The organism is Kocuria sp. SL71 (genome assembly GCF_026672465.1).
GTDB classification, from domain to species: domain Bacteria; phylum Actinomycetota; class Actinomycetes; order Actinomycetales; family Micrococcaceae; genus Kocuria; species Kocuria palustris.
In genome coordinates this window covers 1,940,418-1,997,903 of record NZ_JAPPRE010000001.1, presented here as the reverse complement: position 1 = coordinate 1,997,903, position 57,486 = coordinate 1,940,418, and the positions used below count along the sequence as shown (strand labels likewise).

48 protein-coding genes and 1 pseudogene (2 of these 49 running past the window's edge) are annotated in these 57,486 nt (G+C 71.2%); 32 read left to right on the top strand and 17 right to left on the bottom strand.

Annotated elements, in window-relative coordinates; genetic code table 11:
* The 3 genes from OVA15_RS09010 to OVA15_RS09000 all read left to right on the top strand — a co-directional run.
* Positions 1-1,331: the 3' portion of a phosphoenolpyruvate carboxykinase (GTP) gene (locus OVA15_RS09010; RefSeq protein WP_024289741.1), read on the top strand. It extends 529 nt beyond the left edge of the window; 1,331 of the gene's 1,860 nt are visible here — the last part of the coding sequence; the start codon falls outside the window, past its left edge; it ends in the stop codon at positions 1,329-1,331.
* A gap of 261 nt (positions 1,332-1,592) precedes the next feature.
* Positions 1,593-1,904, top strand: a complete 312-nt coding sequence (locus OVA15_RS09005) for an ATP-binding cassette domain-containing protein (RefSeq protein ID WP_081749219.1) — start codon at positions 1,593-1,595, stop codon at positions 1,902-1,904.
* Entirely contained in the window at positions 1,873-2,469 is a 597-nt protein-coding gene (locus OVA15_RS09000; RefSeq protein ID WP_268144443.1) for a hypothetical protein, read from the top strand. Before OVA15_RS09005 ends, OVA15_RS09000 begins: the two co-directional genes overlap by 32 nt.
* Before the next feature lie 95 nt (positions 2,470-2,564).
* On the opposite strand, the gene OVA15_RS08995 is transcribed toward OVA15_RS09000, so the two are convergent.
* Together OVA15_RS08995 and OVA15_RS08990 are read right to left on the bottom strand one after the other, a co-directional pair.
* On the bottom strand, positions 2,565-2,849 hold the full coding sequence (locus OVA15_RS08995) for a hypothetical protein (RefSeq protein ID WP_249933744.1): 285 nt from the start codon (positions 2,847-2,849) through the stop codon (positions 2,565-2,567).
* Positions 2,850-3,319: 470 nt separating this feature from the next.
* Positions 3,320-4,717, bottom strand: a complete 1,398-nt coding sequence (locus OVA15_RS08990) for a phosphomannomutase/phosphoglucomutase (RefSeq protein WP_024289745.1) — start codon at positions 4,715-4,717, stop codon at positions 3,320-3,322.
* 131 nt (positions 4,718-4,848) lie between these two features.
* Between OVA15_RS08990 and manA the strand changes: the two genes are divergently transcribed.
* The 3 genes from manA (at position 4,849) to OVA15_RS08975 (ending at position 9,984) form a co-directional block, all read left to right on the top strand.
* Positions 4,849-6,027, top strand: coding sequence for a mannose-6-phosphate isomerase, class I (gene manA, locus OVA15_RS08985; RefSeq protein ID WP_268144440.1), 1,179 nt, complete (start codon positions 4,849-4,851; stop codon positions 6,025-6,027).
* Positions 6,024-8,645, top strand: a complete 2,622-nt coding sequence (locus OVA15_RS08980) for an excinuclease ABC subunit UvrA (RefSeq protein WP_268144438.1) — start codon at positions 6,024-6,026, stop codon at positions 8,643-8,645. Before manA ends, OVA15_RS08980 begins: the two co-directional genes overlap by 4 nt.
* 127 nt (positions 8,646-8,772) lie before the next feature.
* Positions 8,773-9,984: a hypothetical protein gene (locus OVA15_RS08975; protein WP_268144436.1), complete on the top strand. Its 1,212-nt coding sequence runs from the start codon at positions 8,773-8,775 to the stop codon at positions 9,982-9,984.
* Between the two features lie 7 nt (positions 9,985-9,991).
* On the opposite strand, the gene OVA15_RS08970 is transcribed toward OVA15_RS08975, so the two are convergent.
* Positions 9,992-10,192, bottom strand: a complete 201-nt coding sequence (locus tag OVA15_RS08970; RefSeq protein WP_006213916.1) for a hypothetical protein — start codon at positions 10,190-10,192, stop codon at positions 9,992-9,994.
* A 143-nt stretch (positions 10,193-10,335) separates the two neighbouring features.
* Between OVA15_RS08970 and OVA15_RS08965 the strand changes: the two genes are divergently transcribed.
* Together OVA15_RS08965 and OVA15_RS08960 are read left to right on the top strand one after the other, a co-directional pair.
* Entirely contained in the window at positions 10,336-11,184 is an 849-nt protein-coding gene (locus OVA15_RS08965) for a DsbA family protein (protein ID WP_006213915.1), read from the top strand.
* On the top strand, positions 11,181-11,504 hold the full coding sequence (locus tag OVA15_RS08960) for an acylphosphatase (protein ID WP_006213914.1): 324 nt from the start codon (positions 11,181-11,183) through the stop codon (positions 11,502-11,504). The genes OVA15_RS08965 and OVA15_RS08960 overlap by 4 nt, the downstream gene beginning before the upstream one ends.
* 9 nt (positions 11,505-11,513) lie before the next feature.
* Here the strand turns inward: OVA15_RS08960 and OVA15_RS08955 are convergent, their stop codons facing one another.
* A complete protein-coding gene (locus OVA15_RS08955; RefSeq protein WP_268145682.1) occupies positions 11,514-12,071 on the bottom strand; it encodes a spermidine synthase in 558 nt (185 codons plus the stop codon).
* A gap of 388 nt (positions 12,072-12,459) precedes the next feature.
* Between OVA15_RS08955 and OVA15_RS08950 the strand changes: the two genes are divergently transcribed.
* The 4 genes from OVA15_RS08950 (at position 12,460) to OVA15_RS08935 (ending at position 16,912) form a co-directional block, all read left to right on the top strand.
* Complete coding sequence (locus OVA15_RS08950; protein WP_268144432.1) at positions 12,460-13,674, top strand: endonuclease/exonuclease/phosphatase family protein; 1,215 nt, start codon at positions 12,460-12,462, stop codon at positions 13,672-13,674.
* A gap of 112 nt (positions 13,675-13,786) precedes the next feature.
* The gene (locus OVA15_RS08945) at positions 13,787-14,608 is read left to right on the top strand and encodes a hypothetical protein (protein ID WP_006213911.1); all 822 of its coding nucleotides are present in this window, start codon (positions 13,787-13,789) and stop codon (positions 14,606-14,608) included.
* Between the two features lie 202 nt (positions 14,609-14,810).
* Complete coding sequence (locus OVA15_RS08940; RefSeq protein WP_268144428.1) at positions 14,811-15,710, top strand: glycerophosphodiester phosphodiesterase; 900 nt, start codon at positions 14,811-14,813, stop codon at positions 15,708-15,710.
* 389 nt (positions 15,711-16,099) lie between these two features.
* A complete protein-coding gene (locus OVA15_RS08935) occupies positions 16,100-16,912 on the top strand; it encodes a hypothetical protein (protein WP_268144426.1) in 813 nt (270 codons plus the stop codon).
* A 130-nt stretch (positions 16,913-17,042) separates the two neighbouring features.
* Here OVA15_RS08935 and purB read toward each other — a convergent pair whose 3' ends face one another.
* Positions 17,043-18,485 carry an adenylosuccinate lyase gene (purB, locus tag OVA15_RS08930; RefSeq protein WP_006213908.1) on the bottom strand — a complete coding sequence of 481 codons (1,443 nt, stop codon included), beginning with the start codon at positions 18,483-18,485 and terminating at the stop codon, positions 17,043-17,045.
* Positions 18,486-18,617: 132 nt separating this feature from the next.
* Here purB and hisC point away from each other — a divergent pair, with 132 nt between their 5' ends.
* The 4 genes from hisC (at position 18,618) to OVA15_RS08910 (ending at position 23,833) form a co-directional block, all read left to right on the top strand.
* Positions 18,618-19,724 carry a histidinol-phosphate transaminase gene (hisC, locus tag OVA15_RS08925; RefSeq protein ID WP_061712142.1) on the top strand — a complete coding sequence of 369 codons (1,107 nt, stop codon included), beginning with the start codon at positions 18,618-18,620 and terminating at the stop codon, positions 19,722-19,724.
* 324 nt (positions 19,725-20,048) lie between these two features.
* The gene (locus OVA15_RS08920) at positions 20,049-21,200 is read left to right on the top strand and encodes a thiamine pyrophosphate-dependent enzyme (protein ID WP_081609449.1); all 1,152 of its coding nucleotides are present in this window, start codon (positions 20,049-20,051) and stop codon (positions 21,198-21,200) included.
* Positions 21,197-22,210 carry an alpha-ketoacid dehydrogenase subunit beta gene (locus OVA15_RS08915; RefSeq protein ID WP_006213903.1) on the top strand — a complete coding sequence of 338 codons (1,014 nt, stop codon included), beginning with the start codon at positions 21,197-21,199 and terminating at the stop codon, positions 22,208-22,210. Before OVA15_RS08920 ends, OVA15_RS08915 begins: the two co-directional genes overlap by 4 nt.
* 54 nt (positions 22,211-22,264) lie before the next feature.
* On the top strand, positions 22,265-23,833 hold the full coding sequence (locus OVA15_RS08910) for a dihydrolipoamide acetyltransferase family protein (RefSeq protein ID WP_268144422.1): 1,569 nt from the start codon (positions 22,265-22,267) through the stop codon (positions 23,831-23,833).
* 95 nt (positions 23,834-23,928) lie between these two features.
* On the opposite strand, the gene OVA15_RS08905 is transcribed toward OVA15_RS08910, so the two are convergent.
* From OVA15_RS08905 to OVA15_RS08890, 4 genes are all read right to left on the bottom strand, one after another.
* Positions 23,929-24,528 carry a DNA-3-methyladenine glycosylase I gene (locus OVA15_RS08905; protein WP_268144420.1) on the bottom strand — a complete coding sequence of 200 codons (600 nt, stop codon included), beginning with the start codon at positions 24,526-24,528 and terminating at the stop codon, positions 23,929-23,931.
* 113 nt (positions 24,529-24,641) lie between these two features.
* Complete coding sequence (locus OVA15_RS08900) at positions 24,642-25,763, bottom strand: hypothetical protein (protein ID WP_268144418.1); 1,122 nt, start codon at positions 25,761-25,763, stop codon at positions 24,642-24,644.
* Complete coding sequence (locus tag OVA15_RS08895; RefSeq protein ID WP_024289762.1) at positions 25,744-27,045, bottom strand: sensor histidine kinase; 1,302 nt, start codon at positions 27,043-27,045, stop codon at positions 25,744-25,746. The genes OVA15_RS08900 and OVA15_RS08895 overlap by 20 nt, the downstream gene beginning before the upstream one ends.
* 40 nt (positions 27,046-27,085) lie before the next feature.
* The gene (locus tag OVA15_RS08890; RefSeq protein WP_006213896.1) at positions 27,086-27,802 is read right to left on the bottom strand and encodes a LuxR C-terminal-related transcriptional regulator; all 717 of its coding nucleotides are present in this window, start codon (positions 27,800-27,802) and stop codon (positions 27,086-27,088) included.
* 313 nt (positions 27,803-28,115) lie between these two features.
* On the opposite strand from OVA15_RS08890, the gene OVA15_RS08885 reads away from it, so the two are divergent.
* The 3 genes from OVA15_RS08885 to OVA15_RS08875 are packed head-to-tail and all read left to right on the top strand — an operon-like array spanning position 28,116 to position 31,898.
* On the top strand, positions 28,116-29,858 hold the full coding sequence (locus tag OVA15_RS08885; protein ID WP_053447926.1) for a long-chain-fatty-acid--CoA ligase: 1,743 nt from the start codon (positions 28,116-28,118) through the stop codon (positions 29,856-29,858).
* Between the two features lie 10 nt (positions 29,859-29,868).
* Positions 29,869-30,798 carry a LysR family transcriptional regulator gene (locus OVA15_RS08880; RefSeq protein WP_024289764.1) on the top strand — a complete coding sequence of 310 codons (930 nt, stop codon included), beginning with the start codon at positions 29,869-29,871 and terminating at the stop codon, positions 30,796-30,798.
* Positions 30,798-31,898 carry a mandelate racemase/muconate lactonizing enzyme family protein gene (locus OVA15_RS08875; protein WP_024289765.1) on the top strand — a complete coding sequence of 367 codons (1,101 nt, stop codon included), beginning with the start codon at positions 30,798-30,800 and terminating at the stop codon, positions 31,896-31,898. Before OVA15_RS08880 ends, OVA15_RS08875 begins: the two co-directional genes overlap by 1 nt.
* A 51-nt stretch (positions 31,899-31,949) precedes the next feature.
* Here the strand turns inward: OVA15_RS08875 and OVA15_RS08870 are convergent, their stop codons facing one another.
* The 6 genes from OVA15_RS08870 to benA form a co-directional block, all read right to left on the bottom strand.
* Positions 31,950-32,153 carry a response regulator transcription factor gene (locus tag OVA15_RS08870; protein WP_268144414.1) on the bottom strand — a complete coding sequence of 68 codons (204 nt, stop codon included), beginning with the start codon at positions 32,151-32,153 and terminating at the stop codon, positions 31,950-31,952.
* The gene (locus OVA15_RS08865; protein WP_268144412.1) at positions 32,144-34,825 is read right to left on the bottom strand and encodes an AAA family ATPase; all 2,682 of its coding nucleotides are present in this window, start codon (positions 34,823-34,825) and stop codon (positions 32,144-32,146) included. The genes OVA15_RS08870 and OVA15_RS08865 overlap by 10 nt, the downstream gene beginning before the upstream one ends.
* 137 nt (positions 34,826-34,962) lie before the next feature.
* Positions 34,963-35,868 (bottom strand): 1,6-dihydroxycyclohexa-2,4-diene-1-carboxylate dehydrogenase, encoded by a 906-nt coding sequence (locus tag OVA15_RS08860; protein ID WP_277424624.1) that lies wholly within the window; start codon positions 35,866-35,868, stop codon positions 34,963-34,965.
* Positions 35,868-37,469: a benzoate 1,2-dioxygenase electron transfer component BenC gene (gene benC, locus OVA15_RS08855; protein WP_206390694.1), complete on the bottom strand. Its 1,602-nt coding sequence runs from the start codon at positions 37,467-37,469 to the stop codon at positions 35,868-35,870. Before benC ends, OVA15_RS08860 begins: the two co-directional genes overlap by 1 nt.
* 254 nt (positions 37,470-37,723) lie before the next feature.
* A complete protein-coding gene (gene benB, locus OVA15_RS08850; RefSeq protein WP_268144410.1) occupies positions 37,724-38,239 on the bottom strand; it encodes a benzoate 1,2-dioxygenase small subunit in 516 nt (171 codons plus the stop codon).
* A gap of 47 nt (positions 38,240-38,286) precedes the next feature.
* Entirely contained in the window at positions 38,287-39,678 is a 1,392-nt protein-coding gene (gene benA, locus OVA15_RS08845) for a benzoate 1,2-dioxygenase large subunit (RefSeq protein ID WP_053447920.1), read from the bottom strand.
* A gap of 429 nt (positions 39,679-40,107) precedes the next feature.
* Between benA and catA the strand changes: the two genes are divergently transcribed.
* On the top strand, positions 40,108-40,977 hold the full coding sequence (catA, locus tag OVA15_RS08840; protein ID WP_053447919.1) for a catechol 1,2-dioxygenase: 870 nt from the start codon (positions 40,108-40,110) through the stop codon (positions 40,975-40,977).
* 346 nt (positions 40,978-41,323) lie between these two features.
* Here the strand turns inward: catA and OVA15_RS08835 are convergent, their stop codons facing one another.
* Together OVA15_RS08835 and OVA15_RS08830 are read right to left on the bottom strand one after the other, a co-directional pair.
* Complete coding sequence (locus OVA15_RS08835; protein WP_024289772.1) at positions 41,324-41,920, bottom strand: hypothetical protein; 597 nt, start codon at positions 41,918-41,920, stop codon at positions 41,324-41,326.
* Between the two features lie 59 nt (positions 41,921-41,979).
* Complete coding sequence (locus tag OVA15_RS08830; RefSeq protein WP_268144407.1) at positions 41,980-43,119, bottom strand: hypothetical protein; 1,140 nt, start codon at positions 43,117-43,119, stop codon at positions 41,980-41,982.
* 255 nt (positions 43,120-43,374) lie between these two features.
* Between OVA15_RS08830 and OVA15_RS08825 the strand changes: the two are divergent.
* The 12 genes and pseudogenes from OVA15_RS08825 to OVA15_RS08770 form a co-directional block, all read left to right on the top strand.
* Positions 43,375-44,450, top strand: a pseudogene (locus OVA15_RS08825) (glutathione S-transferase family protein).
* Between the two features lie 150 nt (positions 44,451-44,600).
* Entirely contained in the window at positions 44,601-45,449 is an 849-nt protein-coding gene (locus tag OVA15_RS08820; RefSeq protein ID WP_006213879.1) for an HpcH/HpaI aldolase/citrate lyase family protein, read from the top strand.
* A gap of 119 nt (positions 45,450-45,568) precedes the next feature.
* Positions 45,569-47,842, top strand: a complete 2,274-nt coding sequence (gene malQ, locus OVA15_RS08815) for a 4-alpha-glucanotransferase (protein ID WP_326493280.1) — start codon at positions 45,569-45,571, stop codon at positions 47,840-47,842.
* A gap of 419 nt (positions 47,843-48,261) precedes the next feature.
* Entirely contained in the window at positions 48,262-48,498 is a 237-nt protein-coding gene (gene rpmB / locus OVA15_RS08810; protein WP_006213877.1) for a 50S ribosomal protein L28, read from the top strand.
* Position 48,499: 1 nt separating this feature from the next.
* Positions 48,500-48,667 carry a 50S ribosomal protein L33 gene (rpmG, locus tag OVA15_RS08805; protein WP_006213876.1) on the top strand — a complete coding sequence of 56 codons (168 nt, stop codon included), beginning with the start codon at positions 48,500-48,502 and terminating at the stop codon, positions 48,665-48,667.
* A 1-nt stretch (position 48,668) separates the two neighbouring features.
* Positions 48,669-48,974: a 30S ribosomal protein S14 gene (gene rpsN / locus OVA15_RS08800; protein ID WP_053447915.1), complete on the top strand. Its 306-nt coding sequence runs from the start codon at positions 48,669-48,671 to the stop codon at positions 48,972-48,974.
* 70 nt (positions 48,975-49,044) lie between these two features.
* Positions 49,045-49,329 carry an HU family DNA-binding protein gene (locus tag OVA15_RS08795; protein ID WP_006213874.1) on the top strand — a complete coding sequence of 95 codons (285 nt, stop codon included), beginning with the start codon at positions 49,045-49,047 and terminating at the stop codon, positions 49,327-49,329.
* 248 nt (positions 49,330-49,577) lie between these two features.
* On the top strand, positions 49,578-50,237 hold the full coding sequence (locus OVA15_RS08790; RefSeq protein WP_268144400.1) for a hypothetical protein: 660 nt from the start codon (positions 49,578-49,580) through the stop codon (positions 50,235-50,237).
* Positions 50,238-50,478: 241 nt separating this feature from the next.
* Positions 50,479-51,807, top strand: a complete 1,329-nt coding sequence (locus OVA15_RS08785) for a copper chaperone PCu(A)C (RefSeq protein ID WP_268144398.1) — start codon at positions 50,479-50,481, stop codon at positions 51,805-51,807.
* Positions 51,808-51,975: 168 nt separating this feature from the next.
* On the top strand, positions 51,976-53,205 hold the full coding sequence (locus tag OVA15_RS08780) for a Dyp-type peroxidase (RefSeq protein WP_268144396.1): 1,230 nt from the start codon (positions 51,976-51,978) through the stop codon (positions 53,203-53,205).
* A 139-nt stretch (positions 53,206-53,344) separates the two neighbouring features.
* Positions 53,345-55,555, top strand: coding sequence for a cytochrome c oxidase assembly protein (locus OVA15_RS08775; protein WP_268144394.1), 2,211 nt, complete (start codon positions 53,345-53,347; stop codon positions 55,553-55,555).
* Positions 55,556-55,655: 100 nt separating this feature from the next.
* Positions 55,656-57,486, top strand: partial view of an NHL domain-containing thioredoxin family protein gene (locus OVA15_RS08770; RefSeq protein ID WP_268144393.1) — the 5' portion only. Its footprint extends 68 nt past the window's final position; the window shows 1,831 of its 1,899 coding nt (coding positions 1-1,831); its start codon is at positions 55,656-55,658; its stop codon lies off the right edge, out of view.

Here is a 57,486-nt window from a genome sequence, read left to right as displayed (position 1 = left end):
TCCTGCGCCGCATGGAGGAGACGGGCTCCGGGTTCGTCGAGTGCCTGCACTCGCTGGGTGCGCCGCTGGCCGAGGGCCAGGAGGATGTGGCCTGGCCCTGCAATCCGGACAAGTACATCGTCCACTTCCCCGAGGACCGCGCCATCTGGTCCTTCGGCTCCGGCTACGGCGGCAACGCTCTGCTGGGCAAGAAGTGCTACGCCCTGCGCATCGCCTCGGCCATTGCCCACGACCACGGCTGGCTCGCCGAGCACATGCTGATCCTCAAGATCACCGACCCGCAGCAGAACACCAAGTTCATCTCGGCCGCGTTCCCGTCGGCCTGCGGCAAGACGAACTTCGCCATGCTCGAGCCCACGATCCCGGGCTGGAAGGCGGAGATGGTCGGCGACGACATCGCCTGGATCAGCTTCAAGGACGACCAGGCGCGCGTGATCAACCCCGAGGCAGGCCTCTTCGGCGTGGCTCCCGGGACCGGCTGGTCCACCAACCCGAACGCCATGCGCGCGGTCGCCAAGGGCAACACGATCTTCACGAACGTGGCCCTGACCGACGACGGCGGCGTCTGGTGGGAGGGCATGACCGACGAGGTCCCCGAGCACCTGACCGACTGGAAGGGCCACGACTGGACCCCGGAGTCTGGCCGCCCCGCAGCGCACCCGAACTCGCGGTTCTGCACGCCGATCAAGCAGGTCGACATGCTGGCCCCCGAGTACGACGATCCCGAGGGCGTGCCGCTGGACGCGATCGTCTTCGGCGGGCGCCGCAAGACCACCGTGCCGCTGGTCTCCGAGTCCTTCGGCTGGGAGCACGCCGTCTTCCAGGGCGCCACGCTGTCCTCCGAGACCACCGCCGCCGCCAAGGGCGCGGTGGGCGTGGTGCGCCGCGACCCCATGGCCATGCTCCCGTTCATCGGCTACAACGCGAACGAGTACCTGCAGCACTGGCTCAACGTGGGCGAGCGCCACGGCGAGGAGAACATGCCCAAGGTGTTCTACGTGAACTGGTTCCGCCGCACGCCCGACGGCGGCTTCGCGTGGCCGGGCTTCGGCGAGAACTCGCGCGTGGTCAAGTGGATCGCCGAGCGCATCGACGGACGCGCCGAGGGCCAGGAGACCCCGGTGGGAATCGTCCCCACTCGTGATGACCTGGATCTCGAGGGCCTCGACTACGATCCGGCCGCCATCGACCGCGCTCTGGAGGTCGACGTCCACGAGTGGGAGGCCGAGCTGCCCAGCATCGACGCATGGTTCGAGCGCCTGGGCCGTGTGCCCGAGGTGCTGATCGAGCAGTCGGAGGGGCTGCGCGCCCGGCTCTCGGACGCCCGCTGATCGGCCCACCCTCATCGAGATGCCACCCGTCCGGGGGACAGTGCTCGTGGGGGCATCGGTGGCCGAATCCTTGGAAGCGACGCCGCTCAGGTGAGATATGGCGCCGCGACGAACCTCGCAGAGTCGACTCGTCGCGGCGCCATGCGCCTGTCAGGAGTCGACCGTCGCCCGTGATCCAGGGGCCGGCGGCAGAGCATCCGGTCCGCTGATCCTCGGCGGGCCGTCCAAGGGCCCCTGAGGCGCGAGGAGACCGAGAGATCCATGACAGAGCGCTTCCGCATAGAGGGAATGACCAAGACCCATGGGCACCGCCGGGTGCTGCGCGGCATCGACCTCGCGGTGGGAGAGGGCGAGATCGTCGGCCTCGTCGGGAGCAACGGCGCGGGCAAGTCCACGCTGATCTCGATCGCCTCCGGCGCCGCCAGGGCCAACGGCGGGACCATGCACCTCAGCGTCCGCCCCTACCGCCCCTCCAGCGAGCGGGAGGCGCTCGGGCTGGGGGTCAGGCGCCGTGCAGCAGCGCTTCAAGGCGCCTGCGGGCATGAGCGTCCGCGAGTTCATCGGTGCCGGTGAGGGCATCGCCGAAGGCGGCCTGCTGGCGCATGGGCTGGCTGTGCTCGAGCAGACAGGCATCCGCCTCGACCTGGATGTGCCGATGAGCGGCCTCCTGCGCGCGGAGCAGGCCCTGGCCGACGTCCTGCGCGAGATGATGGCCCAACGCGGCTGCGGCATCCTCTACGTGTCCCACCGGGTGGACGAGGTCCTCTCTCTCGTGGACCGGATCCTGGTGATGCGCGACGGCCGGATCGTGCGCGGGCACTCGCCGCGCGAAGCCAGCACCGGCGACGTCGTCTACTCGAAGTTCGAGCGCCGCCTCTCCGAGCCGCAGCGTCCCGGCGAGGCCGTCGAGGCCGAGCGAGATGCTCACCGCGCTGACCAGCCGCGGCACCGCGGTGCTGCTCGTGTCCTCCGAGATGTCGGAGCTCGTCCAGTGGTGCCACCCCATCCTCGTGATGCGCGACGGCCGCCTGGTCTTCCAGCAGGAGAACTCCGAGGCCACCGAGGACACCCTCATGTCCGCCGCCATCGGCGCATCGGAGCCTCCGGCTCGGGCCGCCGCGCCGCCACCTCGGCCTGAGTCCGACCGGTCAGCCGCCCGCCAGCGGCGTCCCGGGGATGACGAGAGCCCCCTCCCGAGCGGGGGGGGGCTCTCAGCGCTCGGAAGCCGGGGTCTCAGATCGCGATGCGGCCGGAGACGGCGTTGAGCTTGTGGCAGGCCAGGGCCAGGTTCGCGCTGGTGCGATCGAGCACCAGGCAAACGAACAGGCCGGAGGTGTCCCGGGAGTTCAGGGCCCGGATCAGGTGGTACTGGTTCGACAGCGTGATCATGATGTCCTCGATCTCGGCGTCGATGTCGATCTCCTGCATGGTGCGCAGCTTGGCGCGGACCACGTTGGAGTTGCCGGCCGCGGCGACATCGAGGTCGAAGCCCGGGTTGCCGCCGGAGGCGAGGGCCATGCCGCTGGAGACATCGACGATGGCGGCGCCGTTGGCGCCCTCGATGCTCAGCAGCTCCTTGATGGAATCATCCAGTGGGACATGTCAGTGCTCTCCTGCGTGGTTGCTGTCGCGGAGGACGGGTTCTCGATCGGCTGGTGCGCCGAAGGGCGTTGTGATGGTGCCGCGGACTCGGGGACAGGCGCCTCGGGGGCTCGAGCCGGTGCGTGCACAGCGGTCTCGCGGGGTCCGGGGCGCTCGGCCTCCGCAGCATGAGGCAGGGTCGTGTGAGGCTGCGCGTCCTCCGCCTGCTGCTCGGAGTCCTGGGGGAGGGGCTGCTGGGATGCCGATCGGCTGCGTCGTCTGATCCAGATGGCCAAGGCTGCCCTTCACCTCTCCTGACGTCGCGTGGAGGGGATCGCCGCCGAAGCGGCCCCGCCGCTGCCCGGGAAGGGGCGAGGACGGGGCCGCGGATCCTGTCGCGCGAGGCCTCAGCCGCGCACGATGCCCAGCACGCGATCGCGCAGCTGCTCCATCACGGCGGGGTCGTGCGCCTCGACGTTCAGGCGCAGGAAAGGCTCCGTGTTCGACGGGCGCAGGTTGAACCACCAGGTCCCGTCGGCGGCGGCGAAGGTGGTGCCGTCGGAGTCCTCGACCTCCACGTCCTCGCCCGCGAACGACCCGCGGACGCGCTCGACCGCTGCCGCCTTGTCCTCGATCTCAGAGTTGATCTCACCGGAGGCGGTGTAGGGGTCGTAGCTGGCCATGAGCTCGGAGAGCGGACGCTGCTGCTCGCCCAGGGCGGCCAGCACGTGCATGGCCGCGAGCATGCCGGTGTCCGCGTTGAAGAAGTCGCGGAAGTAGTAGTGGGCCGAGTGCTCGCCGCCGAAGACCGCCGACTCGCGGGCCATCACGGCCTTGATGAAGGAGTGGCCCACGCGCGTGCGCACCGGGCGCCCGCCCCGCGCCTCCACCAGCTCGGGGACGGCGCGGGAGGTGATCAGGTTGTAGATCACGACGGGGGTCTGCTCGCCGGAGGCCTGCGCCCGGGCGATCTCGCGCTCGGCGACGATCGCGGCGATCGCCGACGGGGTCACCGCCCCGCCGTTCTCGTCGATCACGAAGCAGCGGTCGGCGTCGCCATCGAAGGCCAGGCCGATATCCGCCCCGTGCTCCCTCACGGCCTTCTGGAGGTCCACGAGGTTCGCGGGCTCGAGGGGATTCGCGGGGTGGTTGGGGAAGGTGCCGTCGAGCTCGAAGTACAGCGGCACGATCTCCAGCGGCAGCCCTTCCAGCACGGTGTCGCCCAGCACGGCCGGGGTCGTGAGCCCGCCCATGCCGTTGCCGGCGTCCACGACGACCTTCAGCGGGCGGATCCCGCGCAGGTCCACGAGTCCGCGCAGGAACTCGGAGTAGTCCTTGAGGACGTCGCGCTCGGAGATCGTCCCCCGGGTCTCGCCTGGCGGAATGCCGTCGGCCAGGTAGGACTGGGCGCGGTCGCGGATCTCGTAGAGCCCGGTCTCGGAGGACACGGGCACAGCCCCCGGCAGAGCCATCTTCATGCCGTTGTACTGCGCCGGGTTGTGGCTGGCGGTGAAGGTCACGCCGGCGGCATCGAGCACGCCGCAGGCGAAGTAGAGCTCGTCGGTCGAGATCAGCCCGATCTTCACGACGTCCGCGCCGCGAGCGGTGGCGCCCTCGGCGAAGGCGTCGATGAACTCGGGCGAGGACGGGCGCATGTCGCCGCCGACCAGCACCGTCCTTCCGGCCAGCTCGAGGACGTCGACGAAGGCGGCGCCGGTCGCGCGCACGGTCTCGGCGGTGATGGTCTCGCCCACGATGCCGCGGACGTCGTAGGCCTTGAAGGACTGGGACAGGTCGATGGTCATGCCCCGCACTCTAATGGAGGCGATGGGGCGGCTCCCGAGCGCAGGCGGGCGCGCCGCCGCCCCATACATGGGGGCGCGGGGCCCTGCTGCGGCAGGAAGGCGGGGACAGTCCCCGTGCTTACCATGGAGCCATGCCCCAGTTTTTCGAGATGATCGACCCCGTCCAGCACTACTCCTGGGGCTCGCGCTCGGTCCTGGCGCAGATGCAGGGGCGGCCCTCGCCCTCGGAGCAGCCCGAGGCCGAGCTGTGGATCGGCGCCCACCGCTCGGCACCCTCGCAGCTCGTGCTCCAGGCCGGCCCGCAGCCCCTCAACGAGCTGCTCCTGGAGAAGCCCGAGCGCTTCGTGCGCGACGGCGACCAGGTCGTGGCCGACGACGGATCCTTGCCCTTCCTGCTCAAGATCCTGGCGATCGAGGCCCCGCTGTCGATCCAGGTCCACCCCTCGATCGCGCAGGCCCGGGAGGGGTTCGAGCGCGAGGAGGCCGCCGGGATCGCGATCGATGCGGCGCATCGCAGCTACAAGGACCGCAGCGACAAGCCGGAGACCGTGGTGGCGCTGTCGCGGCTGCAGATCCTCACGGGCATGCGAGATCGCGCCGAGCTCGGTCTGCTGGCCGAGGCGCTGGACCAGCAGTGGCTGCGCGAGGTGCTCGAGCACCCCGAGCCCGTCCTGCGCACCGTGCTGAGCCTTCCGGAGGACCGGGCGCAGGCGGCTCTGGCCGATCTGGAGGAGGCCGTCCGTCGTCTGCCCGCCGACGACGAGCTGGGCTCCGTGCTGAACTACGTCGCCCGCTCGCACCCCGGTGACCGCGGCCTGCTGGTGGCCCTGTGCATGAATCACTTCGTGCTCGAGCCGGGGGAGTCCATGTTCACCCCCGCCGGCCAGGTCCACGCCTATCTGCAGGGCACGGCCGTGGAGATCATGGCCTGCTCGGACAACGTGCTGCGCGCGGGGCTGACTCCCAAGCACGTCGACGTCGACGAGCTGCTGCGGGTCGTGACCGATGACCAGGACCCCGGAGTGCCGCAGGAGGCGGTGACGGGCCCCGACGGGCTGCGCCGCATCTCGCTGTGGGAGGACCGCCTGAGCCTCGTCTCGGGAGAGGCCCGGCCCGGGCGCGAGCTCGAGCTGGAGCTGGATCCCAGCACGTGCACGGTCCTGTGCGTCGACGGCTCCGTGACGCTCAGCTCCCCTGGGGCCGAGCCTGTGGAGGTCGGCGCCGGGCACTCGGCGTGGGTCCGAGCCGACGGCGAGCCGGTCGTCGTGAGCGGGCAGGGCACCTTCTGGGCCGTGGAGCTGCGGGCATGACCGCCGGTTCCGGGGAGACGACCCCGTTTCAGAAGGCCGAGAACGCCGACGACAACGGCATGATCCGCATCCGCGGCGCCCACCTGCACAACCTGCGCGAGGTCGATGTCGAGATCCCGCGCGAGCGGCTCGTGGCATTCACGGGGATCTCCGGCTCCGGGAAGTCCTCGCTGGCCTTCGGCACCCTGCACGGCGAGGCCCAGCGCCGCTATCTCGAATCGGTGGCCCCGTTCGCCCGTCGGCTGATCGCCGGGGCCGTCGACCCCCAGGTCCGCTCCGTCGAAGGTCTTCCGCCGACCGTCGCCATGGGCCAGCAGCGCGGAGGCGGCACCGCCCGGTCCTCGGTCGCGACCATCACGGCGCTGTCGAACACGATCCGGCTGCTGTACTCGCGGGCAGGGGAGTATCCCCAGGGGATGGAGCTGGGCCCGCGCGGTCGGCTGGACTCCGACGCCTTCTCCCCGAACACCCCGACGGGCATGTGCCCGGTGTGCCACGGCCTGGGCGTGCAGCACGTGCCGACCGAGGAGTCGATGGTCCCGGATCCGAGCCTGAGCATCGCCGACGGCGCGATCGCGTCGTGGCCCGGCGCCTGGAACGGCAAGAACCTGCGCGACATCTGCCGCGAGCTCGGCATCGACATCGACCTGCCGTGGCGCGAGCTGCCCGAGCAGACCCGGCAGTGGGTGCTGTTCACGGACGAGCACCCCGTCGTGACCGTCCATCCCGTGCGCGGAGCCCATCAGGTCCAGCTCGAGTACCAGGGGACGTTCTCCTCGGCGGCCTCCCTGCTGATGCGCACGCTGGCCGAGACCGGCAGCGCGAGCATGCGCGCCCGCGCGCTGCGCTTCGTGGAGTCCCGCCCGTGCCCCGAGTGCGACGGCCGCCGCCTCACCCGGGCCGCGCTGTCCGTGACCTGGTCCGGCGAGCCGATCGACCGGCTGCAGGCCCGACCCCTGGACGAGCTGCTGCAGCTGCTCGAGGACAGGCGCGCGGAGCTGGACCGCCGTGCTGAGAAGGGCCAGCGACTGGGTCCCGGCGAGGAGGCTGAGCATCTGCTGCTCGAGGACGGCTGCTCGACCCTGCGCTCGGTCGTGGACCTGGGCCTCGGGCATCTGAGCCTGGATCGCAGCAGCCTCAGCATCTCCCCCGGCGAGATGCAGCGCCTGCGCCTGGCGGTGCAGCTGCGCTCGGGGCTCTTCGGGGTGGTCTACGTCCTGGACGAGCCCTCGGCGGGGCTGCACCCATCGGAGGCGCGTCAGCTCATGGCGGTGCTGCGCCGCCTCGTGGGCGCGGGCAGCAGCGTGTGCCTGGTCGAGCACGACATGGAGCTCGTGCGCGGCTGCGACTGGGTGGTCGACGTCGGCCCCGGTGCGGGCACCCAGGGCGGACGCATCCTGCACTCCGGTCCCGTCGACCAGCTCCAGGACGTCGCGGAATCGGCCACGGGCCGTTTCCTGCGCGCCTCGACGCCGCCGGAGCAGATCCGCGGCGGCCCCGTGCGGGTGAGCGAGCAGCGCCTGCGCCTGCGGGGCGTGCGCCGCAACACCCTCGACGGCATCGACGCCGAGTTCCCGATCGGGGCGCTGACCGCGCTGACGGGCGTCTCCGGCTCGGGCAAGTCCTCGCTGTTGGATGCGCTGGGGGATGCGACGGCGCAGCATCTGGAGGGCTCCGGCGTGGTGGACCTCGAGGCCGGCGACCCGGAGGAGACCAGCGAGGGATCCGAGGCCGAGCAGCAGCGCCGTCCGGGCACCACCGTCGCGGCCGCGGAGGGCCTGGAGGAGGTGCGCCGTCTGGTGCGGATCACCCAGAAGCCGATCGGACGGACGCCGCGCTCCGACCTGGCGACCTACACGGGGCTCTTCGATCACGTGCGCGCGCTGTTCGCCGACACCCCGGAGGCCCGCTCCCGCGGCTGGAAAGCCGGGCGGTTCTCCTTCAACACGACCCCCGGGCGCTGCCCGCACTGCCAGGGGCAGGGCCAGGTGGAGGTCGAGCTGGTCTTCCTGCCCGGCTCCTGGACCGTCTGCCCGGTCTGCCACGGGACCCGCTACGACGACGAGACCCTCTCGGTGCGCTGGGAGGGGAGGACGATCGCCGAGATCCTGGAGCTCACGGTCGCCGAGGCGCTCGCCGTCTTCGCGGAGGAGCCGTCCGACGAGGAGGCTGCGCATCGGCCGCGCTCGGCCTCCCAGCGCCGCCGGGTCGATGCGATCCGCAGGCCCCTGGAGGCCCTCGGGGCGCTGGGACTCGGCTACCTGCGACTGGGCCAGCCGGCGACCGAGCTCTCCGGCGGAGAGGCCCAGCGGATCAAGCTCGCCTCCGAGCTGCACCGCACCGGTCGCAGCCGGACGCTCTACCTGCTCGACGAGCCCAGCACGGGGCTGCACCCGGCCGATGCCGAGCGCCTGCTGCGGGTGCTGCACGGCCTCGCCCGCGACGGGGCGACCGTCGTGATGGCCGAGCATCGTCCGGAGGCGATCCGCACGGCCGACCATGTCATCGATCTGGGCCCGGGCGCCGGGCGCCGCGGCGGGACCGTCGTGGCGGCAGGCACTCCTCAGCAGGTCGCCGCCGATCCCGACTCGGTCACGGGTCCCTGGCTGCGCGGCTGAGACGGCTCGCGCGTCACGGCCCGGACCGCAGGGGGCGGCAGGGGGCCGCGATCCGTAGGATGGCCGTGCGGCCCCGCCCGGCGGCGCGCACCCCCCGTATCCGCTCGCTTCGCAGGAGGCATCTGAGATGACAGCCGCCTCGCGCCCGAGCGCCGGACTCCGATCGGCCGCGCTGCTGGGCTGTCTCGCCGCCATGGGACTGCCGCTGGCGGGCTGCGCACCGGCCGATCCCGAGCCGGAGATCCCGGAGATGGAGCAGCCGCCGAACCGGGAGATCGCCGAGCCCGGGCTCGTGGCCGGGGCTGAGCTGCCCGTCTGGGCTCGCAGCGCCGACTGCAACCAGCCTCGACCCAGCGCCGAGGACGACGGCCTGGCGCGGACCGCACCCGCTCCGGATGCCGCTGACGTGGCCTTCGTGGTGCCGCAGACCGAGCTGGCCCTGTGCGAGCTGCCCGGGGTGGTCTCGGCGTCCGTGGAGGGCTCGTACTCCCAGGGGGGCGAGGCCCGCGAAGGAACCGTGGACCTGGGGCTGCTCTTCGCGCCCGAAGCCACCCCCGAGCAGATCGCTCAGGCCTGGTCCTCAGCCGAGACGGAGGCCGAGGCCCAGCTGTCGGGGACCGGCATCGGCCTGGGACAGGTCTCCCTGGTGCTCGACGACGGCTCCTCGATCTCGGGACCGGCAGAGGCCTCGGCGGCCTCCGAGCCCGCCGCTGCGGACGGCCGGGCGACCGGCTCGGCAGCGACGATCCCCGAGGCCATCGACCTGCTTGCCGCGCTGCAGCGCACAGGCCCCCAGCCGGGCGCGCAGGAGACGGCTGCCCCGGATCCCTCGGCGTCGCCGTCCTCCGCCGAGGAGCAGGGGCCCGAGCGCCGCTGGTCGGTGAGCGTGGGCCAGCAGCTGGAGGTGACCACCGTCTACTCGGCGGATCTGTCTGCTGAGGGAGCGCTTCCCCAGCTCTCCCGGGTGCTCAGGGACACCCAGGAGGCCGGCCAGGCGCCGGGCGGGCACCAGGACGCTGTGACCGTGATCGACGGCCGCGTGCGGCTCACGGTCCCGAGCGCGTTCGCGAAGTCGCTGACGCCCGAGCTGCTCGAGGACCTCCACGACCTGGGCCAGGTCCCTGATCTGCAGGCCACGGCGCGGGTCGAGGGCTCGGACGGGGCGGCGCCGATGCTCAGGGTGCGCTCCGAGCGGCTGCCGGAGTACAGCGAGCCGCAGTACGAGGAAGCGGCCGAGGCCCTGAGCGGCAGCGCTGCGGAGGCCGGAATGCACCTGGACCACCGGCTGGACGGAGAGCCGCTGCCCTTGGACGAGGAGCAGGCCGAGGCCCAGGACTGATCCGGTCTCAGCCGCGCGTGGGGCGCTGCGGGGCCTGGCCCGAGTGCCGTCGGCGCATCCGCAGCGCCATGCCCAGCCCGGTGATGGCCATCGCGGCCATGAGCGCCCCGAGCAGCATCAGCAGCGGGTCGGAGATCACGGCTCCCACGACGATCACGATCACCGCCAGGACGATGAGCACGATCTGGAACGGGACCATCAGCTGCACGGGCGGACTCCTTCTGGCAACGGGCTCTCGGACGGCACGACGCTGGCAGGGTATCGCGCAGTCAGATCCCGCCCGTAGTCTGGGCCATCGCAGACCGATCACCGCGGGGCCCTGCGGGCACCGCCTCACCCCCCGGGAGTGCCATGACATCCCATCCCACCGGATCCCGCCTCGCCGCCGGCCTGACGGCTGCCGCCTGCTGCGCGCTGCTGCTCACGAGCTGCCTTCCCAGCTCCGATGAGGACCCCTCGACCGAGGACTCCGCCTCGGCTCAGGACTCCGCCTCCGCCCCGGACACCGGGAGCGAGGGCTCCCCGAGCCAGGACCCGTCGGAAGGGGGCTCCGCCCAGGCGGAGGACTCCGCCAGCGCCCAGGACTCCGAGGCCCCGCAGGAGGACACCGAGGTCGCCGGCGTGGACCAGGCCATCGAGGACGGCTACGCCCTGAACACGGCCAGCGGAGATCTGCCCGTCGTGACCATGTACACCGACTACGAGTGCCCCGCGTGCGGGTCCTTCCACCCTGCGGTCGAGCAGGTGGCCGAGGAGCTCGACGGCGAGGTCGTCGTGCGCGTGAAGAACTTCCCCCTGTCCATGCACGACAACGCGGTGCCGGCGGCCCACGCGGTCGAGGCCGCCGGTCGTCAGGGGGAGGCCCACGAGTACGCGAGCCTCGTCTACGACGACGTCGACGAGTGGTCCGAGCTCTCGGACGGCGAGCTCGAGGGCCGCTTCGTCGAGCTCGCCGGGGAGGCGGGGCTGGATGAGCAGCGCTTCCGCGAGGATATGGGCTCCAGCGACGTCGAGGAGATCGTCGAGCAGCACAGCCAGCAGGCGGAGGACCTCGAGCTGACGGGGACTCCGAGCTTCGTGGCCGATGGCAGGGCCATCGACCTCGGGGAGATCGGCAGCGCGGAGGACCTCCGCGACGTGCTGCGCGATGCGGCCGAGGGCTCCTCGGGCTCCTCCAGCGATTCCGGGACCCGGGCATGAGCCAGCAGGGCGCAGCACGAGACGAGGAGGACGGCCTGGACACCAGGCAGCGGCTGAGGGCCATCGCGATCGTGCACGGAACGGTGCAGGGCGTGGGCTTCCGCTACTGGACGTGGAAGCACGCCGAGAAGCTGGGGCTCGTGGGCTGCGCCCGCAACCTCGACGACGGCACCGTGGAGGTGATCGCCGAAGGCACCCGCTGGGCGGTGCGCGATCTGCTCAAGGAGATCCAGGGCCCGGACGCACCGGGGGCCGTGATGCGCGTGGACGCGCACTTCGAGGACCCCCAGGGCGACCTGAGCGGCTTCACGACCGCCTGAGCGGCGGATTCACTCACCGGCCAGCCAGTCCTCGAGCTGCATGCGGTCCAGGACCGCGGCCGGGTGAGGGCCGGCGGCGCGCAGGGCGTCCAGGTTCTCGCGCGGCATGCTCGAGGGCGAGCCCAGCAGGATGAGGTTGCCGGCGCGCTGCCCGTCGAGCATCGAGGCGTCGCTCAGGCACCACACGTCGGCGAAGGCCGGGGCACCGCCGCTGCCCTGGGCCTGCACCATGCGCTCGGCCTGCTCGCGGAAGAAGCCGAGTCCCGGGTCATCGCCCACGTTGACGATCAGCGCCCCGTCGGGGGCCAGGACCTGGGCCATCTCCTCGTAGAACGATCGTTCGCGAAGATGGGCGGGTGCGTCGTCGCCGGCGAAGACGTCGAGCACCAGCAGGTCGAACGGCTCCGTCTCGGCTTCGCGCAGCGCGCCGAGCTGCTCCCGGGCGTCGCCGATCAGGATCCGGGGCGGCTGCGAGTCCGGCCAGGGGAGGTGCTCGAGCACGAACCCCGGCAGCTCGCGGGCCAGCTCGATCACCGTCTGCTGCGATCCCGGGCGGACCGCGCTCAGCCGGCGGGGCAGCGTCAGCGCCCCGGCCCCCCAGATGCAGCGCGCGCACGGGCTGTCCGCTCGGGCGCTGCAGGTCGCAGGCCGCCGACATCCGCTGCAGGTACTCGTAGAAGACCCGGCTCGGATCCGCCAGGTCCACGTGCGACTGCTCGGCGCCGCCGATGCTGAGGATCCACCCCTCGGTCAGCTCGTCCCAGGCGATCTCGGCCCCGGCGTCGAGGGCGGACAGGAAGCGGGAGCGGTGTGCGGGGCGGGACATGCTCGGATCGTCTCACCGATCCGCGTGATCCGCTCGCCGTCCGTTCACGGCCGGTTCAACCGCTCTCGCTACGGTCGGTCCATGTCATCGGCCGACCGGCCGCGCCCACCGAGCACCCCAGGGGGTCACATGAGCCGCCGCACCGCACTCACCCGCCGCAGCCTGGTCGGAGGCCTGGCCGGGGCCGCGGTGACCTCGATCGCCCTTCCCGCCGCAGCCTCCGAGCGCGGCGGGGCCGGGCATCGGACGCTGCGCTTCATGACCTACAACGCCTCGCTCAACCGCGGCTCGCAGGGGCAGCTGGTGCGGGATCTCTCCACGCCCGGCAATGCCCAGGCGCAGGCGGTCGCCGAGGTCATCCAGCGCTGCGCCCCCGACGTCCTGCTGATCAACGAGTTCGACTACGACGCCGAGCACCTGGGCGTGCAGCTGTTCCGGGACAACTACCTGGCGCGCAGCCAGAACGGCCAGGCCCCGCTGGACTTCCCCCACGCCTTCACCGCTGCCGTCAACACGGGCGTGGACTCGGGCCTGGACCTCAACGGGGACGGGACGCTGCGCACCGGCGACGATGCCTGGGGCTTCGGCCTCTTCCCCGGCCAGTACGGCATGGCCGTGTACTCCACGGCGCCCATCGACCACCGCGCGGTGCGGACCTTCCAGCTTCAGCTCTGGTCGCAGATGCCGGACAGCCTGCTGCCCTGGGACTACTACGGCCGCGAGATCGGGAAGCGGCTGCGGCTGTCGTCGAAGTCGCACTGGGATGTTCCCGTGCGGGTGGGCCGCGACACCGTCCATGTGCTGGCCTCCCACCCGACTCCGCCGTCGTTCGACGGATCCGAGGACCGCAACGGGAGGCGCAACCACGACGAGATCCGCTTCTGGGCGGACTACATCACGGGCTCGCGCCGCGGCAGCTGGATCCGCGACGACAACGGGGGCACCGGCGGACTGCTGCCCGGCAGCAGGTTCGTGATCATGGGCGATCTGAACTCCGACCCTCAGGACGGGGACTCCTGGCCCGGGGCTGCCCGGCAGCTGCTGGAGCACCACCGCATCCAGGATCCTCGGCCGAGCTCGGAGGGGGCCGTCGCGGCGGCTGCCGCCCAGGGAGGGGCCAACACGAGGCATCTGGGCGAGCACTGCTTCGACACGGCGGACTTCACCGACCAGGTGCCGGGCAACCTGCGGGTGGACTACGTCCTGCCGTCGTCGAATCTCCGGGTGCAGGACTCCCAGGTGTTCTGGCCCGCACCGGGGCAGCCCGGCGCGGAGCTCACGGGCTCGTATCCCTTCCCGACCTCGGACCATCGGCCCGTCTGGGCGGATCTGCGCGTGCGCTGAGTCGTGCCTGCGGCTCCCAGCCAGTCGTCAGGAGCCGATCAGACAGGACGCTGATGGTCGTGGGTAGGCTGGTCGTCGAACTTCTCAAGGACACCCACCCCAGGAGACGACCGTGGCGTTCAACCCCCTGAAGCACGCATTCGATGATGACGGCAAGCCGACCCCGGCGCTGAACGGCTTCCTCGACAACGCCCTGAAGGTGCAGCGTCCCGTCGTGCTGCGCTGGGTCAAGCGGCTGCGCGCCGAGCACCCGGACGAGACCCCCGAGCAGATCGCCAAGCGCCTCGAGCGGATGTACGTCCGGGCGAACACGGCCACCGGCGGCGTGGCCGGCGGTGCGGCCATGATCCCGGGCATCGGCACGCTGGCCTCCCTGGGCGTGTCGACCGTCTCGGTCGGCGGCTACCTGGAGATGACCGCGCTGTACGCCCAGGCCATCGCGGAGCTGCACGGCGTGCACACCTCCGACCCGGTGCGCACGCGCTCCATGGTCATGGCCCTGATGCTCGGCGAGGACGGGGGCGTGCTCATGAAGCAGGTCCTGGCCTCGAGCTCCAAGTCCCGAGGCCTGACGAACCGCTGGGGCCTGATGATGGGCACCGGCTCCAAGGAGGGCGGCCTCGATGTCGGCAAGAAGCTGCGCAACATGTTCGTGCGCCGCTTCATCCGCAAGCAGTCCACGGCGGCGCTGGGCCGCGCGCTGCCCTTCGGCATCGGCGCCGTGGTCGGCGGCGGCGCCAACCTGGCGATGTCGCGGGCGGTCGTGAAGAGCACCCAGGAGGCCTTCGGGCCGCTTCCGGCGAGCTTCCCGCCCGAGCTGTCCGAGGTCGACCGGGCTCCCAAGCTCGCCGACGACGCCCGAGACCGCTCCAAGGATTCCGAGGAGGCCGGTGAGCCGGCGCAGATCAGCGGCGAGGGTCAGCAGGACAGCTGAGTCCTGCGGCGCACAGCGGCCGACATGATGCAGGACACCTGGTCCCCGCCTGATCCTTCAGGCGGGGACCAGGTGCTTCATCGGGTCGGCCGTCGTCGTTCCCCCGGCGTTCACAGCGGGCCCCTAGCGTGAGAGGCGAGAGCGCTGTCCGACTCCCTGCGAGTCGACGGCGCAGCACCCTCTCCTCGCAGGAAGGCACAGCTTGGGCCCCAGGATCCTCGCGCATCGCGGAGCGAGCGCTCAGTACCCCGAGCACACGCGGGCGGCATACGTGCAGGCCCTGCTGGACGGGGCCGACGGCGTGGAGGGAGACGTCCACCTCACGCGCGACGGCCACCTGGTCCTGCACCACGACGCCCAGCTGGGGCGCACGAGCGACGGCCGCGGACCGATCTCCTCGCACACGCTGGCCGAGCTGCGCCGTCTGGACTTCGTCTCCTGGAAGGGCGTCGAGATCCCGGTCAGCCACGGCGAGCCCCATGAGCAGCTGCTGACGCTGCCGGAGCTGCTCGAGCTGCTGCGCGGCGCGGGCAGGCGGGTCGGACTCGCCATCGAGACCAAGCATCCCTCCCCGGCCGGTCATCGGCTGGAGGAGGCCGTGCTCAGCGTCCTGATGGCCGAGGGCTGGGACCCGGAGACCGGGCGCCTGGGGAACCTGCAGGTCTCGATCATGAGCTTCCACCCCGATGCCGTGCGCCATGTCCTGCAGACCGTCGCCCCGCGCAACGTGTGCCAGCTGATCGAGGATCCCACCCCGGAGTCCGTGGCCGCGAGCCTGCGGGTCCCGGCTGTGACGGCCCGGCTCGTGCACGCCGGCATGCGCTGGGTCGTGCCGTCGGCGGAGCCGATCATCACCCGGGGCCTGTGCGAGATCGCGGGTCCGGGCATCGCCTTCGTGCGGGATCACCCCGGTCTCGTGCGGACCTGGCTGGCGCAGGGCTCGATCCTGCGGGTCTGGACGGTCGACACCGCGGCGGACCTCGAGCTGTGCCTTGCCCTGGGCGTCCAGCAGATCACGACCAACCGGCCGGGGGAGCTGCTGGATCGACTCGCTGCGGGCGGTGCCCCCACCGCTGTCGGCAGCAGCGATAGAATGTGTTGAACAGCCCACTGCAAAATGCATATTCATTAGATATTCAATGCAGCCATGTTTCGATATCGTCCCCAGTCAGATGGGTCGAAAATATCGGAGAAAAGGTGTTGCATCTTCATTACTCGCAGGTAACGTATGGGCTGTGCCGACGGGTGCCGAGGCCCTCACCTCACTTCCGTCGACATGGCGCGCCGATTCGACAGGGGCTGTGACAGCAGTCCGAGAGACTGGAGTCTCGGGGCATCGCGCAGAGGAGCGGAGCCGGATCGCGGGCTGCGATACGTCTCCACCCTCTGTCTCCCGAAAATCTGGCCGGTGTCGATCCGCGGCGGCCTTCATCTGGTCCGGGGCATCCCCAGCCCCGCCTCATCCCCCCCCCCCCACGAGGTTCCCCCACCATGGCCGTTCCCCCCAGGCTCCGCCGCAGCGCCCCCACGCTGACGGCGCAGCGGACCGTGTCCGCCGTCGACCCGCTGACCCGCATGGTCGCCGAGTCCATCGCCGACGAGGTCCTCTCCGACCTGTCGTGGGTGCTCAGCACCGAGCGCCCGGACTCCGAGCTGTCCCTGGTGCTCTCCCTGAGCAGCGATCATGCGCTCACCGCCCAGATCTCGCCCACGCTGTGCGCCGTCCTCGAGGCCGCTCAGCGTGCCCAGGCCGTCTCGAGCGGCTGGTACCGCCCGATCCGCCTGTCGCGAGAGCTGACCGGCGGCGAGATCGTTGAGCTCGACACCCGCACGCGCCGGCTCACCCTGCCGCGCGGCACCGAGCTCGACCTGTGGGACATCGGCTGCGCCAGGGCCGCCGACCGCATCATGGAGCGCGTCCAGGAGGCCGATCCCTTCGCCTCCCTGGCCATCGTGGTCGGCTCCTCGGTCAGCGCTGTGGGCGCCGCCTGGGAGATCTCCGAGGCCCTGGGCGAGGACCTCACCGTGCTGGACCCCGCGCTGCAGCGGGACGCCCGCGCCTTCGCCGTGCTCTGCGAGCAGGCTCGCGGCGTCGGCGCTGAGGTGTGGGATGCCGTGGCCGTGAGCGCCGACAGCGCCGTGGATGCGCTGGCCTTCGCGGGCTCTGCCGAGGAGCTGGGGCGCATGGCCCCCGAGTGGCTCGAGACGGTCGGCGCTCAGGCCGAGCTGCGCCCGTCGCGCCCCGGACGGCTGTTCGGCCGTCGCCGCGTGCGCACCGCTGGCTGGGCGGCCAAGGACATGTGATCGGGCGGTGCGGACCTGACGGATCCGCGCCGCTGAAAGGGGATGCGAACGACGACGCCGGGCGGTGCTGCTGGACCAGCAGCACCGCCCGGCGTCGTCTGCGCGGGAGCCTCGGACGGGACGGGGCCCCTCAGCGCTCGAGATGCTCCACGAGCCTGGGGGCGATCCCGATGTAGGTCTGCGGCGTGAGCTGGGACAGGCGCTGCTCTGCGGCATCGGACAGCCCGAGCTCGGCCACGAACTCCTGCAGGCGCTGCTGATCCACGCGGTGGCCGCGGGTCAGGTCCTTGAGGCGCTCGTAGGGGTTCTCCATGCCGGGGGTCCCGGCGATCGCCTCGGCGCGCATGACGGTCTGGATCGCCTCTCCCAGGACCTCCCAGTTCTCGTCGAGGTCGGCGGCCAGGACGTCGTGGGCCACATCCAGGCGCTGCAGGCCCTTGGCGACGTTCGAGATCGCCAGCAGCGAGTGCCCGAAGGCGGTGCCGATGTTGCGCTGGGACGACGAGTCCGTGAGGTCGCGCTGCCAGCGCGAGGTCACGAGCGTGGCTCCCAGCGTGTCCAGCAGCGAGCACGAGATCTCCAGGTTGGCCTCGGCGTTCTCGAAGCGGATCGGATTGACCTTGTGCGGCATGGTCGAGGACCCGGTGGCGCCCTCGACGGGGACCTGGCGGAAGACGCCGATCGAGATGTAGGACCAGATGTCCGTGCAGAGGTTGTGCAGGATGCGGTTGAACCGGGCGACGTCCGCGTAGAGCTCGGCCTGCCAGTCGTGCGACTCGATCTGCGTGGTCAGGGGGTTCCAGCTCAGCCCCAGCCCCTCGACGAAGGTGCGCGAGACCTCCTGCCAGTCGGCCTCCGGTACGGCGGTCGTGTGGGCGGCGTAGGTTCCGGTGGCCCCGTTGATCTTGCCCAGGAACTGCGTGGATCCGACCCGGGCGAGCTGGCGCCCCAGGCGGTGGGCGAAGACCGCGAGCTCCTTGCCCAGCGTGGTGGGCGTGGCCGGCTGGCCGTGGGTGCGCGAGAGCATGGGCGCCTCCGCGCTGTCGGCGGCCAGCTGCGAGATCTGCTCCACGAGCTCGCGGGCAGCCGGGGCCCAGACCAGCTCGACGGCATCGCGCACGCCCACGGCGTAGGCGAGGTTGTTGATGTCCTCGGAGGTGCAGGCGAAGTGCACCAGCGGGATCAGGTGCTCGAGGCCCAGCGCGGGCAGCCGGCGCCCGATGTAGTACTCGACGGCCTTGACGTCGTGGACGGTCACGGCCTCGATCTCGGCCAGCTCGGCGATGCCCTCGGCGCCGAAGTCCTCGACGATGCGGCGCAGGCCGTCGATCTGCTCCTGGCCCAGCGGCTCGATCCCGGGCAGCACGCGTCCGGCGCACAGGTGGATGAACCACTCGATCTCCACATGGAGCCGGTTGCGGTTCAGCGCCGCCTCCGAGAGGTGGTCGATCAGCGGTGCGACGGCCGGGCGGTAGCGCCCGTCCAGCGCTCCGAGGGCCAGGGGCGGCTCGAGCCCGCCGAGCGGGATGCGGGCCGTGGGATCGTCGGTCGAGGGGGCGGAAGACTGAGACATGCGGACATTCTTCCATCCTCGGGCGGCGTCTCCGGGCGCGCGGCGGGCGCGCGCTGCTCGAGCCGGCGTTCCGTCCGGAACGGGGCTCCGAGGGCGGGCCTCATGCTGGGCCGCGCCGCTACAGTGAGGGTCATGTCCTCCGTCACACCCCGCGCCGCCCTGTCCGCCCTGCCCGACTACGCTGCAGGCCGGCCCCCGCAGCCCGTCGAGGGCCTCGAGGCCTTCAAGCTGTCCTCCAACGAGAACCCCTGGGGCCCGGTGCCGGCAGCCCAGGAGGCCATCGCCCAGGCAGCACAGCGGATGCACCGCTATCCCGACCCGACCGCCGCGCCGCTGCGCGAGCGGATCGCCCAGCACCTGGGCGTGCCCGCCGATGATATCGTGACCGGTGCGGGCAGCCTGGGTGCGCTGACGCAGATCATCGCGGCCTTCGCGGGAACCTCCTCCGACGGCACGGGCGATGAGGTCATCTACCCCTGGCGCTCGTTCGAGGCCTACCCGATCGTCGTGGGGACCGCAGGCGCCGTGAGCGTGCAGGTCCCCAACCTGCCGGACGGCTCGCACGACCTCGAGGGCATGCTCGCGGCCATCACCGAGCGCACCCGCGTGATCCTGCTGTGCTCGCCCAACAATCCCACCGGCCCGTCGCTGCGCCAGGACGAGACGGAGCGCTTCCTGGCCCGGGTGCCCGAGGGCATCCTCGTGGTGCTGGACGAGGCCTACCTCGAGTTCCAGGGCGACCCGGAGCTCGTCGAAGGCGTGCGCACCTACCGCGCCCACCCGAACGTGGTCGCGCTGCGGACCTTCTCCAAGGCCCACGGCCTGGCCGGTCTGCGCGTGGGGTACTCGCTCTCGCAGCCGGAGGTCACAGCCTCGCTGCGCAAGGTCGCGACCACGTTCGCGGTGACCGAGATGGCCCAGACCGCGGCGATCGCCTCGCTCGATCACCTGGAGCAGGTCCAGGAGCGGGTCCAGCGCATCGTCGACGAGCGCGAGCGCGTCCTGGCCCGGCTGGCGGAACTGGGCTGGGACGTCCCGCAGACGCGCGCGAACTTCGTATGGCTGCCGCTGGGCGAGGACGCCCGCCGCTTCGCCGAGGCCTGCGCGCAGCAGGCGCTGTCGGTGCGGGCGTTCGACGGCGACGGAGTGCGGGTCAGCATCGATGTGCCCCAGGCCAACGACAGGTTTTTGGAGATCTGCTCCAACTTCCAGACGCCCGCGCGTCACGTAGTCTCATGAGACAGCTTCGTCTCCGGGCTCTGCGCGCAGCAGACGGAGACGCAGGCATGAGCTGCCGGGCCGGACGGCCCGGGGCCATGCCACCGCGTGAACCACACCTGGAGGTGTCCCATGGCGCAGGCCGACGAGGTCCCGGAGCGGGGACCCGATCAGGAGCAGCCCAGCGCTGAGCAGTCGTCCGCGCAGACGGCGCAGGCCGCGCCGGCCGTCGAGGTCGCCGCCGACGTGGCCCCGGACGGATCGCCGGAAGCGCTCGTCGCGGATCCCCATGACGCCCGTGCGAGCGCCGGCACCGGAGCGCACCCCGCGGCCGTGGCCGCGACCATGCCCGTGGTCCGCCTGCTCGACGAGAACGGCGTCCGCCAGCACGACGAGCGCTTCTCGGGCTGGGTCGAGGACGTCGATGCCGAGGCGCTGCAGCGGATGCACCGCTCGATGGTGCGGGCGCGCCGCCTGGACGAGATGGCCACTGCGCTGCAGCGCCAGGGCGAGATGGCCCTGTGGCCCCCGCTGCGCGGCCAGGAGGCGGCCCAGGTCGGCTCGGCGCTGGCCCAGGGCGAGAACGACTACGTCTTCCCCTCCTACCGCGAGCATGCCGTGGTCCTGGAGCGCGGGGTCCCGGCCGAGCGGGTCCTGGTGCAGTTCCGGGGCCACGCGGCCTCCGGCTGGAAGCCGTCCGAGACCCGGACCCATGTCTACTCGCTGGTGCTGGCCTCCCAGGTCCCGCACGCGGTGGGCTACGCCATGGGCATGGTCCAGGACCGTCGGCTTGCCGAGGAGGCGGGGGAGCCCGCGCCGGAGCCCGGTGCTGTCACCGTCTACTTCGGCGACGGCGCCTCGACCGAGGGCGAGATCCACGAGTCGATGGTCTTCGCCGCCTCCTACGACGCCCCCGTGGTGTTCTTCGTGCAGAACAACCAGTGGGCGATCTCGGTGCCGTTCTCCACGCAGTCCCGCGTGCCCCTGGCGGCCCGGGCGGCCGGCTATGGCTTCGAGGGCGTGCGGGTCGACGGCAACGACCCTCTGGCTGTCCTGGCGGTGACCCGGTGGGCGACCGCCGAGGCCCGCGAGGGGCGCGGCCCCGTGCTGATCGAGGCGGAGACCTTCCGACTGGGCGCGCACACCACCGCAGACGACCCCACCAAGTACCGCCTCTCCGCAGAGGAGGCGCAGTGGGCGCAGAAGGAGCCCCTGCTGCGCATGCGCGCCCTGCTCGAGACGGAGCTCGGCGTGCAGGAGCAGTGGTTCCAGGACCTGGAGGAGGAGACCGACCAGTGGCTGAAGGAGGTCCGCTCCGAGCTGCTGCGCTCCGATCCGGGTGAGCTGGACCATCGCTTCGACGTCGTCTACGCGCAGCCGCACCCGCTCGTGGAGGAGGAGCGGGCCTGGCACCGCGACTACGCCGATTCCTTCCTGGACGGCGAGGGCGGACCGGGCGCAGACGCAGGGCAGAGCCAGGAGGGGCAGAGGGCATGAGCGAGCAGCAGACGCGCACGGGCGGGCCCACGACCGTCCGGGCCACTCTGGCCAAGGCCCTGACCATGGGCATGCGCCGGGCCATGGGGGAGGACCCCCGGGTCCTGCTCATGGGCGAGGACATCGGCTCCCTGGGCGGGGTGTACCGCGTGACCGAGGGGCTCAAGGGGGAGTTCGGCGCGCACCGGGTGCTGGACACCCCTCTGGGCGAGGCTGGGATCGTGGGCACCGCCACCGGGATGGCCATGCGCGGATACCGCCCGGTGTGCGAGATCCAGTTCGACGGCTTCACCTTCCCCGCCTACAACCAGATCACGACCCAGCTGGCCAAGATGCATGCCCGCACCGACGGCGACGTCACCGTCCCGGTGACCATCCGCATCCCCTACGGCGGGCTCGTGGGCTCGATCGAGCACCACTCCGAGTCGCCCGAGGCCCAGTTCTCGCACACTGCCGGGCTGCGCATCGTCTCGCCGTCCTCGCCGCAGGACGCCTACTGGATGATCCAGCAGTCGATCGCCTGCCCCGATCCCGTGATCTTCTTCGAGCCCAAGCGCCGCTACTGGCTCAAGGGGGAGGTCGACCTCGAGAACCCGAGCACCGCCGATCCCTTCAGTGCCCAGGTGCTGCGCGAGGGCTCGGAGCTCAGCCTCGTGGCGTGGGGTCCGCTGGTGCCCGTGGCCATGGCCGCCGCAGAGGCCGCCGCGCAGGAGGGCCGCTCGGTCGAGGTGATCGACCTGCGCTCGCTGTCGCCGATCGACTTCGCGACCCTCGAGGCCTCGGTGCAGCGCACGGGGCGCATGGTCGTGGCCCACGAGGCCCCGGTCTTCTCCGGGCTGGGGGCCGAGATCGCCGCGCGCATCACGGAGCGCAGCTTCTACAGCCTCGAAGCCCCCGTGATCCGCGTGGGCGGCTACCACATGCCCTACCCGCCCGCCGGGGTCGAGGCGGACTACGTCCCGGACCTGGACCGCGTCCTGGACGGCATGGACCGGGCCTTCGCCTACTAGGACCCGCTCACCGCACGCACGCGCCCCGCACCGTCGCTTCCGAAGGATTCCCGCATGGCACAGATCTTCCGCCTCCCCGATGTCGGCGAGGGGCTCACCGAAGCCGAGATCGTCACCTGGAAGGTGCGCGTCGGCGACCAGGTCTCCGTCGATCAGCCCCTCGTGGAGATCGAGACCGCCAAGTCGCTCGTCGAGCTGCCCTCGCCCTGGGAGGGGGCCGTCCTCGAGCTGCTCGCCCAGGAGGGCGAGACCCTGGAGGTCGGCGCAGGGCTGGTCTCGATCGGCGACTCCGCCGAGGCCCCGGGCTCGCGCCCGGATCCGGGCTACTCTGCCACCAGCGCGGGCGGCGATGCCGCCGCCGATTCGAGCGATCCGGAAGCACCGGCGCAGTCCTCCAGCGCGGAGGAGGAGCCGCAGCAGAAGCCGCTCGTGGGGTCGGGTCCCAAGGCGGATCCGGTCGTGCGCAGGCAGCGCTCGCGCCGCCCCGCCGCCCGGAGCCGACCCGTCCGGAAGCCCCTGCTGAGCAGGCCGAGCCCTCGCGCGGCCGCAGCACGGCCGAGCCCGCCGGCGGGAGGGCCTCGCTGGGCGACGGCATCGCCGACCTGCTCTCGCGAGCGGGCCTGGGGCAGGGGCCCGGCTCGCGCGGCGACCGGCTGGCCCCGCCTGGCCGGGGGCGGCTCCCGAGAGGAGGCCGCGGCCCCGGGAAGCGGCGCGGCCGCAGCGCAGCCGGCGCGGGCCTCCCAGCCGGCCCTGGCCAAGCCTCCCGTCCGCAAGGCCGCCAAGGAGATGGGCATCGACCTGCGGGAGGTCTCCGGAACGGGCGAGGCCGGACAGGTCACCAAGCGAGACCTGCTGGCTTACGCCGCCCATCTGCGCGAGGTCCCGGACGGCCCCGACGGCTTCTGGGTCTCTTCGGACGCCCCCGGGGCAGGGGACCGGACGCAGCGGATCCCGGTCAAGGGCGTGCGCAAGCTGACCGCCCAGAACATGGTCAAGTCCGCGTTCTCGGCCCCGCACGTGTCGATCTTCGTGGATGTCGACGCCACGCGGACCATGGAGTTCGTGAAGCGGCTGAAGACCTCCGATCACTTCGAGGGAGTGAAGGTCACCCCGCTGCTCCTGCTGGCCCGGGCCGTCATCTGGGCCGCAGCGCGCAACCCCCAGGTCAACGCGACCTGGACCGACCGCGAGATCGTGATCAAGCGCTACATGAACCTGGGCATCGCCGCGGCGACCCCGCGCGGGCTCATGGTCCCGAACATCAAGGACGCCCAGGACATGAGCCTGCGCGAGCTGGCGATCGCCCTCAACGAGCTGACGGCCACGGCTCGTGCCGGGCGCACCCAGCCCGGCGACATGCAGAACGGCACCCTGTCGATCACGAACATCGGCTCCCTGGGGATCGACATCGGCACTCCGATCATCAACCCCGGTGAGGTCGCGATCGTGGCCTTCGGAACCATCAAGCAGAAGCCGTGGGTCGTGGACGGGGAGATCATCCCGCGGTGGATCACCACGCTCGGCGGATCGTTCGACCACCGTGTGGTCGACGGCGACCTCTCCGCGCGCTTCATGGCGGACGTGGCCCGCATCCTCGAGGAGCCCGCGCTGCTGCTCGACTGAACCCGCTCACGGCCTGACGAGCACCCCTGCGGAAGGCCCCGGCCGGCGCGTCGCTGCCGGGGGCCGAGGCATGCGCACAGGAGCTCGCGGCCCCTTCAGCAGCGGAAGCAGCCGTCGAGGTGGCCGGGGGTCATCCCGGTGCGGGCCAGCAGCCGGGCGATCGTGGCGGGGCCGGCGTGCACGAGCCCGTGCTCGCGCAGGCGACCTGCGACCGCCTGGACGTGATCCGTCCCCTCGGCCGGCTCCAGTTCCCGCTGCCAGTCCTCGCCGGACCAGCTGCGAACGGCGCGGGTGGCGACCACCACAGCGGTGAGCTTGGCGCGATTGCGGATCAGCCGACGGTCCAGCAGCAGCTCGTCCACGGCGTCGTCATCGAGACCGGCCACGATCCGCGGGTCGAAGCAGCTGAAGACCTCCTCGAGCGCGGGCAGCCGCGACACCGAGGCGCCCGGGGCCAGCCCGGCCTGCAGGATCTCGAGGCTCAGCGCCCGGAACCACTCGGAGCGCAGCTGCGGGCGGATGCCCCACGAGGTGTCGTGATCGTCCAGGACATCCGGGGTGGACAGCGCCCACGGGCAGCGCAGCCGACCGTCGGCGCACAGCACGGGGCTCAGCAGGACGGACGGGTCGGCGCGCGGACGGTCGGTGCAGGACGGCGCATCTGAGGAGCAGTGGGCGGCTTCGGCGGTGTACATGGCGGCACGCTACGGCGATGCTCGCAGCAGCATCGGGGCCCGAGGACCGGACTGTGCAGCTGCGGCCCCCATCTCCGCTGATCCGGGTGCTGTGGAGCCTGGTGCCCAAGGGCTCAGAACTCGGAGATCTCACCGGTTCCCTGGGCGATCTCCAGGGCGATCGCGTCCTCGTCGTCGTCGCCCGGGTCGTGCACGATCAGCACGGCGGTCTGGTCATCCGCGGGGAACGCGCGGATCGTCACCGAGCCCGCCTGCGCGGCGTCCAGCACCGCGGCGGACTGCCGGCCCACGATCCGCAGCACGCGCTCGGGCAGGACGGAGCCGCGCTCGTCGAGGATGTCCACGGAGACGCCGCGCTCGCGGGCTCGGCGGGCCGCCTCGTGCAGCTCCGGGGTCGAGATCGACCGACCGCGGATGGAATCGCGCAGGTGGGCCTCGAGGACCCGGAAGCGGCGGATCTCCTCGTCGTCCACGGGGCTCGAGTCGTAGGCGATCCGCTCGAGCGCGGGGCCGACGACACGTCGGACCTCGTGCATGCGCCGGATCGAGGCGTTGACGGTGTCCTGCTCGGCGTCGTCATCGGTCCGCGCCGATGCCCCCAGCGCCCGGGCCTCGCGGCGGCGATCCAGGAGCCGCTCGATCTCCGTGATGATCAGGAGGGCGATGACCAGGGTGCCTGCGACCGTGGCCATGGGCGCCATGCCCATGAGCATGCCGTGCTCGGAGCGAGCGCCGAAGGTCGCACCGAGGGTGGTCGCGATGAACACCGTCCCCCAGGCCCACGCCGTGTGCTGGCGAACGGCCAGGGCGACCGGGAACAGGTGCAGCCCCTGGTACCCCCAGTGCTGCGACAGCAGCGGCAGCCGCTCGGGGTCGGAGTCGTGGGTCAGCGCCAGGCACGAGATCATGGCCACTACGGCGGTGATGACGGGAAGCTCGTCGAGCCGGCGCCGCCCTGGGGCGATCACGAGCAGGACCGCGATCATGTACGGCACGACGGAGATCAGCTGCAGCTGCGGATGCTGGAGCACCTGCAGCTGCGGCAGCCCCGCGATCAGCGACGGGATCAGGAAGGCCAGCAGCGAGCCGAAGAACAGCACGGAGCTCTGAGCCCGGCCCTCCGCCGTGAGCCGTGCGACCCACTGGCCCACGAGGTCCAGCAGGCGGCTGCGCAGCCCGACGTCGACGTCTGCGCGGTACCTGGCGCTGCGGCGCCTAGTCCGACGGATGGGCATCGCTGGGCCACAGGATCTGGATGCGCGTCCCGCGGTGCGGGGCGGAGGCGACGTCGACCCGGCCCCCCGCGTTCTCGACATTGCCGATGATCGAGACTCGCACGCCGAGGCGCCGGGAGTCCATGGAGCGCATCTGGAACCCCTTGCCGCGGTCGAGGACCTCGAAGGAGAGGTAGAAGCCGAAGGGGTTCAGCGCCGTGGGAGGGCAGGCCCCTCCGTCCATGGTCACGAAGGTGGTGGCCACGCCGGAGTGCCGTGCGCTGTTGGAGACCGCCTCGGTCACCGCGTGGATCAGGGCCTGGGCCGTGTCCGAGGGCAGGAAGGCCCGGGTGTGGCCCATGGGCCTGATGTCGGGGACGAGGACGTTGAAGCGCACGCGCGAGCGCCACGGGGTGAGGGCGTCGAGGAGGTCGTCCATCAGCGTGTGCACGTAGGTCGTGGCGGTTCCGGTGGCCCGCTTCTCCTCGAACTCCAGGACGCTCAGGGCACGCATGGCCAGCTCTCGAGTGCGCTTGGAGACGGCGCCCGGGGCCCGGGAGGCGTCCAGCAGCGCCGCCATGACGTTGTCGTGGATCAGCCGGTCCAGGCGCTCCTGCTCATCGCACTGCGTGCGCGAGCGGCGCAGCGCGGTGGCATGGGCGATCGCCGTGCTGTAGTCGGTGTCGGCGTGATCTGCGGCGCGCAGGGTCAGCGAGACCGCGATCGCGAGCAGGATCGCATAGAGGCAGTCGACCCCGGTCTGGATGATCTCCGACTGCAGCGCATAGCCCAGCGGCATCTGCAGGACGTAGATCCCCAGGAAGACCAGGGACCAGCAGATGACGGCGAAGGCGGCGAGCGTGCCCCAGGTCAGCGCGGTGAGCCCCGCCGCGAGGACGAGCAGGAACGACAGCCACGGGGGAGAGATCTCGGAGGCCGGTGCCCAGATCGGGGCCAGCGAGGTGTAGCAGAGCATGATCAGGACGACGGCGGCCGTGGAGGGCCAGGTGACCACACGGCGCCGTGCGCCGAAGTAGAACAGCATGCCCGCGCAGACCTGCAGCCCGGCGAAGAACAGGGTGCTCAGCAGCGCGGGCGCCTCGGTGAGCGTGCTCACCGAGGGCAGCGCGGCCAGGCCGCTGGCGAACATCGCGGCCGCTGCGCACAGCTGCGCCGACCACTGCAGACGGTAGACGTTCGGACCCATGGTGCTGGCCGAGACCGGCGAGGGCAGCCGCGAGCGCAGGGCCCTGCCGTGATAGCGCTTGAAGTCCTGGGAGGACGGCTCGGCGGCGTGGATCATGGGTGCGCGTCGTCCCCGGTCAGCAGGACGAGCGGGCTGCTCAGCGGCGGATCTCGACGTTGTTCACATCGGCCTCGGGCTCCACCAGCCCGTCCTCGATCGCGCGGATGCGCAGATCGATCTTGGTGGGGGCAGGGCGGCCGATGCGCGCGTACTTCTCGCGGATCCGGTCGATGTTGGTCTTCACGGCGGACTGCTTGATGCCCATGCGACGGGCCACCTGCACCTGGGCGAAGCCCGAGGCGTACAGGCGCAGCGTCTCCTGCTCGCGCGGCGAGAGGTTGGCGCGGGCGAACTCGATGTCGCCGTCGATCGCGGCCGCCAGCTCCTTGGTGATCACCGGCTTGCCGTCGGCGATGTTGCGGGCCTCCTCGATCGCGTGCTCGAGCGGCTCGGACTTGCGCACCAGCCCGAGGGCGCCGGCGCGCAGGGCCTCGCGGATCAGGGCGGCGTTCTCCCCGATCGAGAAGATCAGCACCTTCATGCCGGCCTCGCGCAGGCGCTCGACGTTCTCCGACGGGCGCGAGCGGTCCGTGAGCGACAGGTCCAGCAGCACGACGTCGCACTCGATGCGCTTGGCGCCCGGGGCGGTCAGCGCGGTGTTCTCCGGGTCGCGGCCGAGCTGGTCGATCAGGCCAGGGACGGTCGAGGCCGAGCCCACCAGCTTGACGTCTGCCTGCGAGGTCATGGAGACGAGACGGATGCCTTCGCGGACGACCTCGTGGTCATCGACGACGGCGACGAGTGTGGACGGCATGTGACACCTCTGGGAGGTCGGCGGAATCGGACGGCCTGAGGGTCTGTCCGGGTGACGGACAGATGACCTCTCAGGCAGGTGTGGGCCCCGATACGGAGCGCGCGTCTGCCCCGAACAGGCGCGGTCTCCGGCGTATGGACTTGCGTCAGTGTAGTCCAGCGCGAGGCCATCGAAGAGGATCCGTGCCCAAATGTCAATGAAGATCACTTGAGAATCGCCGAGTCGGTCGCCCGCCCGCCCGTCCTGCGGGGCCCCGGCCCGATCTCGGGACCGCCGCCGGTGCGCGCACGGCTCGGGCGGTATCCTCGGTCTCATGCCTGAGCAGACAGATGACCCGGCGGCCACCCCAGGATCCTCGCGGGAGCTCCTCGCGACACGGCCGTGGACCTCCTCCTACGACGACGGCGTCGCCCATGACATCGACCTGCCCGAGACCTCGCTGATCCACATGCTCGAGCGCTCCGTGGCGGTCAACTCGCAGCGCGTGGCCCTCGAGTTCTTCGGAGCGCGCTGGAAGTACTCCCGCCTGGGCGCCGAGGTCGAGCGGGCCGCAGAGGGGCTGCGCCGGCTCGGAGTGGGCCGCGGCGACAGGGTGGCTCTCGTGCTGCCCAACTGCCCGCAGCACATCGTCGCCTTCTACGCCGTGATGCGACTGGGCGCGATCGCGGTCGAGCACAATCCGCTCTACACCGCCGCCGAGCTGCGCCACCAGTTCGAGGACCACGGCGCCAAGGTCGCGGTGGTCTGGGACAAGGCGGTCGAGACCGTCCGCAGCCTCCCCGGCGATGTGGCCGTGGAGAGCATCATCTCCGTCGACATCACCCGCTCCATGCCGCTGCCCATGCGCACCGCCCTTCGCCTGCCCGTGCGCCGCCTCAGGCAGCAGCGCGCGGCGCTCACTACCCCGGCCTCCGGGACCACGGACTGGAAGCAGCTGCTCTCCCACGGGCCCCTGGCTCACGACCACCCCCGCCCGGGCGCGGAGGACCTCGCGATCATCCAGTACACCTCAGGGACCACGGGCCGGCCCAAGGGCGTGATGCTCAGCCATCGCAACCTCGAGTCCAACGCCGTGATGGGCCGCGAATGGCTGCACACCGGCTCCGACGAGGTCGTCTACGGGGCTCTGCCGCTGTTCCACGTCTTCGGCATGACCCTGAGCATGACCTTCGCCATGTCGCTGGGGGCCACCCTGGTGCTGTTCCCCACGCCGCGGGCGGATCTGATCGTGGGCGCCATGAAGCGCACTCCGGCAACGGTGCTGCCGGCCGTGCCGCCGATCTATCAGAAGGTCATGGAGCTGGCCGATGAGAAGGGCCGCTCGCTCGAGGGCATCACCGTGGGCGTCTCCGGGGCCATGGCGCTGCCGCATCACCTGGTCGAGGAGTGGGAGGCGCACACCGACGGCATGCTGATCGAGGGCTACGGGCTCACCGAGTGCTCGCCGCTGGTGGCCTGCAACCCGCTCAACGACACCCGCCGCACCGGCTCGATCGGCATCCCGTTCCCGTCGACCGACATCCGCACCGTCGATCCCGAGACCCTCGAGGACACCCCCGCGGGAGAGGCCGGCGAGCTGTGGGTGCGCGGCCCGCAGGTCTTCCAGGGCTACTGGAAGCGCCCCGCTGAGACCGCCGAGATCCTGCAGGACGGCTGGCTGCGCACCGGAGACATCGTCGCGGTGGACGACGACGGCTTCCTGCGCGTGGTCGACCGGCTCAAGGAGCTGATCATCACCGGCGGCTTCAACGTGGCGCCGACCGAGGTCGAGCACGCGCTGACCACGGCCGAGGAGGTCGCGGAGGCCGCCGTCGTGGGGCTGCGGGGCGAGGACGGCTCGGAGGTCGTGGTGGCCGCCGTGGTGACCTCCCCGGACCGCACGTTCGACGAAGCCCGGCTGCGCGAGCACTGCTACGGCAAGGTCACCCGCTACAAGGTGCCCCGACGGATCATCGAGCTCGACGAGCTGCCGCGCACCATGCTCGGCAAGATCCAGCGCCGCGAGGTCCGCCAGCAGCTCGAGCAGCTGGGCGTCGACCTGGCCCGTCGCAGCTAAGGGCGCGTCCATGGAACTGCGCCAGCTCACCTACTTCATCGCCGTCGCGGAGGAGCGCCACTTCGGGCGCGCGGCCAAGCGGCTGCACATCGCCCAGCCGCCGCTGTCGCAGCAGATACGCCAGTTCGAGGAGCAGCTGGGCGCCAAGCTCTTCGACCGCACCACCCGCCGGGTGGACCTCACCGCGGCCGGGGCGCTGATGCTCGAGCGCGGGCGCAGCATCCTCAACGACGTCGAGGCGCTGCAGGCGGACGTCTATCAGGTCGGCCAGGGGGCAACGGGCGTGCTGCACGTGGGCTTCTCCGGAGCCTCGACGTACAGCGTCATGCCCCGGATCGTGCGCGCGGCCGGCACGGCGTACCCCGGGCTGGCCCTGGACCTGCACGGCGAGATGCTGACCCCGGCCATGGAGCGCGGGCTGCTCGAGCACACGCTCGACGCCGCGATCCTGCGCCCCCCGGTCTCCAGCCCGGAGATCGACTTCCGCATCATCAACCGCGAGCCGCTCGTGGTCGCGCTGCCCACGCACAGCCCGCTGGCCTCGGACCGGCCGTTGTCGATGGTCGAGCTGACCGAGCAGCGCTTCGTGACCTACCCGCCGGAGTCCGTGATGTACCGGATGACCGCGGACCTGTGCCGCGAGGCCGGATTCCAGCACCGCGTCTCGCAGATGGCCCAGGAGACCTCCACGATCCTGTCCTTCGTGGCCGCAGGCGGCGGCGTGGCGCTGATGCCCGCCAGCGTGCGCAGCGTCCAGCTGCGCGGCGTGCGCTACCGCGAGCTCGAGGACTCCCCGCACGCGGAGCTGGCGGTCGCCTGGCGGCGCGAGGACCGCTCGGTGCTGCTGTCCAACTTCATCCAGCTGGTCACCGAGCTGGCCGATGAACCAGAATCCGAGGACCAGCCGGGTCCAGACCCCGTCGAAAGGCCGATGCACTGATGCAGATCGCACAGATCGAGGCGATCCCCTACACGATCCCGTACTCCACCCCTCTGCATTTCGCCTCCGGGGCCGTCCACGAGGCCAATCACGTGCTGGTGCGCATCGAGACCTCGGACGGGGTCGTCGGCTGGGCGGACACCCCGCCGCGGCCGTACACGTACGGGGAGACGCAGAAGTCGATCGTGGCCGTGATCGAGGACATCTTCGCCCCGCAGCTGGAGGGGCTCTCGGTCTTCGACCGGGAGAAGGCCCAGGCCGTCATGGCGCGGACGATCCACAACGAGACCGCCAAGGGCGCGGTGGACATCGCCCTGTGGGACTGCCTCGGCAAGATCCTGGGCCGACCCGTCACCGAGCTGCTCGGCGGATTCTCGGATCACATGCGCGTCTCGCACATGCTCGGCTTCAAGCCCGCGCAGGAGCTGCTCGACCTGGCCCTCGAGTTCCGCGAGACCTACGGCATCGACACGTTCAAGCTCAAGACCGGCCGCCGTCCGCTGTCGCTGGACGTGGAGGCCGCCCGCGTGCTGCGAGAGGGCCTGGGCGAGGACACCGAGATCTACATGGACTCGAACCGCGGCTGGAGCGCCAATGAGGCTGCAGAGGTCCTTCGCCGCACCGCGGATCTCGGGCTGAGCTTCCTGGAGGAGCCGGACGACGCCCGCGAGGTGCTGGGCCGTCGTCGGCTCGTGGAGAAGTCCGCGATCCCGGTCGCCGCCGACGAGTCCGCGCCCAACATGGGCGAGGCCGCGCGCGAGATCCTGACCGGGGGAGCGAACCTGCTGTGCGTGAAGACCGCGCGCACCGGGTTCACCGAGTCCGCCAAGATCGTGGGCTTCGCGCAGGCGGCCGGCGTGGACGTCTACGTGGGCAACCAGATCGACACGCAGATCGGCTCGGTCGCCTCCGTCGTGTTCGGCGCGGCGTTCGAGCACACCCACCGCCGGGCGGGCGAGCTGTCCAACTACCTGGACATGGCCGATGACCTCATCGCCAGGCCGCTGACGATCGCCGACGGGAAGATCATGGTCCCCGACGTCCCGGGCGTGGGCACCGAGCCCGATCTGGAGAAGCTGGCCGCGCACCGCGACCGCTGAGTCGCTCGGCCCTGCGAGGGCCGCTGCGGCCCTCGCAGGGCTCCTGCGCCCTCACCCGTCGGTCGAGCCCATGCCCTCCCTGGCGTAGACGGCCGCCAGCTCGCTGCGCGAGCGCACCCCGAACTTGGCGTAGATGCGGGTCAGGTGGAACTGCACCGTCTTCTCCGTGATGAACAGCGCCTGGGCGACCTCCTTGTTGGTCGACCCCCCGGCCACGAACTGGGCGACGGCCTGCTCCTGGGCGGTCAGCTGCACGGCCTCGGAGCCGACGTGCAGAGCGTCGAGGGCCCTGCCTGCGCAGATCGGAGAGCCCGTCCGAGCCGGTCTGCTCGGCGGCCGGCACGAGGGCGTTGGCCCCGGCGGCCTTCAGCTCCCGGTCGCATCGGGACACGTAGGTCTGGGCGCCCAGGGAGGCATAGAGCTCGCGGGCCGAGCGCAGCACTCGCGAGGCCAGCCGCCGCTTGCCGGCCCGCCGCATGCTCTGCCCGTAGGCGAAGCGCACCCGGGCCTCGAGATAGGGGCGGCGCCTCGAGGCGCAGCGCGTCCAGCGCCCGGTCGAAGAGCTCCTGGGATGCTTCGACCTCTCCGCGCGCGGCCAGCAGCCGCCCCTCCGCCCATGCCATGCGGGCGGCGTCGGTCGGGAAGGGCGAGGAGGGGGCGACCGACTTGAGCTCGTCCAGGAACCCCTGGGCCTCGTCGAGCTGATCGGTCATGACCAGCGAGTTCACCAGGGTGTCCTGCCAGGACCAGAACGGCTCGCGGCCAGCGGTGACCGGATCAGCCGTGCGCAGCGGGCGCAGGGCCTCCAGCGCGGACTCGTAGTCCGCCCGGGCCTCGTGGTAGCGCGCTCGGGCCAGTGCCGCCGGGACCATCATGCTGCGGTAGCCGTCGGTCGGCACGACCGTCAGCGACAGGAAGTGCTCGGCACGGTCCCAGTCGCCTCGCATGGCGTTGAGCTCGGCGGCGGTCCAGTACAGCAGAGGCCGCATCAGGCGCATGCCCGAGGACTCGAGGCGCACGGAGGCATGGGCGATCGTGGCGGCCGCGGCGTCCCAGTCGCCCAGGATCAGCCGGCAGCGCGCCAGCCAGGACTCGGCCCACAGGGAGATGCGCAGCGATCCGCCGCGGTACTCGGTGGGCACAGCCTCCTCGAAGCGCAGGCGGGCCGTCTCCACATCGTCGGTGCGCAGGGCCAGCCAGGCGTGGCCCATGAGCAGTCGCTGCTCCTGGGCGTTGCCCACGGTCGTGCCCAGATCATCGAGGTACGGCCGCTCGGCTTCGTCCAGGCGCCGCGAGGCGAACAGCCCCAGGCCGTACATGGCGCGGGCCTCGACGCTGCTGTGATGCGGCGCCTCGGCGAGCTCAGCTGTGCGCTCGCCCCAGGTGACGATGCCCTCGCCGTCCCAGTCGGCCAGGGCGTGCAGCGTGTGCCGCAGGGCGATGCGCGCTCCGGCGCTGGGATCCAGGTCCTCGCGCACCGTGCGCCAGGCCATGGCCAGCTGCGCCGCCGCCGTCGAGCGCCGCCCCGTGACGACGGCCAGGTAGCCCAGCACGGAGGCGCGCAGGGGAGACGGCGGCATGGACTCGACCACGCTGACCAGGCTCGCGGCCTGGGTGATGTCGCCGGCGCCGATCAGGGCGTCGACCCCGCGCAGCAGCCGCAGGTCGCCGTCGCGGCGGCCCAGAGAGAGCCGAGAGGCCGAGAGCATGGCTGAGGCGACCTCCGACCAGCAGCCGTCGGCCGCCTGGCGCTCGGCATAGGCGACCAGCTGCAGGGCCAGCAGCTCCTGTGGACCGGGAGAGGCCGCGACCAGGTGGCCCAGCCGCGCGCCCTCATCGGCCACGACCTCCGCGGCAGCCCGGTGCAGGGCGAAGCGGCGGGTGGGGGCGATCTGCTCGTAGACGGCGGCGGTCGCGCTGGGCTCCACGAAGTGCACCGCGGAGGGCTGCCGGTCCATGCTCAGGCGAAGCAGCCCGGCGGCGTGGCCCTCGTCGACGACGGGCAGGAAGTGGGACAGCTGCGCGAGAGCGGCCACCTGCTGCAGAGGCGCGTCCTGCCCCAGCACGGAGACGGCTTCGGCCATGCGCAGCAGCTCGGGAGAGGCTCGACGCAGCTGGGAGGCCACCCGGGCGCGCGTGCGCCGCGACGGAGGCAGCTTCGGCAGCCAGCCGTGCCACTGCTCCGAGGGGACCTCCTGGAGCAGCTCGATCACGGACTGCGGGTGGCCCTGGGTGTGGCGCAGCAGCTCGTGGACCGTCGTCATGCTCAGCTCAGCACCCACGATCTCGCGGCCCAGGGCGGCGACGGCCTCGGCCTCGAGCGGAGGCAGGTGCAGCACCTCGGTGGGATAGCCGGTCAGATGGTCGATGATCCCGGTCGGCAGCCCGGCGGCCTGGTCCAGGTCGACGGCGAAGAGGAAGAGCACCCGGCAGCTGTGCAGCCGTCGCGCGGCGAAGATCAGGATGCGCAGCGAGTCCTCGTCGAGCCACTGCAGGTCGTCGATCACGACGATCACCGGCCCGCGGCGCTGCTGGGCCTCCAGGTGGGTCTGCAGGGTCTGGGCGTAGTTCAGCGCCTGGTCGGGGGTGAGCCGCTCGACCACCTGCGAGGGCGGCTGCGGGCCGCCGTCGAACCCGGAGGGACTGCGCAGAGGGGCGCTGCCCATCAGCTGGGTGTAGCCGGCCAGCGGGAGCGCGGACTCCCACTCGCTGCCGCTGGCGGAGAGGACCGCGCGATTGCGGGACGAGGTCTGGGCGAGCAGCTCGCGCAGCAGCCTGGTCTTGCCGATGCCCACCGGCCCGGAGATCACGGCGGTGCGGGGATGACCGCGGCGCACCTCCTGGTAGAGCCGCAGGAGGTGCTCGAGCTGCGCATCGCGCCCGACGAGCGCGACATCGCCGGAGCTTCCGCTGGGAGCGTGGGGCATGGGCCGATCATAGCGATCGCGCCCGAGCGGTCCGGGGCTCGGGCCCGGGAAGGCTCGACGACGCGGGATCTGCCCGAGAAGGAGGGGCCGGCCGACTCGAGGGAGTCGACCGGCCCCGGTGAGCCGTGCCCGAGCGCTCAGCCCTGGTCGCCGCCGCCCACCGGCAGCACGGAACCGGTGATGTAGGAGGCCTCGTCGGAGGCCAGGAACACGATCGGGGCGGTCTGCTCCTCGAGGGTGCCGTAGCGCTTCATGAACGAGGAGTCGACGGTCTGGTCCACGATCGTGCGGTACCAGGCCTCCTCCTGCTCGGTCTCCGGGCCGGGCCCGCGCTGCACGGCCCGCGGCGGGGCGAGCGTTCCGCCCGGAGCCGTGGCCACGACGCGCACACCGCGTTCGGCGACCTCGAAGGCCAGCGCCTTGGTCAGGGCGTTGACGCCGCCCTTGGCCGCGGCGTACGGGACGCGGTTCAGACCGCCCGTGGCCACCGAGGACACGTTGACGATGGTCCCCGAGCCGGCCTCGAGCATGGGCCTGAGCACGGCGTGGCACGCGTACATGGTGGGGAACAGCGAGCGTCGGATCTCCTTGTCGATCTTCTCGACGTCGTACTCCTCGTACGGCCGGGCCCAGATGGTCCCGCCGACGTTGTTGATGAGCACGTCGATCCGGCCGTGGGCTTCGAGCGCGGCGGAGACGAACTGCTCCGCTCCCGAGGCCTGCTCCAGATCCACTCCCGTCACCGCGGTGGCCCGCCCGGCGCCGGAGCCGGCCTCCGCGCGCTCGTCGATGCCCGCGGCGACCTCCTCGGCGATCTCGGAGCGGTCCACGAGCACGACGGTGCCGCCTTCGGCGGCCACGCGCTCGGCCACGGCGCGGCCGATGCCCTGAGCCGCTCCGGTCACCACGACCACGCGGTCCGCGAAGCGGCCCGAGCTCAGGTGCGTGCGCTGCCCGGCCTCGGCCTCGACGGTCGGCATCCCGGAGACATCGGTGCCCGTGGCTCCGGGAGTGCCCGGGCCCTTGCCGTCCGCGGAGGCCATCAGCAATCCGCCCCGGCGGCCGTCTCCGGCTTCTCGTCGGCGGAGGTCTCGTGGGCGTCCACTGCCGTGTCCATGGTCTGCTTGGCCTGGACGGTGTGGGACTGGATCAGCTCGAGCGTCTTCTCGAGCTCACCGGCCCGCATGAGCTCCACGAGATCGTGGTGCTCCTGCGTGACGGTCTCGAAGATCACGCCGCCGTTCTCCAGGGCCTCGCGCATGTGGGAGGGGGTGTCCAGCCCCTGGTACGCCGCGAGCAGCGCGGGGTTGTCGGCGACCGTGAAGGGGTACTCGTGGAAGTCGTAGTTCGCGGCCACGAAGGCCTCGTAGTCCACGAGCTTGCCGTCCTCGACGGTGCCGTCGCACTTGTCCGCCAGGCGGCCCCAGTTGTCGAGCTGCTCCTCGGTGAGCTTGTCGATCAGCAGGCGGGCGGCGGCGGTCTCCAGCCCGGCGCGGGCATCGAGGTGCGCGGAGGTATCCACCTTGCCGAACTTCAGGACGCCGGTCTCCATGGACGAGACCGCCTGCTCGGCGGAGGTGGACGAGTCGACCTCGTCGGGGGAGACCGGAGCGCCGGTCTCGTCGTCGCCGCCGGTGGTGCCCTTGGGGGCGAAGCGCTCGAAGTAGAAGTTGGCCGGGTTGACCTGCTTCTCGTCGAGCCAGGAGGACACGGCGTTGACCATGGGGGGCGGGCCGCACAGGTAGATGTCAACGTCGCCCTCGTTGAGGTGCTCCGGCTCGGTGATCTGAGTGACGTAGCCCGTGTGCGGGGCGGAGGTCCCCTCCTCGGAGGCGATGTAGTCCCAGGTGAAATCGGAGAGCCGGCCCTCGTAGGCCTTGAGCAGGTCCAGACCCACGATGTCCGCCTCGCGGGTCACGCCGTAGATCAGGTGCACCGGCTGATCGGTGCCGGATTCTGCGAGCTTCTCGAGGATCGACAGCAGCGGGGCCAGGCCGGTGCCGCCGGCCAGCAGCAGCAGCCGGCGCTTGGGCTCGCGGAGGAAGAACGAGCCGAAGGGGCCGGAGAACTCGATCTCATCGCCCTCCTGCGCGCGGTCGCGCAGGTACTCGGACATGGCGCCCTTCTCCGAGATGCGGACCATGAAGGTGGTCTCGTCGGTGTCCGGGCCGCTGGACATCGAGTACGAGCGGACCTCGTCGGTGCCGGGGACCTTGATGTTCACGTACTGGCCCGGCAGGAAGGAGAGCTCGTCCCGGTTGGGGATGTCGATGCCGAAGGAGATCGTGGAGTCCGAGTGGCGCTCGATCATGTCGACCTTGCCGTTGAACGTCACGGCGGAGGTCTTGGCGACCTCGGAGGTCGACGGGATGTTGATCGACATGTCCGACTCGGGGGTCGACTGGCAGGTGAGCAGGTAGCCCTTCTCCAGCTCGTCCTCGGTCATGGCGTCGTCGATGAAGTCGCCGGGATCGAACTCGCCGGACTCGCAGAACGACTTGCAGGTGCCGCAGGCCCCGTCGCGGCAGTCCGACGGGATGTTGATGCGCGCCTTGAACGCGGCATCCATGATCGTCTCCATGTCACCGACCTTGATGACCTTGGTGACGCCGTCCTCGAAATTCAGTGCGACCTGGTTAGGCATGGTCTTCTCCTCGTCCTCTGCGGCGCTGCGGCCGGCGCAGGAAAGCTCGTGGTCCGACGGCCGCGCGGGCGGGCTGCTCGCGCGGGGGTCGGGATTCGGGAAGGCCCGGGATGGCCCCGGGCGGGGGTGCGGGGCGCCGGGCAGACGGCGACTCGCGCGGGTTCGACGGGCGACACCCGAAAGCCCGCCGCCGTGCTCTGCGTCGGTCCGTGACGGAGGCAGAGCACGGTCGGCGGGCCGGAGGGCGCCTGCGATCAGATCATGTAGACGTCGATCACCTGGTGGATGTAGTCGTTCTTGAGCACGACCTTCTTCTTGGTGATCTGGGGCTTGTCGCCGGCGAGGTCGATGTCGACCTCCGCGTAGCCCCAGTAGTACATGTCGTTGTTGTAGCGGAAGTAGCCGGTCAGCCAGTTGTACCGGACGTGGACGGTGTCGCCGTCGCGGCCCAGGACCTCGATGTCCGAGAGGTTGTGGTTGTGCCGCGGCTCCGGCAGCGACGTGGCCGACGAGCGGTCCGTCTTGATGCGGAAGACGCGGTCCTCGAGGCCGCCGCGGTTGGCGTAGTAGATCAGCGAGATCTCGGTCTGCGGATCCGTGGTCAGCTCGTGATCGTCGTCCCACGACGGCATCCAGTACTCGGCGTCCGGGTGGTAGCACTCGATCCAGGCGTCGAAGTCGCGGTCGTCGAGCAGGCGGGCCTCGCGGTGGAGGAAAGCGCGGACGGTCTCGAGGACCTGGATGTCCTCGATGCTCATGAGCTCAGCCATGTGGTGTCTCCTTCAGGTCTGGGGAATCGGTCTGCGAGGGGCGTGCGTCAGCTCGAGGCGGCCGCGGACTCCGCAGCCTCTGCCTCGGCGGCCTCCTCGGCCTGCAGGCCCGACTCCATGACCTCGTGCCAGTAGCCGTGCTGGATGGGGTAGAGGCCCTCGTCCTCGGTCTTGACGCCCGAGGCGAGCACGTTGTCCATGCCCAGCGCCTTGGCCTGCTCGTCCGGGCCCTGGATCTCGTGCTCCATGCCGCGGGTCATGTCGTTCCACTGCGCGCCCTTGGCCCAGTAGGTCTTGTTGCAGGAGCGGAACTCCTCGAGATCGTCCGGGGTGGCCATGCCAGAGGCGTTGAAGAAGTCCTCGTACTGGCGGATGCGGTTGGCGCGGTTCTCCTTGGACTCGCCGACCGGGGCGATGCAGTAGATCGTCACCTCGGTCTTGTCCGCGGACAGCGGGCGGAAGACGCGGATCTGCGAGGAGAACTGATCCATGATGTAGACGTTCGGGTAGAGGCACAGGTTGCGCGAGATGTTGACCATGAAGTTGGCCATCTCCTCGCCGTACTTCTCCACGAGCTCCTCGCGGCGGTCCCACAGCGGGCGGTCCTTCGGGTTGCCCCATTCCTGCCACAGCAGCAGGTGGCCGTGCTCGAAGGAGTAGAAGCCGCCCTTCTGCTTGCCCCACTTGCCGGCGTCCATGGCCTTGGTGGTGTTGGTGGAGTCGCCCGAGGAGCGGCGCGAGGTGGTCGCGGCGTAGTTCCAGTGCACCGAGGTCACGTGGTAGCCGTCGGCGCCGTTCTCCGCCTGGACCTTCCAGTTGCCGTCGTAGGTGTAGGTGGAGGCGCCGCGCAGGACCTCGAGGCCGTCCGGGGACTGGTTGACGATCGAGTCGATGACCTTGGTGGCATCGCCCAGGTGCTCCTCGAGGGGCTTGACGTCCGGGTTCAGGGAGCCGAACAGGAAGCCGCGGTAGGACTCGAAGCGCGCGACCTTGGTGAGGTCGTGCGAGCCCTCCTTGTTGAAGCCCTCCGGGTAGGCGCCGTTGCGGCCGTCCTTGACCTTGAGCAGCTCGCCGCTGTTGCGGAACGTCCAGCCGTGGAACGGGCAGGTGAACGTGGTGCGGTTGTCCGTCTTGCGTCGGCACAGCATGGCCCCGCGGTGCGCGCAGGCGTTGATGATGCAGTGCAGCTGCTCATCCTTGTCCCGGGTGATCACGACGGGGGTGCGGCCGATGTTGGTCGTGTAGTAGTCGCCGACGTTCGGGATCTGCGACTCGTGGGCCAGGTAGATCCAGTTCCCCTCGAAGATGTACTTCATCTCGAGCTCGAAGACCTCCTCGTCGGTGAAGATCTCGCGCTTGGCGCGGATCACGCCGTTCTCGCGGTCGTCCATGACGGCGTTGTCGATGACGTCGTGCAGATGGCTCAGGTTCTCAGTCATGTCTCCTCCTGGAGTGTCGACCGGACCGTCCGGGATGTGCCCTGGGACGGGTGCGCGGCTCGCGCTTCCCACGATGCGGTCTGCGGGAATGCGGCGTGCCTCGATGATGAACCAAGTCTGGAGTTCGGTGACAGCGCTCACATCAGGGGAATGCCTAGTGGGGGGCAAGGGGTTCGAATATGTTGGTTCAAGAAGAGAAGCGACACGATTGATATTTGTGATATGAGCAATGAGTGACTTAGTCTTGGCTGTATCGCACATCACATGTGCGGCCGGATCCCTCGTCCCGGCAGGATGTCCGCAGGCCCTCCGGGCCCGCGGACTGGGGTGCCGCGGCTGACAGCCGACGGCGGGGACGGCTCCGCATCGACGCGGCGCAGCCATGGGCGGCGTGCTCGCGTCGGCAATCCGAACTATGTGGAGGTCGACATGACTGAAACCCGCAAGGAGCACGAGGGCACAGCCGTCGAGGCCGGCTCGCTCGCCACCCAGCGCTTCGCCGAGTCCGGCAAGCTCTCCGGCCTGGACGTCCCGGTCGAGCGCGTCGACGCGATCGCCTCGGACCTGGTCAACGCCCTGAACGAGATCGCCGTGAAGCACAGCGCCACGTACGAGGAGTTCAACGCGTTCAAGTCCTGGCTCATCAAGGTCGGCTCGGACGGCGAGTGGCCGCTGTTCCTCGACGTGTGGCTCGAGCACACCATCGAGGACATCAACTCCCAGGACCGTCCGGGCGTCGTCGGCACGATCGAGGGCCCGTACTACGTTCCGAACGCCCCGCAGATGCAGACCCCGGCCACGCTGGAGATGCGCGAGGACGAGGAGGGCACCCCCATCGTCTTCCAGGGCGACTTCACCGACACCGCGGGCAACCCGATCAAGGATGCGACCGTCGAGATCTGGCATGCCGATGCCCAGGGCTTCTACTCGCAGTACGCCCCGGAGCTGCCCAAGTGGCTGTTCCGCGGCACTGTGGCCGCCGATGAGAACGGCCACTTCGAGATCCACACCAAGCGCCCGGCGCCGTACCAGATCCCCACCGACGGCGCCTGCGGCCAGCTGATCGCAGCCGCCGGCTGGCACGCCTGGCGCCCGGCCCACATCCACATCAAGGTCCACGCTCCGGGCTACCAGCTGGTCACCCAGCAGCTCTACTTCCCGGGCGACGTCCACAACGAGGATGACATCGCCGGCGCCGTGAAGCCCGAGCTCATGCTGGATCCGCAGGACAACCCGGACGCCCCCGGCGAGATGGCGACCTACAACTACGTCCTGGCCCGCGAGGGCGAGACCAAGTGATCAGCCTCCGCTGATCCCGCGACGCCGGCCAGGGGCGAGGTCCCGCTGGCCGGCTTCGCATCGCACGAGCCCTCGGGAGGCACCGATACAGGTGCGCCCGGGGGCTTCTGCGCCTCCGCTCGACGTGCGGAGAAACATGATTAGTCGATGTCTTGTCAGTGGACTGAGGTGTCCCCTATATTGGGGGATGTCGCGCGTATCGGCCCGAGGACGTCCCCCGTATGTGTTCTCGGATGATTCCCGCGCGCGATGGTGCGTCCCGTTCCCCCGATGCGGACGCCAGAACGGGCCCTGCTGATCCCCCAAGCGGCAGGGCCCGTTCGCACACCCGGGGGCAGGATGCTCTTCAGCGTCGCTGGCCGCGGATCCAGGACGAGTCGTAGCCGTCGTCGGGACGTCGGCGCGGGCGGTCCTCGAAGCGCTCGGGGTACTCCTCGGCCCAGTCCACACGGCGCAGCGGGGCGTCGTCGTCATCGTGGATGGTGAGGCGGGAGGCCGCCACGAGTCCGAAGCTCAGTCCGGCGAAGGTGACCAGGGTGGCAGCGCTGACCAGCCAGACGATCGTCCAGGGGGAGCCGGACTCCGGGGCGGTGCCGTCGGCCCAGAAGGCTGCGCCCAGGAAGACGAGGGCCAGGGCAAGCACCGCGGAGGGCAGCAGCCATAGCGCGCGGCCGCGGCGGTGCTCGCGAGCAGGCAGGCGCAGCCCTGCAGGCACGCCCATGCCCACTGCCAGGAATCCCGCAGCACCCAACACCGCAGGCAGCAGGCCCAGGGCTCCCAGGAGGCTCCGGCCGGTTGCGGAGAGCGAAGCGCACAGCAGCAGGCCCAGGCTGATCATGGCCAGGGAGATCCCGCGCACAGCCCGGCGTCGCGCGCGGACGGTGCGCTCGTCCGTCGACGGCGCGTGCACGGAGTCCTCGGCCGGATCGGGGCGCTCGGTCACGGGATCACCTCCTGGTGGTTCTGATCCGCCCGCGGATCTGCGGCGGATCTGACCCGTCTTCAGGATACGACCGGAGCCTCGCGGGTCCCGGTGAGATCCATTCGGTAGAAGGTGGTGCCGTGCAGCGGGGCCCCGCCCACCCGCTCGAACTGGCGCGACGAGCCGCGGTTCTCCTCCACGATGAAGGTCACCAGCAGCCGGCGATACCCCTTCTCGCGCAGGCGGGACATGACCTCCTGGCTGAGCATCGACAGCAGGCCCTGGCCCTCGTGCTCCGCGCGCGTGCCCTGGACCAGCAGCAGGGCCTCGCGGCGGTAGCGCCGGTTGCGCACCAGCAGCTTGGCCTGGTCCCACAGGCGCATCCGGCCGCGCGCCTCGCGCACCGCGGGCGAGATGTTCGGGATGCAGATGAAGTGCGAGGCGATCCGCCCGGTGGCCCGATCGCGCAGCAGTCCCACGATCTCCAGATCCAGCATGATCGACAGGTCCTTGACCGAGGCGGCGAACTGCTGCTCGTCCATGGGTGTGAAGTAGTGCTGGCGGCCCATGGCCTCGTTCACGGCCGCGGCGATCTCCGGCAGGATGCCGTCCACGTCGCGGCGGCGCAGCTGCACGAGCTCCACGCCGCGGGCGTCGAGCTCGGCCGCCTCGGGGCGGCGCAGCTGCGCGCGGGTCAGGTCCACGCTCCAGGTCGCGCCCTCGGTCCAGCGCTCGAAGCCCAGGGCCTCGAAGCTGTCCGGGACGCGGCTCGGGTTCCAGGGCTGGTCCATGAACGTCGGCTGGGAGAAGCCGCTGGTGATCACGCCGCAGCGCTCCTGCCCGTCCAGGGCCACCGGGCCGAGCAGCTGCTGCTTGCCCATGGACCGCCCGCGCTCGGCGGCCCATGCGGTCAGCGTCTCGAGGCAGGCGTGATCTGCGAACTCGGTGGCCCCGAAGAACAGGGTCGGCGTGCCCAGACGCTGCTCGAAGGCGTCGTGGGTGTGCACGGTCGAGCGAGCCCGCGCGGCCCCTTCCTGGTCGCGGACCAGGACCAGGTCGATGCGCCCCGGGTGATCCGCGGAGCCGTGGAACCAGCTGCGGATCGTCTCCTCCATGATCGGCATGTGCAGGTGGGCCGGGTGCAGCTCCCAGGGCAGGTCGATGAACTCCTGCAGCTGCGCCTCCGTCCGCACGATGTCGACGCGAAGTCTCTGGCTCACGGGGTGCTCTCCCTCTGGCCCGCGCGCAGCGGGTCGGGTGACGGTGGGGGTGTCGGGGTGTTCCCGCCGCCCGTGGGGGGGGGCAGGACGTCTGGCGGGATCGTACGGGATGCGCGAGCGTCCTCGGTCGTGAGGCGGGTCATGGGCACTGGCCGGATCTCTTTTGGTGACGTATCATCTAAGCCAGGAACGGGTCGCCGGCCCCGCCGCAGCGCGGGGCTCGGGGCCGCAAGCGCACCACGATGGAGGAGAGCCATGAGCGAGCTGACGACAGCAGGCACCGAGCACAGCACCAAGGGCGCCTACGTGCACAAGGGCGAGGAGTTCGACCGGGACGCCAACTACATCGAGGACCGGATCGTGGCGGACCCGTCGTCGGCGCGGCTGAACGAGGGGGCGCAGGCCTGGCCGGTCGAGGCGGGGCGCTACCGCCTGGTCGCCGCGCGCGCCTGCCCGTGGGCCAACCGCACGCTGATCGTGCGCCGCCTGCTCGGGCTCGAGGATGCCATCTCGGTCGGGCTCCCGGGGCCCACCCACGACGTCCGCTCGTGGCGCTTCGACCTCGACGAGGGCGGGAAGGACCCGGTGCTGGGCATCGAGCGGCTGCAGGAGGCCTACTTCGCCCGATTCCCCGACTACCCCCGCGGCATCACGGTGCCGGCGATCGTGGACATCGAGACCGGTGCGGTCGTGACCAACGACTTCCCGCAGATCACGGAGGACTTCGCCAAGCAGTGGACGGCTCATCATCGCGAGGGCGCCCCGGACCTGTGGCCGGCTGAGCTCGAGGACGAGATGCGGGCGGTCATGAAGCGGATCTACACCGAGGTCAACAACGGGGTGTACCGCGCGGGCTTCGCCGGCTCGCAGGAGGCCTACGAGAAGGCCTACGACCGGCTGTGGACCGCCATGGACTGGCTCGAGGAGCGGCTGGCGGACCGGCGCTACCTGATGGGCGATCACATCACGGAGGCGGACGTCCGCCTGTTCACGACCCTGGTGCGCTTCGATCCCGTCTACCACGGCCACTTCAAGGCCTCGCGCAACAAGCTGTCCGAGATGCCCAACCTGTGGGCCTACGCCCGCGATCTGTTCACGACCCCCGGATTCGGCGACACCGTCGACTTCCAGCAGATCAAGGAGCACTACTACATCGTCCACGAGGACCTGAACCCCACGCAGATCGTTCCGGTCGGGCCGTCGCTGGAGAACTGGCTCGAGCCCCACGGCCGCGAGGCGCTGGGCGGCAGCCCGTTCGGCGACGGGACCGCCCCGGACCCGTGCGCCCCGACGAGCGCGTGGATCCGGCGCACACGCCCCTGGCGGTCTGAGCCCGGGCGCCGACCCGCGGCGCGACCTGCGCTCAGCGGACCGGCCCGGCTGGGGCGACGGCGGTACGCTGGTGGGTCGAGACCCGCCCGGCTGCCGCGCAGGCCCCGCCCCCGCCGCCGGGCCGCCCCACTCCCCTGAAGGATGATTCCGTGACCCCGTACCGCAATCAGCGAGCCGCCGCTCTGCCGGCCCGGCTCTCCCGCTCCGTGCTGCTGGTCGGAGCCGGCGATCCCTCGGCCTTCGTCCCGGCGCTGGCCTCGGAGGCCGACTCCGTCATCTTCGATATCGAGGACGGCCTGCCCGAGGGGCAGAAGGAGCAGGGGCGGGCCGATGTCGTCGAGGCGCTGAACCAGGGCGCGGGCGCGTGGGTGCGGATCAACGACATCCACTCCGAGCACTGGCAGGCGGACCTGGATGCGCTGTCCGGGGCGCGCAACCTCCGCGGGATCATGCTGGCCAAGACCGAGTCGTCCGATCACATCACGCGCACCGCCATGATGATGCCGGCCGGCACCCCGGTCATCGCGCTCATCGAGTCTGCGCTGGGCCTGGTGAACGCGAATGACATCGCCCGGGCCCCGGGCGTCTTCCGCCTGGCCTTCGGCGTGGGCGATTTCCGCCGCGACACCGGTGCCTCCGGCGACCCCATGGCCCTGGCCCATGCCCGCTCGACCCTGGTGGTGGCCTCCCGCGTGGGCGGTCTGCCCGGCCCGATCGACGGCCCGACCCCCGGCGCCTCCGGCGAGCAGCTCGACGAGGCCTGCCGCGTGACCCAGTCCATGGGCATGACCGGCAAGCTGACCCTGGATCCGGCTCAGACCGAGGCGATCAACTCCGGACTGGCGCCCTCGGAGCAGGAGATCGCCTGGGCCCGCGAGCTGCTCCACGAGCACGAGTCCGGCATGCCCGGGACCATGGACGGCAGCTACCTGCCGCGCCTGGCCCGCGCCCGCAAGGTCTCGGATCTCGCCGCGACCTACGGCCTCTGGAACCGCTGACCCGACTCCGACGAGCCCTCGCCGCGCGCGACGAGGGCTCGTCGGCGGTGTGAGGGTCGACTCGTCGGGACGATGGAGCCGACCGATACGATGGCGGCATGGATCAACCCCAGGAGCGCTTGAGCACTTCCACAGGACCCACCAGCACCGGCGGCAGTCCGTCCGGGCAGACGCTGCGGCGCCTGGCCGAGCAGCTGGGCGTGAGCACCAGCTACGAGGGCTTCGACGGCCAGGAGGCGCAGGTCCCGGACGCCACGCTGAGCTCGGTGCTCACGGCCCTGGATCTCGATGTCTCCTCCGAGCGGGCCGCGCTGGACTCCCTGCAGGAGCACCTGGACGCCCCCTGGCGCAGGCTCCTGCCGCCGGTGGTGATCGCCGTCGAAGGCCGCGACGACTCCTTCCCCGTGCACGTCCCCTCCGGCAGCGAGCCCACCGTGGAGCTCTTCGCGGGAGAGCGGACCCGGCCCCTCGAGGCCGTGCCCGGAAGCCTGAGCACCCGGGAGATCGACGGGTGCCCGGTCGATCGCATCCTCTACCGCATCCCCTCCGATCTGGCCCCGGAGTGGTACGAGCTGCGCGCCAGCGCCCCGGAGATCGATCACGGGGTGCCCACCGAGGTCGAGCTGGCGGTGACGCCCGCCCGCCTGTCCACCACCGATCGGCTGCAGGACAAGCGCCGCTGGGGCTGGGCCGTGCAGCTCTACTCCGTGGCCTCGAACCGGACCTGGGGCGTGGGCGATCTCAACGACCTCGCGGGCTTGGCCGCGATCGGCGGCGAGCAGGGCGCGGACTACATCCTGATCAACCCCCTGCACGCCTCCGAGCCGGTGCCCCCGCTGGAGGCCTCGCCCTACCTGCCGGTGACCCGGAGGTTCTTCAACCCGCTGTATCTGCGCATCGCGGGCATCCCCGAGATCGTCTACCTCCGTCCCGGCGACGCCGAGGTCGTCCAGACGCTGGATGCCATCCAGCGGCGCAGGATCCTCGAGGTCGACGACGTCGAGCGGGACTCCGTCTACGCCGCCAAGCTGAAGGCGCTGGAGCTGCTCTACACCGTCCGCCGCTCAGCACAGCGCCAGCAGCAGCTGCGCCGCTTCGCCGCCGAGGGCGGGCAGCAGCTGCAGGACTTCGCGCTGTGGTGCGCGATCCGAGAGGAGATCGGAAAGGACTCGCCGCTGTGGGAGGACGAGGCCGCCGGTCCGGACTCGCCGTACGCCGTCGAGGCCCGCACGCGCCTGCAGAGCCGCGTCCACTTCCACATCTGGCTGCAGTGGCTGCTCGACGAGCAGCTTGCCAGCGCCCAGCACGCTGCGGACTCGGCGGGCATGGCGATCGGCGTGATGCATGACCTGGCCGTGGGAGTGTCCAAGGACGGGGCCGATGCCTGGTCGCTGAACCGGTCTCTGGCTCGGGGAGTCTCCGTGGGCGCTCCCGCCGACATGTACAACCAGCAGGGTCAGGACTGGAGCCAGCCGCCGTGGCATCCGTTCCGTCTGGCGGAGGCCGGCTACCGCCCGTGGCGGGAGATGCTGCGCGGGATCTTCCGCCACGCGGGCGGCATCCGGATCGACCACATCATGGGCCTGTTCCGGCTGTGGTGGATCCCGGAGGGCAACAGGGCCTCCGAGGGCGCCTATGTCTACTACGACCACGAGGCCATGCTCGGCATCCTGGCGCTCGAGGCCCAGCGCGCGGGCGTCGTCGTGGTCGGCGAGGACCTCGGCACGGTGGAGCCCTGGGTGCGCGAGGAGCTGGCGGCCCGCGGCGTGCTCGGCACCTCGGTGCTGTGGTTCGAGACCGAGGGCGACGGCCCCAAGGACCCCCGCGACTACCGCGTGGAGACCATGGCCTCGGTGGGCACGCACGACTTCCCGCCGACCGCCGGCTACCTCCAGGGCGTCCAGGTGGACCTGCGCGACGAGCTCGGACTGCTCGAGCGGCCCGTCGAGCAGGAGCGAGCCGAGGCTCAGCAGACGCTGCAGCGCTGGCTCGACGCCGTCCGGGCCGAGGGCCTGCTGCCCGAGGAGGCGAGCGAGCAGCAGACCGTCGAGGCACTGCACGCCTACCTGGGACTGGCGCCGTCGCTGCTGCACTGTGTCCAGCTCGTCGACGCCGTGGGCGAGCGCCGCGTGCAGAACCAGCCCGGCACGACCGACGAGCAGCACCCCAACTGGCGCATCCCGCTGGCCGACGACGAGGGCCGACGCGTGCTGCTCGAGGAGATCCAGGGCTCGGAGCGCGTGCGCTCGCTGTCCGCAGTCATGAATCGGGCCCTCGGGCGCGGGATGCGCAGGCAGAACCGCGAGGGCGCGCCCTCGCAGCCGCGGACCATGGACCCGGACGCCCCCACCGCGCCGTGGACCACCGGCTCCGTGAGCCCCGTCGAAGGCTGAGCCGCGCGGCAGGGTGTGGGTGATCCCACCCCCTGCCGGTTGGTCTTCCGCGCCGTGTCGACTAGACTTGCCTCTCGTCCCATCCCTGTCTCGGGCCCGATCACGGCTCCGGACGGCACCCGGGGAGGGGCGGCATCCTCCTTCACCGGGGGATGCGGAAAGTTGCGGGCAACCCGGCGTCAACCTACTATCTAAGGCTGTCGTGTGGTGGAGTCCACCTTCCGGCACCAAGATCTTCACCGTCGTCATGGCGGACCCCTGACGGTTACCCACCGTGCCGGGCCCGAGTGCGGGCCCTGGGTTCATGAACGGTGGCTGTACTCAGGTGACGGGACGCCCTGGCCGCTGCCGCAGTTGCATCCGTGCATCAGCGCGCACCACAGCGTGCCGTCATTCGTCGACATTTGGAGGAGAGCACAATGGCAGCGTATTGCCAGGTGACCGGAGCTCAGCCGGGCTTCGGGCACACCATCTCGCACTCGCACCGCCGCACCAAGCGCCGGTTCGACCCGAACATCCAGAAGAAGCGCTACTGGGTCCCGTCCCTGCGCCGCAACATCACGCTGAACCTCAGCGCCAAGGGCATCCGCGTCATCGACGCCCGCGGCATCGATGCTGTCGTCGCCGAGATGCAGGCACGAGGGGAGAAGTTCTGATATGGCCAAGGATAAGGACGTCCGTCCCATCATCAAGATGAAGTCCACCGCCGGCACCGGGTACACCTACGTGACCCGCAAGAACCGTCGGAACAACCCGGATCGCATCGTGCTGAAGAAGTACGACCCGGTCGCCCGCAAGCACGTCGATTTCCGCGAGGAGCGCTGAGATGGCCAAGAAGTCCAAGATCGCCAAGAACGAGCAGCGCAAGGTCATCGTCGCCCGCTACGCCGACAAGCGCGCGGAGCTCAAGAAGACCCTGATCGACGAGAACGCCTCGGACGAGGCTCGCGAGGCAGCTCGTCTGGGCCTGCAGAAGCTTCCCCGCGACGCTTCGCCGGTCCGCGTGCGCAACCGCGACCAGATCGACGGCCGCCCGCGCGGCACCTTCCAGAAGTTCGGGATCTCCCGCGTGCGCTTCCGGGACATGGCTCACAAGGGCGAGTTGCCGGGCATCACCAAGTCGAGCTGGTAATTTCCCGTTCGGCGGGCATCTTCCGATGAGATGCCACTGAGTAGACCCCAATCTTCAGGAGGACTGCAGTATGGCTAAGAACCGCAGCGAGATCGTCGCCGAGATCGCCGAGAAGGCCGACACCACCCAGGCGCAGGTGAACGGCGTCCTGGACGCCCTCTTCGAGGTCCTCGAGACCTCCGTCGCTCAGGGCGAGAAGGTCACCATCCCGGGCTGGTTCTCCGTCGAGCGCACCGTCCGCAAGGCGCGCACCGGACGCAACCCGCAGACCGGCGAGTCCATCGAGATCCCCGAGGGCCACTCGGTGAAGCTCTCGGCCGGCTCCAAGCTGAAGGCTGCGGCCTCCTCCAAGTGATGCCGCGCGGCTGAGCAGCAGGACTGCTGCCCGGCCCGAACGCCTCAGGGCGGCTCCCCCTCGGGGGAGCCGCCCTGAGGCGTTTTCGGACCAGGCGGTGCTCCGCGTCATGGCCCGGCAATCGGCCCCCGCGGATTCGCGGGGCGGACGCGGCGCGCGGCATACTGTGGGGCATCTGCCCGGGCGGTCGAGGCCCCGCCGCCCGGAGTCCGCATCGCCGCCGGAGGCCCGAAGGAGGGACGCTCGCCGTGATCACCGCGCGCTCCCTCCGACTGCTGCGCGGCTGGACCGCGGCCGCGGTGGCCACGGGTGCAGCCGCCCTGGCCCACACCGCCGCCGGAGGCCCGTGGCCGTCGCCGCTGCTCGTGGCCCTGTGCCTCGCGCTGTCGGCGCCGGTGTGCATGCTGCTGGCCGGACTGCGGCTGCCCGGGCTGGGGCTGACGCTGTCCGTCGCCGTGTCGCAGCTGCTGTTCCACGGACTGTTCTCCGTGTCCGGGAGCATGTCCGCAGCCGTCGATCACACCTCGCACGCCGGGCACCTGGGTGCCGCCTCCGACGGCCCGGAGCTGGTCCTGAGCGCCACCGGAGCCATGGTCCACGACCATGCGGCGCTCGAGGCGCTCGGAGTCAGCTCCTCGAGCGCCGCATGGCTCATGCCCGTCCTGCACGCTGCGGCCAGCATCGTGACCGTGCTGGTGCTGCGCCACGGCGAGAAGCTCGCCCTGCGGGCCGCGGCCACGCTGCTGATCCGTGCTCGAGCACTGATCTCGCGGATCGGGGACCCGGTCGTCATCGCCGCATCCGCGTGGCGCTGCGCACCGATGGGCCCGGCCGTGCCGCGTCTCGCCCAGGTGATCCTGGCCGCACTGCGCTACCGGGGTCCGCCCGTGCGGATGCTCGCCATCTGATCCTCCGCGCTCCACGTCGAGCCGCGCGCTCCGGAGTGCGCCTGAGACCGCACCGGCGCGTCGGCCCGTGGACGTCGCGGCCCCTCACGGGTCCAGCGGCTTCTGCCTGCGAACGATGGCGAGATGCGCAGCTCCACGCCGAGCGGGCCAGCACCGGCGCCGGATCGGCTCCATCACAGCATCATCGCCGCCCCTCCATTCCCTGAAGGGCATGTCCGAGGCGCGGCGGAGGAGGAACTCCATGTCCATCAGCAAGCACACCATGAGCGTGGGGGCCGGACTGGCCGCTGCCACGCTGATCGCCATGCCGGCACCGGCGCTGGCGCACGACAGCCTCACCGGCTCGAGCCCCGAGAGCGGGGCCTCGAGCGCTGAGGCTCCCCAGGGGATCGATCTGACGTTCTCCGCGGCCCCGCAGGACATCGGCCTCGATATCCGCGTCAGCGGGCCCAACGGCTCGGACGTGACGGACGGCGAGCCCGAGATCCAGGGCACGACGGTCACCCAGCCCCTGTCGGATCAGGCGGACGAGCCGGGCGAGTACTCCGTCGTGTGGCGGGTGGTCTCCTCCGACGGGCATCCGATCGAGGGCGCCTACGACTACACGGTCGAGGGCGGGGAGGCCAGCGCCTCGCAGGAGCCCGCAGGCGGGGAGCCGGCCGAGGGGTCGTCGTCCGCCGGGGGCCTCCGGCTCGGCGCAGGCCCCGGAGTCGGCCTCCTCGGACGCGGACGACGCCCCGACCGAGGGGCAGGACGACGACCAGCCTTCGTCCGACACCGGGGACGAGTCGTCCTCCGGCACAGCCCTGTGGCTGCTGATCGGCGGCGGCGGGGTCGTCGTGCTGGGTGCCGTCGCTGCGGCCGTTGTGATGATGCGGAGGATGGGGCGATGAGCGCGCAGGCAGCCGCGCGGCGGCGCCTTCTGCCCGCTGCGGCCGCCGTGGGCGGCCTGCTCCTGCTGTCCGGCTGCGCCGTGGGACAGGACGCCCTGGACGGTGACTCGGCCTCCAGCAGCGCCTCGAGCAGCGCCGAGGCGCAGGGCGGCGATCAGCTGAGCGTCGAGCAGCCCTGGATCAAGGCGGCCGATAGCGGGATGACCGCCGCCTTCGGGCAGCTGCGCAACGACGGCGACACCGCCGTCACCCTGACCGGCGCCTCTGCCGACGGCATCGCGGGCGAGGTCGAGCTGCACGAGACCGTCGCGGATCCGGAGACCGGGGCCACCAAGATGCAGGCGCTGGAGGACCCGATCGTGATCGAGCCGGGGGAGACCGTGACCCTCGAACCGGGTGGGCAGCACATCATGCTCATGGATCTGCAGTGCGCCCCCATGGCCGGCACCGAGCTGAGCGTGCAGCTGCAGTTCGAGGGCGGTCAGGAGCAGAGCCTCCGGCTGCCCGTGCGCGACTACGCCGGTGCCAAGGAGGAGTACGCACCGGGCGAGGAGCCCACCGCCGGTGAGAGCCCGGAACATGCCGACGAGAGCATGGAGGGCATGGATCACGGTGACATGGCGGGGATGGAGGACTCCTCCTCGGAGGCGCTGCCCATGTGCGAGGAGGCTGCGTGACACAGCGCCGTCCCGATCCTGCTGCGCGCTCCCGCGGCGCGCAGCAGGGCCCGGTCGAGGCCCAGGGCGGCTCAGCGCAGCCGCCCTGGGCTGCGGCCGGGCGCCTCAGGGCGAGTCCGTCCCGCGCGGGGCCTGTCCCGGCGCGGGCTGTTCGGCGCAGGCGGCGCCGTGGGAGCTGCCGCTGCGGCTGGCCTGGGCGCTGTCGGTCTGGGCGCCTCCAGGCTGTCCGAGCCGACGCGCTCGGGAGGCTCGAACGCTCAGGCGGAAGAGGCTCAGCCCGCGTCCATCGGCGACATCGCCGAGGACTTCCACGGCGAGCGCCAGGCCGGCATCGACACCCCCGCGCAGGGTTTCGCGGCCTTCCTGGGCATCGATCTGACCGAGGGCACCACGCGCGAGGACCTGCGCCGCATGCTCGTCGTGCTCACCCAGGACGCCGCCGAGCTGACCGAGGGCCAGGCCCCGATCGGCGACCAGGAGCCCGAGCTGGCGCTGAACCCGTCGAGGCTCACGGTGACCTTCGGCTTCGGGTCGGGGCTGATGCGGATCCTGGCCCCGGCGGCCGCCCCGTCGTGGCTGGCCCCGCTGCCGGAGTTCTCGATCGATCAGCTGCAGCCACGCTGGAGCGACGGCGACCTGCTGCTGCAGCTGTGCTGCGAGGACCCGCTGACCCTGGCGCACGCTCAGCGCGTGCTGCTCAAGGACGTCCGAAGCTTCGGGCAGGTGCGCTGGGTGCAGGACGGGTTCCGCACCGCCGCCGGAGCCGAACCCGCGGGCACCACGCCGCGCAACCTGTTCGGGCAGGTCGACGGCACCGTCGACACCGCCGCAGGCACGCCCGAGCACGAGAGGATCGTGTGGGGCCAGGGCGAGGACGCGTTCGAGCCCTGGATCCAGAACGGCACCTCCTTGGTGCTGCGCCGGATCCACATGAACCTGGACACCTGGGACGAGGTCGACCGCATCGGGCGCGAGGACGCCGTGGGACGCACCTTGGACACCGGGGCGCCCCTGACCGGTGAGCACGAGCACGACGAGCCCGACTTCGAGGCCACGACCCCCGTGGGGTTCCCCGTGATCTCGGACTACTCGCACATGCGCCGGGCGCGGCACCCCGATGAGCGGGTGCGCATCCACCGGCGGGTCTACAACTACGACATGCCCGTCAGCGGGGCCTCCGGGTTCTCCCGACCCGACGAGACGGAGGGCGGGGTCAGCGACTCCGGTCTGCTGTTCGCGTCGTATCAGTCGGATCCGGCCCAGCAGTTCCTCCCGATCCAGCAGCGCCTGGACGAGCTCGACATGCTCAACACCTGGACGGTGCCGATCGGGTCCTCGGTGTTCGCGATCCCGCCGGCCTGCGAGCCGGGCGGATTCGTGGGGGAGCAGCTGTGGTGAGACCCTCGGGACAGCGCTGTCCGGCGGAGGCCCCGAACGCGGGCCCCGGTCGGCCGGCAGCAGATGGATGGAGGTGCGCCGCGACGGCGCGCCCAGCAGCACAGGCCGCGGCGCAGACGGCGCCGGCCGGGAGGACAGCATGAGCAGCACGGCGAACTCGACCGGGACCGCGCAGCAGCGGCGGTCGGGGCGAGGCCCCGCCCTCGGAGGCGGATCCTCGCCCTCCACCGGGCCCGGGGTCGTCCACGGCCTCTCGCCCTGGTGGATCGCAGGGGTGACCGTGGTGGTGCTGCTGTCGCTTCTGGGCGCCCTGGCCTTCTCGGGCGCCTCCGCCCCGCAGGAGGTCGCCGATCCGGGAGCCGCAGTGCGCTGGGGTCTGCCGATCGCCGAGGCGCTGCGGGACACGGGCATGATCGTCGCGCTCGGGTCCGTGCTGCTGGCCGTGTCGGTGCTCCCGCACCGGCAGCGCTCGGGGCGGGGCCGCTCGCCTCGGGCCCGCGCGGGGGAGCAGGAGCCCGAGTCCCCGCTGTTCGCGCGCACCGTCGCTCTGGCCGGGGCGTCGTCGATCGTGTGGACCGTGGCCTCGGTCGCGGTGCTGATCCTGACCTATGCCGATGTCTCCGGGGTGCAGCTGTCCGCCAGCTCGGACTACACGCGCCAGCTCGTGAGCTTCGCGACCGAGATCCCCACGGGGCAGGCGATCGCCGTGGGCACGATCGTCGCCGCCGTGACCACGACCCTGCTCTTCGGCCTGCGCTCCCGGCTGGGACTGGCCGCGGCCATGGCGGTCGGCTGCCTCGCGATCGTGACCATGGCCCTCAACGGCCACAGCGCCGGCGGCGACGATCACATGGGCGCGGTCAACTCCCTGGGTCTGCACCTGCTCGGCGTCTGCCTCTGGGCCGGCGGCCTCGCCGCTCTGGCGTGGATCTCGCCGCAGCTGGCCGCGGACACCACCACTACGGCACTGCCGATCGGCACGCGCGGGCGCCGCGGCGCCGAGTCCGGGCAGGCCGCCCGAGGCCGAAGCGTCCCCACCATCGCCGTGGTCCTGCATCGCTTCTCGACCCTGGCGCTGTGCTGCTATGTCCTCGTGCTGGCCTCCGGGATCATCAACGCCGGGGTGCGCATCGGCACCTGGGAGCAGCTCACCAGCGACTACGGGGTCCTGGCACTGCTCAAGCTCCTGCTGACCCTGCTGCTGGGCGTGGCCGGTCTCATGCACCGCCGCGCAGTGATCCCCGCGCTCGAGGAGGGGAAGGTCTCGGGGCGCCGAGCCGTGTGGCAGGTCATCCTGGGCGAGCTCGTGCTCATGGGCGCGCTGATCGGCGTCGCTGTAGCACTCGGCAACTCGGCGCCGCCGGTGCCCGAGGAGCTCTCCGACAACGCCTCCCCGGCGCGCATCCTCACGTTCTACGAGCTGCCGCCGGCGCCGACGCCCGAGGGCCTGGTCACCATGTGGCGCTTCGACTGGCTGTGGGTCGCGGTCATCGCCGTGCTGGGCCTGTCCTACGCCTGGGCCCTGTGGAAGCTCGCGCGCACCGGCGGGCGCTGGTCGCCCCTGCGCGCAGTGTCCTGGTTCGCGGGCCTGGCCCTGCTGATGTACGCGACGTCCGGCGGTCTGGCCATCTACGCGCGGGTGCTGTTCTCCGCGCACATGGTCGAGCACATGTCGCTGACCATGATCATCCCGGTGTTCCTGGTCCTGGGCTCGCCCGTCACCCTGCTCCTGCGGGCCCTGGAGCCGCGCCAGGACGGCACTCGCGGACCGCGCGAGTGGATCCTGCGCCTGGTCCACTCCACCTGGGGCAAGGTCGTCACGCACCCGATCTTCGCCTCGGTGAACTTCGCGGCCTCGATCGTGATCTTCTACTTCACGGACCTGCTGTCGGTCACGCTGCGCTACCACGTGGGCCACGAGTTCATGATGGCCCACTTCCTGTTCACCGGGTACATGTTCGCCCTGGTGCTCGTGGGCCAGGACCCCATCCCGTACCGGCCGCCGCACTTCATGCGACTGGTCCTGCTGATCGCCACGATGGTCTACCACGCGTTCGTGGGCGTCACCATCATGGGCATGGACACGCTGCTGGAGGCCTCCTGGTTCGGCAACATGGGCCGCCCCTGGGGAGCCTCGGCGATCGAGGACCAGCAGACGGGCGGAGCCCTGATGTGGGGCATCGGCGAGCTGCCCACGGCCATCCTGGCCGTCGTCGTGGCCATCCAGTGGGCCATGGACGGCAAGCGCGAGAACCGCCGGGTGGATCGCGAGGCGGATCGCACCGGCGATGCCGAGCTCGAGGCCTACAACGAGATGATGCAGTCGCTGGCCGAGCGCGAGCGCCGCTGAGCCGGACGGAATACCCCGGCGCCCGCCGGGGGTTGACACGACGGGGCAGGACCGAGCGATCGGGCCCCGCACGAGACGAGCACGAGGAAGAGGACCCCAGATGAGCGCGCAGTCCCGCGTCCGAGCATCCGCCCTGACAGGCCGCAGCTGGCTGAACACCGGCGGCGAGCAGCTCGACTGGCAGAAGCTGCGCGGCAAGATCGTCATCCTGGACTTCTGGTCGTTCTGCTGCATCAACTGCCTGCACGTGCTGGATGAGCTGCGTCCGCTGGAGGAGCGCTTCTCCGACGTCCTGGTGACGGTCGGCGTGCACTCGCCCAAGTTCGAGCACGAGGCCGATCCCGAGGCCCTGGCCTCGGCGGTGGATCGCTACGAGATCCACCACCCGGTGCTCGATGACCCCGAGCTCGGCACCTGGGACGCGTACACCGCGCGCGCCTGGCCGACCCTGGTGGTCGTGGATCCCGAGGGCTACATCGTGGCCCACCTCTCGGGGGAGGGCCACGTCCAGGGGATCGTCTCGCTCGTCGAGCAGCTCGTGGAGCAGCACGAGGCGGCCGGCACGCTGCACCGCGGCGACGGTCCCTACGTCCCCCCGGAGATCACCGACGGCGACCTCCGCTTCCCGGAGAAGGCCGTGGCCCTCGAGGACGGCTCCGTGCTGGTGGCCGACACCGGCCACCACCGCCTGGTCCGCATGGCCGCCGACCTGCAGACCGTGCGCTCCGTGATCGGCGACGGCACCCGCGGCCACGCCGACGGCGGCCCCGAAGAGGCGCACTTCAACGAGCCGCGCGGGCTCGCGCTGCTGCCGCAGGGCGTCCGCGAGCAGGTGGGCTATGACGTGATCGTGGCCGACACCGTGAACCACCGCCTGCGCGGCGTGCGCCTGTCCGACGGCGAGGTCACGACCCTGGCGGGCAGCGGCGTGCAGCGCCTGCTGGATTCGGAGCGGGCCAAGGGCGTGGACGCCGATCACATCGATCCTGGAGCCGACCCGCGGGAGGTCGCGCTGTCCTCGCCGTGGGACACCGTGTGGTCCACGGCCGCCGACACCCTGGTGGTGGCCATGTCCGGCACGCATCAGATCTTCACCTTCGATCCGCGCACCGGCGAGCTGGCCGTGGCGGCGGGCACCGGCGACGAGGGCCTGGTCGACGGGGATCCCTCGCAGTCCTGGTTCGCGCAGACGTCGGGGCTGGTCGAGGCCCCGGACGGCACGATCTGGGCGGCGGATTCCGAGTCCTCGGCGCTGCGCTCCATCGCGGTGGCGGACGGCGCCCTCTCGGGCGTGGCCACGGCCGCGGGGCTCGGCCTCTACGACTTCGGCTTCCGCGACGGCGACTCGACCCAGGCGCGCCTGCAGCACCCGCTCGGCGTCGCGGTGCTGCCCGACGGCTCGATCGCCGTCGCCGACACCTACAACGGCGCCATCCGGCGCTGGGATCCCGTCGGGGGACAGCTCTCCACGCTCGAGCGCGACTTCGACGAGCCGTCGGACCTGCTGGTCGACGCCTCGGGGGAGACCCCCGAGCTGATCGTGGTGGAGACCAACCGGCACCGCCTGGTGCGCCTGCCCGTTCCGGAGAAGCTGCTGCAGGTCGACGAGGGCGCCTCCGTCTCCCAGCGCAGCCGCACCCCGATCGCCGGCGGCACCATGACGATCGACGTCCGCTTCGCCGCCCCCAGCGGCCAGAAGCTCGACGACCGCTGGGGAGATCCCACGCAGCTGAAGCTGTCGGTCTCCCCGGCCGAGGCGCTGGTCGACGGCGGCGGCGCCGCCCAGGGCCTCAAGCGCGAGATCACGCTCGCCGATGGCGTCACCGAGGGCGTCCTGCACATCACCGCCCGCGCGGCCGCCTGCGACGGCGAGCCCGGCGGCGAGATCCCGGACCACGCCGCCTGCCACCTGTACCAGCAGGACTGGGGGA

Coding starts and splice junctions, on each gene's coding strand:
- OVA15_RS09005 (WP_081749219.1), top strand. CDS start 1,593: ATGACAGAGCGCTTCCGCATAGAGGGAATGACCAAGACCCATGGGCAC.
- OVA15_RS09000 (WP_268144443.1), top strand. CDS start 1,873: ATGAGCGTCCGCGAGTTCATCGGTGCCGGTGAGGGCATCGCCGAAGGC.
- OVA15_RS08995 (WP_249933744.1), bottom strand. CDS start 2,849: ATGGCCCTCGCCTCCGGCGGCAACCCGGGCTTCGACCTCGATGTCGCC.
- OVA15_RS08990 (WP_024289745.1), bottom strand. CDS start 4,717: ATGACCATCGACCTGTCCCAGTCCTTCAAGGCCTACGACGTCCGCGGC.
- manA (WP_268144440.1), top strand. CDS start 4,849: ATGCCCCAGTTTTTCGAGATGATCGACCCCGTCCAGCACTACTCCTGG.
- OVA15_RS08980 (WP_268144438.1), top strand. CDS start 6,024: ATGACCGCCGGTTCCGGGGAGACGACCCCGTTTCAGAAGGCCGAGAAC.
- OVA15_RS08975 (WP_268144436.1), top strand. CDS start 8,773: ATGACAGCCGCCTCGCGCCCGAGCGCCGGACTCCGATCGGCCGCGCTG.
- OVA15_RS08965 (WP_006213915.1), top strand. CDS start 10,336: ATGACATCCCATCCCACCGGATCCCGCCTCGCCGCCGGCCTGACGGCT.
- OVA15_RS08960 (WP_006213914.1), top strand. CDS start 11,181: ATGAGCCAGCAGGGCGCAGCACGAGACGAGGAGGACGGCCTGGACACC.
- OVA15_RS08950 (WP_268144432.1), top strand. CDS start 12,460: ATGAGCCGCCGCACCGCACTCACCCGCCGCAGCCTGGTCGGAGGCCTG.
- OVA15_RS08935 (WP_268144426.1), top strand. CDS start 16,100: ATGGCCGTTCCCCCCAGGCTCCGCCGCAGCGCCCCCACGCTGACGGCG.
- purB (WP_006213908.1), bottom strand. CDS start 18,485: ATGTCTCAGTCTTCCGCCCCCTCGACCGACGATCCCACGGCCCGCATC.
- hisC (WP_061712142.1), top strand. CDS start 18,618: ATGTCCTCCGTCACACCCCGCGCCGCCCTGTCCGCCCTGCCCGACTAC.
- OVA15_RS08920 (WP_081609449.1), top strand. CDS start 20,049: ATGCCCGTGGTCCGCCTGCTCGACGAGAACGGCGTCCGCCAGCACGAC.
- OVA15_RS08915 (WP_006213903.1), top strand. CDS start 21,197: ATGAGCGAGCAGCAGACGCGCACGGGCGGGCCCACGACCGTCCGGGCC.
- OVA15_RS08910 (WP_268144422.1), top strand. CDS start 22,265: ATGGCACAGATCTTCCGCCTCCCCGATGTCGGCGAGGGGCTCACCGAA.
- OVA15_RS08905 (WP_268144420.1), bottom strand. CDS start 24,528: ATGTACACCGCCGAAGCCGCCCACTGCTCCTCAGATGCGCCGTCCTGC.
- OVA15_RS08900 (WP_268144418.1), bottom strand. CDS start 25,763: ATGCCCATCCGTCGGACTAGGCGCCGCAGCGCCAGGTACCGCGCAGAC.
- OVA15_RS08895 (WP_024289762.1), bottom strand. CDS start 27,045: ATGATCCACGCCGCCGAGCCGTCCTCCCAGGACTTCAAGCGCTATCAC.
- OVA15_RS08890 (WP_006213896.1), bottom strand. CDS start 27,802: ATGCCGTCCACACTCGTCGCCGTCGTCGATGACCACGAGGTCGTCCGC.
- OVA15_RS08885 (WP_053447926.1), top strand. CDS start 28,116: ATGCCTGAGCAGACAGATGACCCGGCGGCCACCCCAGGATCCTCGCGG.
- OVA15_RS08880 (WP_024289764.1), top strand. CDS start 29,869: ATGGAACTGCGCCAGCTCACCTACTTCATCGCCGTCGCGGAGGAGCGC.
- OVA15_RS08875 (WP_024289765.1), top strand. CDS start 30,798: ATGCAGATCGCACAGATCGAGGCGATCCCCTACACGATCCCGTACTCC.
- OVA15_RS08865 (WP_268144412.1), bottom strand. CDS start 34,825: ATGCCCCACGCTCCCAGCGGAAGCTCCGGCGATGTCGCGCTCGTCGGG.
- OVA15_RS08860 (WP_277424624.1), bottom strand. CDS start 35,868: ATGGCCTCCGCGGACGGCAAGGGCCCGGGCACTCCCGGAGCCACGGGC.
- benC (WP_206390694.1), bottom strand. CDS start 37,469: ATGCCTAACCAGGTCGCACTGAATTTCGAGGACGGCGTCACCAAGGTC.
- benB (WP_268144410.1), bottom strand. CDS start 38,239: ATGGCTGAGCTCATGAGCATCGAGGACATCCAGGTCCTCGAGACCGTC.
- benA (WP_053447920.1), bottom strand. CDS start 39,678: ATGACTGAGAACCTGAGCCATCTGCACGACGTCATCGACAACGCCGTC.
- catA (WP_053447919.1), top strand. CDS start 40,108: ATGACTGAAACCCGCAAGGAGCACGAGGGCACAGCCGTCGAGGCCGGC.
- rpmB (WP_006213877.1), top strand. CDS start 48,262: ATGGCAGCGTATTGCCAGGTGACCGGAGCTCAGCCGGGCTTCGGGCAC.
- rpmG (WP_006213876.1), top strand. CDS start 48,500: ATGGCCAAGGATAAGGACGTCCGTCCCATCATCAAGATGAAGTCCACC.
- rpsN (WP_053447915.1), top strand. CDS start 48,669: ATGGCCAAGAAGTCCAAGATCGCCAAGAACGAGCAGCGCAAGGTCATC.
- OVA15_RS08795 (WP_006213874.1), top strand. CDS start 49,045: ATGGCTAAGAACCGCAGCGAGATCGTCGCCGAGATCGCCGAGAAGGCC.
- OVA15_RS08785 (WP_268144398.1), top strand. CDS start 50,479: ATGTCCATCAGCAAGCACACCATGAGCGTGGGGGCCGGACTGGCCGCT.
- OVA15_RS08775 (WP_268144394.1), top strand. CDS start 53,345: ATGAGCAGCACGGCGAACTCGACCGGGACCGCGCAGCAGCGGCGGTCG.